The organism is Caulobacter sp. S45, from assembly GCF_009765965.1.
Taxonomy (GTDB): Bacteria; Pseudomonadota; Alphaproteobacteria; order Caulobacterales; family Caulobacteraceae; genus CAHJWH01.
Genome location: NZ_LMUL01000014.1, coordinates 690,439 through 737,806, shown reverse-complemented (window position 1 = coordinate 737,806; position 47,368 = coordinate 690,439). Strand labels below are relative to the sequence as shown.

At 67.6% G+C, this 47,368-nt stretch carries 36 protein-coding genes (1 of these 36 cut by a window edge); 18 read left to right on the top strand and 18 right to left on the bottom strand.

Translation table 11 applies throughout. From position 1 onward, the window contains the following. Positions 1 to 52: 52 nt before the first annotated feature. A complete protein-coding gene (locus GSQ87_RS10505; RefSeq protein ID WP_158915402.1) occupies positions 53 to 2,212 on the top strand; it encodes a primosomal protein N' in 2,160 nt (719 codons plus the stop codon). A gap of 21 nt (positions 2,213 to 2,233) precedes the next feature. Here GSQ87_RS10505 and lepB read toward each other — a convergent pair whose 3' ends face one another. From lepB to GSQ87_RS10465, 8 genes are all read right to left on the bottom strand, one after another. Next, positions 2,234 to 3,124 carry a signal peptidase I gene (gene lepB / locus GSQ87_RS10500; RefSeq protein WP_158915401.1) on the bottom strand — a complete coding sequence of 297 codons (891 nt, stop codon included), beginning with the start codon at positions 3,122 to 3,124 and terminating at the stop codon, positions 2,234 to 2,236. 97 nt (positions 3,125 to 3,221) lie between these two features. Beyond that, positions 3,222 to 4,805, bottom strand: a complete 1,584-nt coding sequence (locus GSQ87_RS10495) for an alkaline phosphatase (protein WP_158915400.1) — start codon at positions 4,803 to 4,805, stop codon at positions 3,222 to 3,224. A 521-nt stretch (positions 4,806 to 5,326) separates the two neighbouring features. Further along, on the bottom strand, positions 5,327 to 6,346 hold the full coding sequence (ilvC, locus tag GSQ87_RS10490) for a ketol-acid reductoisomerase (RefSeq protein ID WP_158915399.1): 1,020 nt from the start codon (positions 6,344 to 6,346) through the stop codon (positions 5,327 to 5,329). Between the two features lie 202 nt (positions 6,347 to 6,548). Continuing rightward, positions 6,549 to 7,109, bottom strand: a complete 561-nt coding sequence (ilvN, locus tag GSQ87_RS10485; protein ID WP_158915398.1) for an acetolactate synthase small subunit — start codon at positions 7,107 to 7,109, stop codon at positions 6,549 to 6,551. Next, positions 7,109 to 8,914: an acetolactate synthase 3 large subunit gene (locus GSQ87_RS10480; protein ID WP_158915397.1), complete on the bottom strand. Its 1,806-nt coding sequence runs from the start codon at positions 8,912 to 8,914 to the stop codon at positions 7,109 to 7,111. Before GSQ87_RS10480 ends, ilvN begins: the two co-directional genes overlap by 1 nt. A gap of 242 nt (positions 8,915 to 9,156) precedes the next feature. After that, complete coding sequence (locus GSQ87_RS10475; protein ID WP_158915396.1) at positions 9,157 to 9,801, bottom strand: glutathione S-transferase family protein; 645 nt, start codon at positions 9,799 to 9,801, stop codon at positions 9,157 to 9,159. 23 nt (positions 9,802 to 9,824) lie between these two features. Then, positions 9,825 to 11,096 (bottom strand): phosphoribosylamine--glycine ligase, encoded by a 1,272-nt coding sequence (gene purD, locus GSQ87_RS10470; protein WP_158915395.1) that lies wholly within the window; start codon positions 11,094 to 11,096, stop codon positions 9,825 to 9,827. Next, positions 11,093 to 12,487 carry a chloride channel protein gene (locus GSQ87_RS10465; protein WP_158915394.1) on the bottom strand — a complete coding sequence of 465 codons (1,395 nt, stop codon included), beginning with the start codon at positions 12,485 to 12,487 and terminating at the stop codon, positions 11,093 to 11,095. The genes purD and GSQ87_RS10465 overlap by 4 nt, the downstream gene beginning before the upstream one ends. A gap of 118 nt (positions 12,488 to 12,605) precedes the next feature. Here GSQ87_RS10465 and xseA point away from each other — a divergent pair, with 118 nt between their 5' ends. The 4 genes from xseA to GSQ87_RS10445 all read left to right on the top strand — a co-directional run bounded on the left by xseA (position 12,606) and on the right by GSQ87_RS10445 (position 19,793). Next, entirely contained in the window at positions 12,606 to 14,126 is a 1,521-nt protein-coding gene (gene xseA, locus GSQ87_RS10460; RefSeq protein ID WP_158915393.1) for an exodeoxyribonuclease VII large subunit, read from the top strand. A 169-nt stretch (positions 14,127 to 14,295) separates the two neighbouring features. Continuing rightward, the gene (locus GSQ87_RS10455; RefSeq protein WP_158915392.1) at positions 14,296 to 16,557 is read left to right on the top strand and encodes a PQQ-dependent dehydrogenase, methanol/ethanol family; all 2,262 of its coding nucleotides are present in this window, start codon (positions 14,296 to 14,298) and stop codon (positions 16,555 to 16,557) included. Positions 16,558 to 16,688: 131 nt separating this feature from the next. Continuing rightward, on the top strand, positions 16,689 to 19,073 hold the full coding sequence (locus tag GSQ87_RS10450; protein WP_158915391.1) for a TonB-dependent siderophore receptor: 2,385 nt from the start codon (positions 16,689 to 16,691) through the stop codon (positions 19,071 to 19,073). Positions 19,074 to 19,112: 39 nt separating this feature from the next. Beyond that, positions 19,113 to 19,793, top strand: coding sequence for a Fe2+-dependent dioxygenase (locus tag GSQ87_RS10445; RefSeq protein WP_158915390.1), 681 nt, complete (start codon positions 19,113 to 19,115; stop codon positions 19,791 to 19,793). A 33-nt stretch (positions 19,794 to 19,826) separates the two neighbouring features. Here the strand turns inward: GSQ87_RS10445 and GSQ87_RS10440 are convergent, their stop codons facing one another. From GSQ87_RS10440 to GSQ87_RS10420, 5 genes are all read right to left on the bottom strand, one after another. Then, a complete protein-coding gene (locus GSQ87_RS10440) occupies positions 19,827 to 20,498 on the bottom strand; it encodes a PepSY-associated TM helix domain-containing protein (RefSeq protein ID WP_158915389.1) in 672 nt (223 codons plus the stop codon). Beyond that, positions 20,495 to 22,012 (bottom strand): DUF2271 domain-containing protein, encoded by a 1,518-nt coding sequence (locus GSQ87_RS10435; RefSeq protein WP_158915388.1) that lies wholly within the window; start codon positions 22,010 to 22,012, stop codon positions 20,495 to 20,497. The genes GSQ87_RS10440 and GSQ87_RS10435 overlap by 4 nt, the downstream gene beginning before the upstream one ends. Before the next feature lie 14 nt (positions 22,013 to 22,026). Next, positions 22,027 to 22,944 (bottom strand): DUF4198 domain-containing protein, encoded by a 918-nt coding sequence (locus tag GSQ87_RS10430; RefSeq protein ID WP_158915387.1) that lies wholly within the window; start codon positions 22,942 to 22,944, stop codon positions 22,027 to 22,029. Positions 22,945 to 23,041: 97 nt separating this feature from the next. Continuing rightward, positions 23,042 to 24,058 (bottom strand): 2-oxoadipate dioxygenase/decarboxylase family protein, encoded by a 1,017-nt coding sequence (locus GSQ87_RS10425; protein ID WP_158915386.1) that lies wholly within the window; start codon positions 24,056 to 24,058, stop codon positions 23,042 to 23,044. Positions 24,059 to 24,093: 35 nt separating this feature from the next. Then, positions 24,094 to 25,617 (bottom strand): aldehyde dehydrogenase family protein, encoded by a 1,524-nt coding sequence (locus GSQ87_RS10420; RefSeq protein ID WP_158915385.1) that lies wholly within the window; start codon positions 25,615 to 25,617, stop codon positions 24,094 to 24,096. A 415-nt stretch (positions 25,618 to 26,032) separates the two neighbouring features. On the opposite strand from GSQ87_RS10420, the gene GSQ87_RS10415 reads away from it, so the two are divergent. Further along, complete coding sequence (locus tag GSQ87_RS10415) at positions 26,033 to 27,652, top strand: S10 family peptidase (protein WP_216839204.1); 1,620 nt, start codon at positions 26,033 to 26,035, stop codon at positions 27,650 to 27,652. A gap of 164 nt (positions 27,653 to 27,816) precedes the next feature. Next, on the top strand, positions 27,817 to 28,179 hold the full coding sequence (locus GSQ87_RS10410; RefSeq protein WP_158915384.1) for a DMT family protein: 363 nt from the start codon (positions 27,817 to 27,819) through the stop codon (positions 28,177 to 28,179). 49 nt (positions 28,180 to 28,228) lie between these two features. On the opposite strand, the gene GSQ87_RS10405 is transcribed toward GSQ87_RS10410, so the two are convergent. Beyond that, positions 28,229 to 29,257, bottom strand: a complete 1,029-nt coding sequence (locus tag GSQ87_RS10405) for an amidohydrolase family protein (protein ID WP_158915383.1) — start codon at positions 29,255 to 29,257, stop codon at positions 28,229 to 28,231. A gap of 183 nt (positions 29,258 to 29,440) precedes the next feature. Here GSQ87_RS10405 and GSQ87_RS10400 point away from each other — a divergent pair, with 183 nt between their 5' ends. Genes GSQ87_RS10400 through GSQ87_RS10380 form a run of 5 tightly spaced genes read left to right on the top strand, consistent with a single transcriptional unit; the run spans position 29,441 to position 36,894 of the window. Next, the gene (locus GSQ87_RS10400; RefSeq protein ID WP_158915382.1) at positions 29,441 to 31,504 is read left to right on the top strand and encodes a hydantoinase/oxoprolinase family protein; all 2,064 of its coding nucleotides are present in this window, start codon (positions 29,441 to 29,443) and stop codon (positions 31,502 to 31,504) included. Positions 31,505 to 31,533: 29 nt separating this feature from the next. Beyond that, complete coding sequence (locus tag GSQ87_RS10395; protein WP_158915381.1) at positions 31,534 to 33,288, top strand: hydantoinase B/oxoprolinase family protein; 1,755 nt, start codon at positions 31,534 to 31,536, stop codon at positions 33,286 to 33,288. Then, positions 33,285 to 34,454 carry a Xaa-Pro peptidase family protein gene (locus GSQ87_RS10390; RefSeq protein WP_158915380.1) on the top strand — a complete coding sequence of 390 codons (1,170 nt, stop codon included), beginning with the start codon at positions 33,285 to 33,287 and terminating at the stop codon, positions 34,452 to 34,454. Before GSQ87_RS10395 ends, GSQ87_RS10390 begins: the two co-directional genes overlap by 4 nt. Before the next feature lie 12 nt (positions 34,455 to 34,466). Beyond that, entirely contained in the window at positions 34,467 to 35,567 is a 1,101-nt protein-coding gene (locus GSQ87_RS10385; protein WP_158915379.1) for a M24 family metallopeptidase, read from the top strand. Positions 35,568 to 35,583: 16 nt separating this feature from the next. Continuing rightward, positions 35,584 to 36,894 carry an MmgE/PrpD family protein gene (locus GSQ87_RS10380; protein WP_158915378.1) on the top strand — a complete coding sequence of 437 codons (1,311 nt, stop codon included), beginning with the start codon at positions 35,584 to 35,586 and terminating at the stop codon, positions 36,892 to 36,894. A 12-nt stretch (positions 36,895 to 36,906) separates the two neighbouring features. Here the strand turns inward: GSQ87_RS10380 and GSQ87_RS10375 are convergent, their stop codons facing one another. Both GSQ87_RS10375 and GSQ87_RS10370 read right to left on the bottom strand, forming a co-directional pair. Continuing rightward, on the bottom strand, positions 36,907 to 38,310 hold the full coding sequence (locus GSQ87_RS10375) for an MFS transporter (RefSeq protein ID WP_158915377.1): 1,404 nt from the start codon (positions 38,308 to 38,310) through the stop codon (positions 36,907 to 36,909). Positions 38,311 to 38,351: 41 nt separating this feature from the next. Beyond that, complete coding sequence (locus GSQ87_RS10370) at positions 38,352 to 41,036, bottom strand: TonB-dependent receptor domain-containing protein (protein WP_158915376.1); 2,685 nt, start codon at positions 41,034 to 41,036, stop codon at positions 38,352 to 38,354. Positions 41,037 to 41,136: 100 nt separating this feature from the next. On the opposite strand from GSQ87_RS10370, the gene GSQ87_RS10365 reads away from it, so the two are divergent. Continuing rightward, on the top strand, positions 41,137 to 41,607 hold the full coding sequence (locus GSQ87_RS10365) for a hypothetical protein (RefSeq protein WP_158915375.1): 471 nt from the start codon (positions 41,137 to 41,139) through the stop codon (positions 41,605 to 41,607). A gap of 97 nt (positions 41,608 to 41,704) precedes the next feature. Next, on the top strand, positions 41,705 to 42,436 hold the full coding sequence (locus GSQ87_RS10360; protein ID WP_158915374.1) for a GntR family transcriptional regulator: 732 nt from the start codon (positions 41,705 to 41,707) through the stop codon (positions 42,434 to 42,436). Positions 42,437 to 42,462: 26 nt separating this feature from the next. On the opposite strand, the gene GSQ87_RS10355 is transcribed toward GSQ87_RS10360, so the two are convergent. Further along, entirely contained in the window at positions 42,463 to 43,101 is a 639-nt protein-coding gene (locus tag GSQ87_RS10355) for an NrsF family protein (protein WP_158915373.1), read from the bottom strand. A gap of 459 nt (positions 43,102 to 43,560) precedes the next feature. Here GSQ87_RS10355 and GSQ87_RS10350 point away from each other — a divergent pair, with 459 nt between their 5' ends. Both GSQ87_RS10350 and GSQ87_RS10345 read left to right on the top strand, forming a co-directional pair. Further along, positions 43,561 to 44,382: a cytochrome b/b6 domain-containing protein gene (locus GSQ87_RS10350; RefSeq protein ID WP_158915372.1), complete on the top strand. Its 822-nt coding sequence runs from the start codon at positions 43,561 to 43,563 to the stop codon at positions 44,380 to 44,382. Then, a complete protein-coding gene (locus GSQ87_RS10345) occupies positions 44,382 to 45,185 on the top strand; it encodes a molybdopterin-dependent oxidoreductase (protein WP_216839202.1) in 804 nt (267 codons plus the stop codon). The genes GSQ87_RS10350 and GSQ87_RS10345 overlap by 1 nt, the downstream gene beginning before the upstream one ends. Before the next feature lie 9 nt (positions 45,186 to 45,194). Here the strand turns inward: GSQ87_RS10345 and GSQ87_RS10340 are convergent, their stop codons facing one another. After that, positions 45,195 to 45,917 carry a thioredoxin family protein gene (locus GSQ87_RS10340; protein WP_158915370.1) on the bottom strand — a complete coding sequence of 241 codons (723 nt, stop codon included), beginning with the start codon at positions 45,915 to 45,917 and terminating at the stop codon, positions 45,195 to 45,197. A 407-nt stretch (positions 45,918 to 46,324) separates the two neighbouring features. On the opposite strand from GSQ87_RS10340, the gene GSQ87_RS10335 reads away from it, so the two are divergent. Next, positions 46,325 to 47,131, top strand: a complete 807-nt coding sequence (locus GSQ87_RS10335) for a chorismate mutase (RefSeq protein WP_158915369.1) — start codon at positions 46,325 to 46,327, stop codon at positions 47,129 to 47,131. A 7-nt stretch (positions 47,132 to 47,138) separates the two neighbouring features. Then, positions 47,139 to 47,368, top strand: the start of a protein-coding gene (gene proB / locus GSQ87_RS10330) for a glutamate 5-kinase (protein WP_158915368.1). Its footprint extends 928 nt past the window's final position; the window shows 230 of its 1,158 coding nt (coding positions 1–230); its start codon is at positions 47,139 to 47,141; the stop codon falls past the right edge of the window.

Genomic DNA, 47,368 nt, shown 5'->3' with positions numbered 1-47,368 from the left:
CCGCCACAACGCCGCTTCGCGCTCGCCCTCCGTTGAGCGTAGAACACCGCCAATGCCCTTCGTCGCCCGCGTCCTGCTGCCCTTGCCCCTGCCGGAAGCGTTCGACTACGCAGTGCCCGAGGAGATCAGCCTCTCCGTAGGCGATCACGTCGCCGCCCCGCTCGGCCCAAGGTTGGTGCGCGGCGTGGTGACCGAGCTGCGCGACGCCCACGGGGTCAACCGTCCGCTCAAGCCCATCGCCGCTCGTCTGGACGACGCCGCCCTGCCGGCCAACACCCTGGCCTTTGTGGACTGGGCGGCCCGCTACGCCTGCGAGCCGCCGGGCGAGGCCCTGGCCATGGCGTTGCGCGGCCTGCGCGCCTCCCAACCCGCGCCCGAGCGGCTGGTGCAGGCCACCGGCGCTGCGCCGTTCCGGACGACGCCCGCCCGCGAACGCGTGCTGAAAGCCGCGACCCAGCCCATGCGCGCCGCCGCGCTCGCGGCGGCGGCCGAGGTGTCGGCGGGTGTGATCAAGGGGCTGATCGACGACGGCGCCCTGGAAGTCGTGTTCGCCCAGGAGCAGGCCGCCTTTTCCGAGCCCGATCCCGCCCTACCGGCCTTCGACCTCAACCCGAGCCAGGCCGCCGCCGCCGACATCCTGGTCAAGCTGACCCAGGCCGGCGATTTCCAGGTCGCCCTGCTCGACGGGGTCACCGGCTCGGGCAAGACCGAGGTCTACCTGGAGGCCGTCGCCGCCGTGCTGCGCGCAGATCCGGCCGCCCAGGTGCTGGTGCTGCTGCCCGAGATCGCCCTGACCCAGGCGGTGATCGCCCGCTTCGCCGCCCGCTTCGGCGCGGAGCCGGCCGAGTGGCATTCCGGCATCGCCCCGCCCAGGCGCAGGCGTGTCTGGGAGGCGGTGGTCGCTGGCCGTTGTCGGATCGTCATCGGCGCCCGCTCGGCGCTGTTCCTACCGTTCCCGAATCTGCGCCTGATCGTGGTCGACGAGGAGCACGACGCCTCGTTCAAGCAGGAGGACGGCTTCATCTACCACGCCCGCGACCTGGCTGTGGTCCGCGCCAAGATCGAGGCTGCGACGGTGGTGCTGGCCTCGGCCACGCCGTCGCTGGAGAGCATCTGGAACGCCCAGGGCGGGCGCTACACCTGGATTCGCCTGTCTTCCCGACACGGGGTCGCGCGCCTGCCCGAGATCGAGCTGATCGACATGCGCGAGGCCCCGCCCGAGCGCGGTCGCTGGCTGTCGCCGCGCCTGGTCGCCGCCATGGCCGAGACGTACGGGCGAGGCGAGCAATCGCTGCTGTTCCTCAACCGCCGGGGCTATGCGCCGCTGGTGCTGTGCAAGGCCTGCGGAGAGCGGATGACTGCGCCCGACACCGACTCCTGGCTGGTCGAGCACCGCTATTCCAATCGGCTGGTTTGCCACCTGACCGGCTTCTCCATGCCCAAGCCCGCGGCCTGTCCGCACTGCGGGACCAAGGATTCGCTGACCGCCATCGGCCCTGGCGTCGAGCGGCTGGAGGAGGAGGCGCGCGGCCTGTTCCCCGAGGCGCGGGTGGCGGTGTTCTCGTCGGATACGGTGATGGACGCCGCCGGGGCGCGCGAGATGGTCGGGCGGATGGCCGGGGGCGAGATCGACATCCTGGTCGCCACCCAGGCCGCCGCCAAGGGCCACAACTTCCCCGGCCTGACCCTGGTGGGGGTGGTCGACGCTGACCTGGGCCTAAAGGGCGGCGACCTGCGCGCGGCTGAGCGCACCTACCAGCTGCTGGCCCAGGTGGCGGGACGGGCGGGGCGGGCGGAACGGCCCGGCCGCGCCCTGATCCAGACCTATGCGCCCGAGCACCAGGTGATGGGGGCGCTGAAGGCCGGCGATCGCGACGGCTTCCTGGCGGCGGAGGCGGAGATGCGCGAGCTGTCGGGCCTGCCGCCCTATGGCCGGCTGGCGGCGGTGATCCTGTCCAGCCCAGACTTCGCCAAGCTCGACGCCTTCGCCAAGGCGCTCGCCGCCGCCGCGCCCTCGGCGGACGGGGTGGAGGTCTACGGCCCCGCCGACGCGCCGCTGGCCCTGATCCGCGGCCGTCGCCGCAAGCGCCTGCTGGTCCGTGCCGACCGCCGGGTCAACATCCAGGCCTATCTGGAAGCTTGGCGCGCACGGGTGAAGGTCCCTGGCGCGGTACGGATGACGGTGGACGTGGACCCGTACAGTTTCTTGTGAATCGCTTCCCGCGCGCTGGGCCTACGGCTTCTTCCCATTCAGATGCGGATCATGTGCGCGCACGTATTCAAAGGCGACCCCGCATATCGCCGAGCTTGAGACCGGGCCGTACTGTCTTGAATCCAGGGCGTCTTCCCGATTGTCGCCCATAAGGTACCACTGATCTTGACCGAGCCGGACCGAGGGATAGGCGTTCGGAATATCCTGTGGGAAGTGCTGGACGATGTAGGAGGCGCCGTCGGGGAGCGTCTCGCGGGCAAGGTCGATCGGAATATCTCCCGAGATAGGCGTGGCGGCTATCACGCCGGCGGCCTGTTCCGAGACCGGACGACCGTTCAACACCGGCGTCCTCCCTTGAAAGCTCAATGAGTCGCCAGGGCCGGCGATGACCCTGTCCAGGTAGCGAAGAGGCTGGCCCGGGCGGCGCCAATTCACCACGTCCCCTAGTCTTGGGCGAGCCGGTCTACACAGAGCACGTATCCCGTGGACCGCTAGGATGTCGCCCTTTTTCAAGGTCGGCTGCATCGCCTCCGAGCTTACACTGTACACGGGTTCGGGATTGACGGCTCGGACCAGTAACGCCAGCACCCCCAACACCAGAAGGCCCAGCGCCATTCCGCCGAATCGTTTCGGCAGACTGAGGGCGTACTCGTCGCGACGACCGAGCGTGAAGGCGTGTATAGCTGAGGCGAATCCAATCGTAAAACAGATTGGTGCAATGATTTGGCTCGGAAGTGCATATATTCCAGGTGGGTTTGCTATCGACCAATAATATGAAATGCCAAAAACGACGAACGATGCGGTGAGTAAAATTGCAGCGAATCGCCATGCGCCTAGGTACAGATAGCCAAGCGGGAACATAACGACGTTCAAAGCAGCCGCTATGAACGGTCTGGCCTTATTTCCCTGCATTGGCTACCCCACCTCTTTCGCCAATAGATCGCAAAATTTTTAGCTTCTGTCTCTGCCCAAGCCCTCCTTTGTCGGCGGTTTACTCCAGGAAGGCTGATCAAGCCGGCTTCAGCCCCGGCGCCCCACGCTCCACCGCGAAGCTGGCTCGGGTGGCGATCTTGGCGCTGGGGCGGCTGACGGCGTCGACCACGCGGAAGTCGGTCTTCCAGACGTCGCGGCCGACGTCGCACACCGCATAGCCGCGCTGGTCGTTGACGAACTTCAGGTGCGGGTTGTTGGCCAGGATGACATCGCTGCCCTTGCGCAGGTCCGAGCCGTCGCCGCCGGAGCTGATCGAGGTGGCGACGAACTCCACCGCCAGGGTCTTGCCGTCCGGTCGTCCGCCCGAGCGCAATTCGCCAGCGTAGTTCTGGTGCTCGTCGCCGGTGGCCACCACCACGTTCTTGATGTCGTGCGCCTCGATGTGGTCGAGCAGACGCTTGCGGGCGGCGGGGTAGCCGGCCCAGGAATCCATGTTCCAGATCGCCTCGTGTTGGTCGGCGTAGCGGCGGTCCAGCGGCATCATCATCACCTGGTTGGCGATCAGGTTCCAGCGGGTGGGGCTCTTGGCCAGGCCGTCGAACAGCCAGCGCTCTTCTTCCGCCCCCATGATGGTGCGGTCGCTGGCCAGGGCTTCGGGACAGACCGGCTTGAAGTTGTCGCCGCAGGGCTGGTCCATGCGGAACTGGCGGGTGTCGAGGAAGTGGGCGTTCAGCAGGTCGCCATAGGCCGCGCGGCGGAAGATCTGGATCGCCGTCCCATGTGGGAACGAGGTCTTCCTGAGCGGCATGTTCTCGTAATAGGCCTGGGCGGCGGCCTGGCGGCGCAGGTTGAAGATCTCCGGCGGGGTGCCGTCCTGGTCCCACTGGCTGGCCCAGTTGTTGTCGATCTCGTGGTCGTCCCAGGTGACCCACCAGCTATGGGCGGCGTGGGCGGCCTGCAGGTCGGTGTCGAGCTTGTACTGAGCGTAGCGCAGCCGGTAGTCGTCCAGGCTGTAGGGCTCGTCGCCGACATGTACGCGGATGGGCGGGATCGGCAGGCCCGACGCATGGTCGGTCGCGGTGGGGGTGGCCCGCTCCTCGTAGATGTAGTCGCCATAGTGCCAGAAGAAGTCGAGGTCCTCTTCGGCCACATGGCGGTAGGCGGTGTAGAGCCCCTGTTCGTAGTTCTGGCAGCCGCCGGCCACGAAGCGCACGCGCTCCAGCGCCGAGCCGGGGGCGGGGAGGGTGCGGGCGCGCCCGGTCAGGCTGCGCTCGCGCCCGATGTGGAAGCGATACCAGTAGGGGCGATGCGGCTGCAGGCCGGCGATTTCCACGTGGACCGAGTGGCCGAGTTCGGGGCGCGCGAGGGTCGAGCCCTTGGCGACGACGGTCTTGAAGCGTTCGTCGGCGGCGACCTCGTAGTCCACCTCGACCGGGGCCATCGGCATGCCGCCGTGCTGCTCCAGCGGCCTGGGGGCCAGCCGGGTCCAGATCACAAAGCCATCCGGCGACGGATCGCCCGAGGCGACCCCCAGCTGGAACGGCGTGTCCACGAACAGGGTCTGGGCCCGCACGATGGCCGGCGCCGCCAGCCCCGCCGCCATGCCCGCCAGCACGCCCCGACGGCTCGCGCCGCCTCGTTGGAAACCCGTCCCGCTCATCGCCTGGCCCGCCCGTTAGATTGTAACGAGTCGAGGTTAGCGGCGGCGTGAAACGGTGATGTGACAGGCGGCGGAAGGCCGGTTTCAGCCGAGGCGGCGATGTCGGCTAACGACCCAAGGCGCACTCGGCGCGTGTTGGGCTAGGGTGCACGTTGGGATACACTACACGCCTAAACCGAGGCCATAATGACCGCACAAGTAAACAAGGAAGGTCGAGAAATCTGGTTCCGCTCAGTCTCGTGGAGCTGGATGCCCTCTCATTGGAAAGGTTGGGCGTTGTTAGGCGCAGTTGGGGCGGGTGCAAACGCTAGCGTGTGGATTCTTATCGGCGTTGCGAACTTAGAAGGCCAAGCAGATGCGTTTTGGCCGTTCCTGATCCTGTTGCCATTCATTGTGTTTTCTTGGTGGATTGCTGGAAGGCATTCGCCATCTAAAGGTGGCAACTAACCACCCGGAGCAGACCTTTCTTGAGGTCTGCAAACGGGCGGCGGCATTGTAAGCCGCCGCCCGACATCGCATCCCTAGTTGCGGGTCTTGTCGACCAGCTTGCCCTTGCCGATCCAGGGCATCATCGCGCGCAGGCGTTCGCCCACCTGCTCGATGCCGTGTTCGGCCAGCAGCGACCGGCGGGCCTTCAGCGCGGGCTGGCCGGCGGCGTTCTCCAGCATGAAGTCGCGCACGAAGCGGCCTTCCTGGATGTCCTTTAGCACCCGCTTCATCTCCGCCTTGGTCTCGTCGGTGATGATGCGCGGGCCGGTGACGTATTCGCCGAACTCGGCGGTGTTGGAGATGGAGTAGTTCATGTTGGCGATGCCGCCCTCGTAGATCAGGTCCACGATCAGCTTCACCTCGTGCAGGCACTCGAAATAGGCCATCTCGGGGGCGTAGCCCGCCTCGACCAGGGTCTCGAAGCCGGCGCGGATCAGTTCGACCAGGCCGCCGCAGAGCACCGCCTGCTCGCCGAACAGGTCGGTCTCGCATTCCTCGCGGAAGTTGGTCTCGATCACGCCGGACCGGCCGCCGCCGATGGCGGAGGCGTAGGCCAGGCCCACATCCATCGCCTGGCCGGAAGCGTCCTTGTGCACCGCGATCAGGCAGGGCACGCCGCCGCCCTTCTGGTACTCGCCGCGCACGGTGTGGCCGGGACCCTTGGGGGCGACCATCAGCACGTCGATGGTGTCCTTGGGCTCGATCAGGCGGAAGTGGATGTTCAGGCCGTGGGCGAACATCAAGGCCGCGCCGTCGCGGATGTTGGGGGCGATCTCAGACGCATAGATGTCGCGCTGGTGCTCGTCGGGGGTGAGCATCATCACCACGTCGGCCCAGGCGGCGGCCTCGGCCACGCTCATGACCTTCAGGCCCTCGCCCTCGGCCTTCTTGGCGGAGGCGGAGCCGGGACGCAGGCCGACGGCCAGGTTCTTCGCGCCGCTGTCGCGCAGGTTCAGCGCATGGGCGTGACCCTGGCTGCCGTAGCCGACGATGGCGATCTTCTTGTCCAGGATACGGGCGAGGTCGGCGTCGCGATCGTAATAGACACGCATGGGGTAGGCTCCGTTGATCTAAGTTATTGAATTGTCTCCTTCCCCCTCGAAGGGGGAAGGGTGGGGATGGGGGTGTGTCCGCCGCTGATGGCGAAGGGCGCAGATGGCGTCGCCGCCTCATCAATGCGTTCGTCGGCCGCGGTGGCTACACCCCCACCCTGGCCCTCCCCCTTCGAGGGGGAGGGAATAGCAAGCACAGTCATCACACCCGCTCGCCGCCGCGGGCGATGGAGAGGACGCCGGTGCGCGACACCTCGACCAGGCCGAGCGGGCGCATCAGCATCTCGAACTTGTCGATCTTGTCCGGCGCGCCAGTGAGCTCGAGCACGAAGCTGTCGACGTCGGTGTCGATCACCCGGGCGCGGAAGATCTCCGCGATCCGCAGGGTCTCGACCCGCGCGTCGCCGGTCCCGCGCACCTTGACCAGGGCCAGCTCGCGCTCGACCCAGCGGGCGTCGCCGCCGACCTCCATCACCGCGCGCACCTGCACGATCTTGCCGAGCTGGGCGCGGATCTGGGCGAGCACGCCCTCGCGGCCACGGGTGACGATGGTGATGCGCGAGGTGTGCACCGCCCGGTCGGTTTCGGCCACCGTCAGGCTCTCGATATTGTAGCCGCGCGCCGAGAACAGCCCGACCACCCGGTGGAGCACGCCGGGCTCGTTGTCGACGATCACCGCGAAGGTGGCGCGCCGCTCGTCGCCGGTCTCGAAGTCGAGGAAGTAGGCCGAACCGGCGCTGTCGGCGGGGAGGGTTTCGGTCATCAGACAAGCCCTTTGCCGGCGTCTTCGATCACCGAGCCCATGTCACGCGCCATATCGGCCAGGATCATGTCGTTGTGCGCCTTGCCCGACGGGATCATCGGCAGGCAGTTCTCCGCCTTTTCCACCCGACAGTCGAAGATCACAGGTCGCGGCGTGTCGATCATCTGCAGAATCTTGGCGTCCAGTTCGTCGGGGGTCGTGGCCCGCAGGCCGACCGCCCCGTAGGCCTCGGCCAGTTTCACGAAGTCGGGCAGGGAGGAGGAGTACGAGTGGCTGTAGCGCTCGCCGTGCAGCAGCTGCTGCCACTGGCGCACCATGCCCATCCACTCGTTGTTGAGGATGAAGACCTTGATCGGCAGTTCGTACTGAACCGCGGTGGAGATCTCCTGCATGGTCATCTGCACCGAGGCCTCGCCGGCGATGTCGATCACCAGGGCGTCCGGATGCGCCACCTGGATACCCACGGCGGCCGGCAGGCCATAGCCCATGGTGCCCAGGCCCCCGGAGGTCATCCAGCGGTTGGGCTCCTGGAAGTGGAAGAACTGGGCCGCCCACATCTGGTGCTGGCCGACCTCGGTGGAGATGTAGACGTCGCGCCCACGGGTCAGGGCGTACAGCCGCTCGACCGCGTATTGGGGCTTGATCACCGTGCTCGACGGCGCATAGGCGAAGCCCTTGCGCGCGCGCCACTGGTCGATCTGGGTCCACCAGGGCGACAGGTTGGCCGCCCGCCGCCCGCCCCAGGCCTCCAGCATTTGGTCCAGCACCTCGCCCGCATCGCCGATAATGCCGATATCGGCGCGCACGATCTTGCCGATGGAGGAGGGGTCGATGTCGATGTGGATCTTCTTGGAGCCGGGCGAGAAGGCGTCGAGCCGTCCAGTCACCCGGTCGTCGAAGCGCGCGCCCACGCACACCATCACGTCGCAGTCGTGCATGGCGTGGTTGGCCTCGAAGGCGCCATGCATGCCGACCATGCCCAGCCATTGCGGATCGTCGGACGGAAATGCGCCCAGGCCCATCAGGGTGGAGGTCACCGGCGCGTCCACGGCCCTGGCGAAGGCCCGGAGCGACCGGCTGGCCTGGGGACCGGCGTTGATGACCCCGCCGCCGGTGTAGAAGATCGGCCGTCGGGCGCCGGCGATCAGCTCCACCGCCTCCCGCACGCGAGAGGAATCGTCGCGAAGACGCGGGGCATAGGCGTGGCGGAAGCGAACCGCATCGGGGCCGGTGTAAGGTCCGCTGGCGAACTGCACGTCCTTGGGGATGTCGATCAGCACCGGGCCGGGTCGGCCGGTGGTGGCGATGTGGAAGGCTTCGTGGATGGCGCGCGGCAGGTCCTCGACCCGGCGGACCAGCACGTTGTGCTTGGTGGCCGAGCGGGTGATGCCGACCGTGTCGCACTCCTGGAAGGCGTCCGACCCGATCAGGTGGGTGGGGACCTGGCCGGTGATCACCACCAGGGGAATGGAGTCCATCAGGGCGTCGACGATCCCGGTCACGGCGTTGGTCGCGCCGGGGCCGGAGGTCACCAGCACCACGCCGGGCTTGCCGGTCGAGCGGGCGTAGCCCTCGGCCGCGTGGGTGGCGCCCTGCTCGTGGCGGACCAGGATGTGCTTTAGCCGGGGCTCGTGGAACAGGGCGTCGTAGATCGGCAGCACCGCCCCGCCCGGATAGCCGAACAGAGTGTCCACCCCCTGGTCTACGAGCGCGCGCACCACGATCTCCGCACCCGTAAGAGTCTCGACCGCGGTGTCGGGCGCGGTCTGGGCGGTGGCTTCGGCGATGATCTGGTGGGCCGTCATGGCGACTATCCGACTGGTCGGGGTTTGGACTGGTGTGTCTGGGGCGAGTTGTGTTCAGGGCATGAAAAAAGGCCCCGGAGGGCCTTGGGATGAGCGACCGTGCTCGCATGACCAGGGGGTCATACGTTCAGGGCCGCTCCAGTAAGTACGATGCGCTTCCGCACGTTCATTGCTCCAATAGGGTGGAAAAGGAGGTAGCCCGAGCGTCCGCCAGGGTCAAGCGTCGACTTGGGCGCAAGAACTTACCCTTCGTGTCCATCGGCTGTCGGGAAGCGCCCGCTCCAAAGCTCCGTCAGGCGAGGATGGTCGTCGACGCGGCGCACCACTTCGGCCAATTTCGGCGCCTCTTCGTAAAACCGTGCTCGGCCCGGTTTCCAGCGCGAGACCACGGCCACGTAGAGGTCCAGCACGCTGAGGGTTTCACCCACCAGGAAGCGGCCGGGCGTGATCTGGGTGTCCATCATCCGCCAGCAGAAGGAGATGCGCTCGCGGGTGCGCTGGTCGATCATCGCCTGGTGCGCCTCGTCGGCGGCCAGCCGCGAGAGGTCGTCGCGCACCCAATAGAGCGCATAGATCTCCGCCGCCACATAGGCCATCCAACGCAGGAAGGCCGGGCGCTCGGTCGCGTCGAGCGTCGGCGACAGGGCGGCTTCGGGATGGCTGTCCGCCAGCCAGATCAGGATGGCCGCGCTCTCGGTCATCAGCTCGCCGGAGGGCGTGATCAGGGCGGGGACCTGGGCCAGGGGGTTGGCCGCGCGGGCGCGGTTCTGCGCCTCGGCGTCGCCCCAGAGCGCGGCGTCGATCAGCCGGTACGGCGCGCCGATCAGGGTCAGGGCCGCCTCCACCGCGACCGAGCCGGAACGCTTGTAGCCGTAGAGCGTGTACATGCCGGTCTGCGTCTCTCGAACCTCTAGCCGTTCAACGCCCGCCAGCCGATGTCGCTGCGGTGGAATCCGCCGGGCAGGTGGATGGCGGCCACCGCCGCATAGGCCTGGTCGCGCGCCTCGGCCAGGGTGGCGCCGCTGGCGCAGACGTTCAGTACCCGCCCGCCGCTGACGATCAGGCGTCCCTGCGCGTCGTGCGCCGTACCCGCGTGGAAAACCATCACATGGGGCCCGAAGTCGGCCTCGGCACCGGAGACGATCGCGCCCTTGATCGGGGCGTCGGGATAGCCCTCGGCGGCCAGCACCACGCAGATCGCGGCCGTGTCGCGCCAAACCAGCGGCGGCATTTCGGCCAGCCGGCCGAGGGCTGCGGCGTGCAGGTAGGGCAGCAGGTCGCTCTCCAGCCGCAGCATCAGCACCTGGCATTCCGGGTCGCCGAAGCGGGCGTTGTACTCCACCAGGCGCGGGCCGTTCCGGTCCAGCATCAGCCCCGCGAACAGCACGCCTTTGAAGGGGGAACCCTCCGCCGCCATGCCGGCCATCGTCGGAGCGATCATGCGATCGTAGGCGACCTGCTCGATCCCGGCCGTGAGCACGGGCGCGGGGGAATAGGTCCCCATGCCGCCGGTGTTCGGCCCGGTGTCGCCGTCATAGGCGCGCTTGTGGTCCTGGGCGGCGCCGAACAGCAGGGCGGTCTTCCCGTCGCACAGGGCGAACAGGGACGCTTCCTCGCCGGCCATGAATTCCTCGACCACCAGCCGCGCGCCGGCCTGGCCGAAACGACCGCCCAGCATCTCGTGCGCGGCGGCCAAAGCCTCGTCGCGGTCGGCGGCGATCACCACGCCCTTGCCGGCCGCCAGCCCGTCGGCCTTCAGCACGTAGGGCGGTTCGAACCGATCCAGCGCCGTCTCGATCCCGTCCGGCGTCTCGACCACCACGAAGCCGGCGGTGGGCAGCTTGTGCCGCTCGGCGAAGGCCTTGGTGAAGGCCTTGGAGCTTTCCAGCCGGGCGGCGGCGGCGGTGGGGCCGAAACAGGGGACACCCAGCGCCTCCAGCCGGTCGGCCAGGCCCTTTTCCAGCACCGCCTCGGGACCGACGACCACCAGGTCGGCCGCGATCTCCTGCGCCAGGGCGACCAGCCCGTCCACGTTGTCGGCGGCGACCTGGCGCGTCTCGGCCAGCTTGGCGATACCGGGGTTGCCGGGCGCGACGACCAAGCGGGTCAGGAGCGGGGATTGGGCGATCTTCCAGGCCAGGGCGTGCTCGCGCCCGCCTGCGCCCACCAGCAGGATGTTCATGCTCGAGGCGTCTGGAGCGGAGCCGGCTCCGCGTCAACCGGCTTGGCCTGCGGCGCCTTGGGGCCGCGCCCGCGCCAGGTGTGGGAAAGCAGATGGTAGATCGGCTCGGGCATGATGCGCGAGGAGACCTCGCGCGCGATCAGGGTCGACAGCATCAGCGGCCCGACGAGGCCGGGGTCGCGGGTCATCTCCATCAGGATGATGGCGCTGGTCAGCGGGGCCTGGACCACGCCGGCCAGATAGGCCGCCATGCCGAGCACGATGGTGTCGCGCCCGGAGAAAAAGGGCAGCATGTGGCTGAACAGGGCGCCGACGCCCGCGCCCGTCGCCAGCGAGGGCGAGAAGATGCCGCCCGGCGCGCCCGATCCCGCCGCCGCCAGGCTGGCGATGAACTTGAAGCTGGCCAGCGGCAGACCGCGCCCCGGATGTCCCGCCAGCAGCGAGGCGGTCTCTTGATAGCCGGCGCCGTAGCTCAGCCCGCGCGACAACCAGGCCGCAACGGCCGCGACCAGTCCGCAGCAAAACGCGAACACCACGGGCTTTCGCGCCTTCCAGCGCCCCACCCGGTTGGGCTTGGGGCCGATCACGCTCGCCAGCAGTCGTGAGAACAGGCCGCCGAACGCGCCGCAGACCACGCCCAGGATCGGCGCGGCGAGCCAGGACGAGGCGAGGGCGGTCGATCCGCGCAGCCCGCCGAAATAGGCGTAGTTGCCAGCCATGGCGTAGGCCGCCACGCCCGCCGCGACCACCACCAGGATCACCACGGTGTTGGAGCGGCGGTCGAATCCCTTGGCCAGTTCCTCTACCGCGAACACCACCCCGGCGATCGGCGTGTTGAAGGCCGCCGCCACCCCGGCCGCCCCGCCCGCGATCAGCAGGGCGCGCCGACCCGACCCGCCATAGAACCGGGCCCCCAGGGCATAGACGATGGCGGCGGTCACCTGCACCGTCGGCCCCTCGCGCCCGATGGAGGCGCCGCAGACCAGCAGGAAGGCGCAGACGGCGATCTTGCAGACCGCCGTCTTCAGCGAGGTGCGCGGGTCCTTACCAGGCGCCATGGTGCGCTGGCCCTCGGCGGCGGCGATGATCTGGGGGATGCCGCTGCCGGCGGCCTCGGGCGCGAACTTGCGCGTCAGCCACACCGCCAGGGGCAGGCCGATGGGCAACAGCACGATCACGCCATACTTGGAAATGGACCCCAGGTAGGTGTGCAGGTCCTGCGCCCGATCCGCCAGCTTGGCGAACAGCACCGCCGCCGCGCCTGCCGCGACCGATCCCGCCACGATCACGACCAGCCGCTGGGTGCGTCGCGCCCGCAGGCGCATCCGCCGCCGCTCGTAGGAGCTGGCGCGGCTGGGCAGGACCAGCCTCAATCGATCCGTGAAGCTCATTGGTCTTTATAGGCAGGGCCGGGCGGCGAGGTCACGAGGGCGTGAACCCGGAAATCCAAGACGATGCGTCCGCGCGACAAGCCTCGCGGCTCGGCGGCCCAGGTCCTATCCTAGGGTCATGAGCGAATCCCCGCCCGCCCCCGCCGCGGACACCACCAATAACGCCCAGGCCTATTCCGTTTCGGAGCTGGCCTTCGCCCTGAAGCGGACGCTGGAGGACGCCTACGGCTTCGTGCGGCTGCGCGGCGAGGTGTCCAAGGTGACCCGTCACGCCTCCGGCCACGTCTACCTGACGCTGAAGGACGACAAGGCCAGCATCGACGCGGTGATCTGGAAGGGCAGCGTGCGCACCCTGAAGGCCCAGCCGGAGCAGGGGCTGGAGGTGATCGCCACGGGCAAGATCACCACCTATCCCGCTCGCTCCTCCTACCAGATGGTGATCGAGAGCCTGGAGCCCGCCGGCGTCGGCGCCCTACTGGCTCAGCTCGAGCGGCTGAAGGCCAGGCTGCGCGAGGAGGGCCTGTTCGAGCCCACCCGCAAGCGGCCGTTGCCGGCCCACCCCACCGTGATTGGAGTGGTGACCAGCCCTACGGGCGCGGTGATCCGCGACATCCTGCATCGCATCACCGACCGCTGGCCGGCGCACGTGCTGGTCTGGCCGGTGGTGGTGCAGGGCGAGCAGGCCGCCGCCCAGGTCGCCGCCGCCGTGCGCGGCTTCAATGCGCTGTCCGTGGGCGGCCCGATCGCGCGGCCAGACCTGCTGATCGTGGCGCGGGGCGGCGGCTCGATTGAGGACCTGTGGCCGTTCAACGACGAGGCGCTCGCGCGTGCGGTGGCCGAGAGCGTCATCCCGCTGATCTCGGCGGTGGGCCACGAGACCGACACCACCCTGATCGACTTCGTCTCCGACCGCCGTGCGCCCACGCCCACCGCCGCCGCCGAGATCGCCACCCCGGTGCTGAGCGAACTGCGGGCGGCGGTGATGGACTATGCACGCCGCGCTATGCGCACGGTCCACAATGGGCTGGAGACCCGCCGCAATCATCTGGCGGCGACCAGCCGGGGCTTGCCGCGCCCGGCCGATCTGCTGGCCCTGGCCAGCCAACGCTACGACCTGGCGGCCGGACGGTTGGGCGCGGCGCTTGAACGCAACGCCAACGCCCATGAGCGTGACCTGATGCGGGCCGGCGCCCGGCTCACGCCCGCCCTGTTGGGCCGTCCGCAGCAGGTGAAGGCCGAGCGGCTGGCCGAGTTGTCGAACCGGCTGGAGACCGCCGCCCGCCGCGTCCCCGATGTCGCCGCCCACCGCGCCCGCTTGCCAGAACTGGAAGGGCGGCTGCAAGGCGCGGTCGAGCGCGGATTGCGGCGTGCGTCGGAGCGGCTGTCGGGTGCGGACAAGCTGCGCGCCTCCCTCGATCCGAACCGGCCGTTGGGACTGGGGTTCGCCCGCGTGCATCGCGCCGATGGACGGTTGGTGCGCCTCGGCGCGGAGCTTCATCCGGGTGAGCTCGTGGCGCTGCACTTCGCCGACACGGCGGTGGGCGCGCGTATCGAAGGCGAGGCTCCGCCTCCCGTCGTCACACCCAAGCCGGTTCGTCGCGCCGCCTCGACGCCGGTCGACCAAGGCAGCCTGTTCTGAGGCGCGAAGGGCATTACGTCTTGCCGGCAAAGAGCCCGCAACCAACCGCCACAATCCAACCCTAAGGCCGCCACCGTGCACCTTTTGAAGTCGCTGTAACGACGGCCTGGCCTCTGCGAGGCGCGGTCTCGGCACGATCGCGTCCAGGTTCAGGGTTTCGATGCTCGGATTGACGAAGACGTTTCGCCTGTTCGGGCGTGGACGGCGCTCTGTGTTTGCGGTGACGGTGTTGGCCGCCGCCGTGGCGCTAGTGGGCTGCTCGGGGCGGGCCGGGAAGTCCGTCGCGCCTTCAGTCCCGACCACCTATGGCCGCGTGGACCTGGCAAGGCTGTTGCATGCCGACCGGGAGCCGGGCCAGTGGTTCGCGGGTGGGCGGGACAACTCCGGTGGCTACTACTCGCCGCTGAGCCAGATCAACGACCGCAACGTCTCCGGGCTGGGCTTCGCCTGGGCCTACCAGACCCATACCTCCCGTGGGCTGGAGATGACGCCGGTGGTGGTGGACGGGGTGATGTACGCCTCGGGAAACTGGGGCGCGGTCTACGCCCTGAACGCTGTGACCGGCGCGCCGATCTGGACCTTCGATCCCCAGAAGCAGGGCGGAGGAGGGGGAAGCGGGCAGGCCGCGCGCTACGCCTGTTGCGACGTGGTCAACCGGGGCGTGGCGGTGCGCGACGGCAAGGTATTCGTCGCTTCGCTGGACGGTCGGCTGTTCGCGCTCGACGCGCGGACGGGCAAGCCGGTTTGGCGCGTGGACACCATCGTCGACCACAGCTTGCCCTACACCGTCAGCGGCGCGCCGCAGCTCACGCGTGACTTAGTGGTGATCGGCAACGCCGGGGCCGATATCGGGGTCGGCGGGGTGCGCGGCTATGTCAGCGCCTACGACCTGGCCACGGGGAGGATGCGCTGGCGCTTCTACACCGTACCCAAGCCTGGCGAGGCGCAGCAGACGCCGGAAATGTCGGCCGCGGCCAAGACCTGGGACCCGAAACGCGATCCACGCTTCCAGGGTGGCGGGACGGTGTGGGATGGCATGGCCTACGACGCCGATCTGAATCTGGTCTATCTCGGGGTGGGCAATTCCTCGCCCTACAACGGTCATGACCGTAGCCCGAGCGGCGGCGACAACCTCTATCTGTCCTCTATCGTCGCGGTGAACGCCAAGACCGGACGGCTGGCTTGGCACTACCAGACAACGCCTGGAGACAACTGGGACTATGGCGCGACCCAGAAAATGATTCTGGCCGATCTCCCGATCGGCGGTCGCGTGCGCAAGGTGATCATGCAGGCGCCCAAGAACGGCTATTTCTATGTGCTGGATCGCGAGACCGGGAAGCCGATCTCGATCCAGCCATACACCTACCTGAATTGGTCCAAGGGCCTGGACCGGAATTTCCGGCCGATCTTCAGCGGAGATGCGGACTACAGCAAGGGACCAAAACTGATCTATCCGTTCTGGGGTGGCGGCCACGACTGGCAGCCGATGTCCTACGACCCGCGAACGAAGCTCGTCTATATCCCGGTGCTGGAGTCGCCGATGATCATGATCGATCTCAAGCGCAACCGCGCGGCGGTGGATCACATCGACGGCCTGTTCGGAACCTCTATCCTGGTCCCGGACAAAGACTATCGCCCCGACGACTGGAGGCCGCTGTTCGGTAAGCTGCCGAAGGGACCGGCGGTCAACAAGGGCACGGGCAAGGAGACCGTGCGCGCGGTGCTCAAGGCCTGGGACCCGATTGCACGGAAAACGATCTGGAGCCGCCAGTCCTCCGCCGATTATACGCTGTTCGACGGCGGCGTGATGTCTACGGCCGGCAACCTGGTGTTCCAGGGGCAGGCGGACGGGAAGTTGCAGGTCTATGCGGCCGACACCGGCAGGCTGCTGAAGACCATCGAAACGGGTTCCGGGATCATGGCCGCGCCGTGCGCGTACATGGTCGACGGGGTGCAGTACGTGGCGGTGATGGCGGGCTATGGCGGCGCCATGGTGGGCTCGCCGTTCCCGCCAAACAGCGCGGCGGCCAAGTACCAGAACACCGGCCGCATCCTGGTGTTCAAGCTCGACGGCGCCGCGGAGACGCCCAAGCCGCCGCTCCGCCGGCTTCAGCCGTTCCAGAAGCCGCCCCTACAGGCGGCGTCGCCCGAGCAGATCGCCGAGGGTGCGAAGCTCTACGCCTCGAACTGCGGGCGGTGCCACCATTTCGGGGTGGCGGTGGCGCCGGACCTGCGGCGGTTCGGCGACGGGACCGACGATCCGGCGACGTTTCGGCGCGTCGTCCTCGATGGGCTGATGGCCAAGGGCGGCATGGGCGCGTTCAGGGACACGCTGACATCCGGGGACGTGGATGCGATCCGCGCCTATGTCGTCGATGAAGCGCGCAAAGCCTATCGCGACCAGGGGGAAAGGGCGAAAGCCGCCTCTTAGCGAGCCTGCGTTAAGCTCGCTCGCTTGCCGCACTCCGCATCTATAATTTGCGAGTGATGCGCATTTTCACTTGATCGCATGCCGCCCGCATGGTGAGAACGACTCGCATTTACAGTTATCTGGGGCGGGTGATGAATTCGAAGACATTCGAGGGCGAACGGGGATTGACGCTTGGGACGGCGGCGCTGATCGGCATTTCCGCCGCTCTGCTGGCGCAGACCGCAAGCGCAGCGGTTGCGAACGGGGAGGCGGCGACCGCGAGCGGCCCGGCCGCCCGAGTGGCCGATGTCGTCGTCACCGCCGATAAAGGAAATTCCGAAACCGACCAGATCAACCTCGGGACCATGACCGGCAAGGTCAAGGACACGCCCCAGGCGATCCAGATCATCTCCCAGCAACTGATCGAGCAGCAGAAGATCACCACGCTTGAACAAGCGTTGCGCAACGTGCCCGGCATCACCGTGGCCATCGGTGAAGGCGGGACGCTGAACGGCGACCAGTTCAAGATCCGCGGCCAGGACGCCAAGGACGATATCTACATCGACGGGCTGAAGGACTTCGGCGCCTATGTGCGCGACAGCTTCGACGACGAAGAGGTGCAGGTCCTGAAGGGGCCCTCCGCCACCGCTTTCGGGCGTGGGACGACAGGCGCGGCGATCAACGTGGTCTCCAAGACCCCGACGCTCAAGGAGGTCTACAGCGCCGATATCGCCGCGGGCATGGGGAACTACTATCGCGGCGACGTGGATGTGGACCGCCGCATCAACGACACCACCGCGGTGCGGCTGGTGGTGATGGGCAACGACACCAAGACGGTGGATCGCGACGACAGCCGTTACGACCGCTGGGGCGTGGCCCCGTCCATCGCCTTCGGGTTGGGGACCAACACCCAGCTCACGCTCGGCTACTTCTACCAGCACAACAACGACCGGCCGGACTACGGCGTCCCGCTCGCCCTGGTGGGCGGCGCGCCGGTCGCGGCCATCAGCTCCACAGGCGCGCCGGAGACGATCATATCGGGCGCGTTCGCCCGCCCGCTGACCGAACTTGGCGTGGACCGCTCGACCAACTACGGCTTCAGCGCCGACCACGACGTCACCGACGCCCACATGCTCACCGCCCGATTCAGCAACAGGCAATCGGATGCGTTGAGTTTCACCGACGACGCGCGCGCCGGCTACTACACCCGCGACTTCCTGGCGACGCAGTCCACTTGCAGCTCGCCCGCCATCAGCGGCACGGCGACCACGCCGCATTGCATCGATTTCCTACAGGCTGGCGTCCCCAACGCCATGGTGGGGATCGGCGGCCCGGCGCCCTACGTCCAGTATACCTACGGCTTCCAGGACATCGGGGCCGCGCACATCAAGTTCTCGCCGTTCGGCCTGCGCAACGAGGCGGTGGTCGGCTTCGACATCAACTATGAATACAACAACCGCACCGCCGGTGTCCTTGTACCCGCCAAGGTCGCCAGCAAGAGCGTGTTCGCGCCGTCAGACGCCAGCCCGTTTCAGGACGTGGCGGCGTCGCTGGCCAACTCGGTCTCCACCGCCAATGCACGCCGCATCTCGCTGGGCGCCGACTACGCCGCCTTCGTCAACGACCAGCTCTGGCTGACGCCCTGGCTATCCGTCGTCGGCGCGCTGCGTTACGACCGCTTCATCGCCAAGTACGACACTGTCAGCGTGGCCAACGCCATCGTCGGCCAGAAGGTCGACTCCGACCTGGTCAACCCCAAGATCGCCTTGGTGTTGCAGCCCAATCGCGAGCAGACCTACTACGTCTCCTGGGCCAAGTCGGCGACCCCGCAGGGCTCATCGGTCGCCGACGCCAGCGCGGCGGTCACCAGTTCGGCCCTGCAGCCCGAGAAGAACGAGATCTACGAGGCGGGGGCAAAGTTCAGCTTCCTGCATGATCGGCTGGGCCTGGACGGGGCCATTTTCCAGGTCGACAAGAACAACGCCCTGCAGCCGGACCCCGACGATCCCAGCCTGTTGCTGGCCAATTCGGGCCAGAAGCAGCGTATCCGTGGCGCGGAGCTGGATCTGGTCGGCAAGATCACCAAGGCGTGGTCGATCAACCTCGGCTACTCCTATCTCGACACCAAGATCCTGTCGGACTTCGTCACCCAGACGATCAACGGCGTCGCCACCCAATTCCCCAACACCTTCTCGGTCGGCAAGCCGATCTACTATACGCCCAAGAACGCAGCGACCCTGTGGACGACCTACGAATTCGAGGGGATGCTGAAGGGGCTGACGGTCGGCGGCGGCGTCACCTACCAGGATCGGGTCTACACCAACTACGTCTACGTCAACGCCCAGGGGGGCAACATCTATTCCGCCCCGGTGACCATCGACTACAGCAGCCTGATCCAGTACCGCTGGAGTCATTACACCCTGTCGTTGAACGGCTATAACCTGACCAACCGGCTCAACTACAGCCAGGTGTACACCAACCGCGTGTTGCCCGAGCAGGGGCGGAGCTTCGTCCTGACGCTCGGCGCCAAGTTCTAGAGCCGGCCTCTGTCGGAAGCCTGAAGGAAGCGAAGGTTCATGCTGGTCCGCGTTCAGGAGGTGCTGACCCCTCTGCAGGTGGAGGCGTTCCGCGCCGCTCTGGGTGCGGGAGGGTGGGTGGACGGGCGTGTCACCGCCGGCGCCCAATCGGCGCTGGCCAAGCGGAATCTGCAGGTTCCGGAGGATGATCCGATGGCCCGGGAGCTTGGCCAAACCGTGCTGACGGCCCTCGGGCGCAACGAGACCTTCGTGTCCGCGGCCCTGCCGTTCCGGGTCTTCCCGCCGCTGTTCAACCGCTACGACGAGGGGATGGGGTTCGGCGCCCACGTGGACAATTCCATCCGCTTCGCGCCGGGCGGCCTCAGGGTGAGGACGGACCTGTCCTGCACCCTGTTTCTGACTCCGCCCGAAGACTACGACGGTGGGGAGTTGGTGATCGAGGACAGCTACGGCGAGCAGAGCGTCAAGTTCGACGCAGGGGACATGGTGCTCTACCCCGCCTCCAGCCTGCATCGGGTGAACCCGATCACGCGTGGTAGCCGCTGGGCTTCGTTCTTCTGGGTCCAGTCGATGGTCAAGGACGACGGCCAGCGCGCCCTGCTGCACCGGATGGACAACGCCATCCGCGAGACCCGTCTGGCTCTAGGCGACGAGCATTCCGCTGTGCTGGGGCTGACGGCGACGTATCACAACCTGCTCAGGATGTGGGCGGAGGTGTAGGCGCGTCTCCTTCTCTCCTTGCGGGAGAAGGGATTACGGCGTCAGGAACAGGAAGATCGCCAGCAGCGTCCCGAGACTCACTGCCGTGAGGATCAGGCTCGTGCGCAGCCGGAAGCGGAGGCTGAAGAACAGCACGTAGCCGATCAGCGACAGGGCCAGGATCACGATGGCCGACACGTCGATCACAGCTCGCCAGGCGACGCTGGCGTTCTTGCCCCGATGCAGGTCTTCGATCACCGAGGTGGCGGTCGCGCGCTCCACCGTCACGTCCGCCTCGCCGCTCTTTAGGTCGACCAGCACGGTGGATGAACCCTTCACGCCTTCCAGCCGCAGGTTGGCCTGGCCGTCCTCGATCTCCCCGCTCTTGTAGACGCCGATCATTGTCGTGCGCCGAGCCACAGCTGCGGACAGCGCGGCGGACGGGTCGGGGGCGTGCTGGGCGGCGGCGAGGATGGCGGGAGGGAGCGTGAGCTTCACGTCCCGGTCCCTGGCCTTGCCCTGCAGCCAGTTGGGGTGATCGAGCAGCAGGCCGGTGAAGGCGAAGAAGATCAGCGCCAGGAAGGCGAAGGCCGACAGATAGGCGTGCAGCATCCGGCACGTGCGATAGAAGGCGCCCCTATCGAACCGCCAGGCCTTGGCGTTTCCGCGCTTGTCCGGCGATGGGCCGCGGACCTTCAGCGCGGAGATACGCTCGTGGATGCTCACTTCGCGGGTCCGTAGCGCAGGTCCAGCGCGCCCAGTTCGTCCTTGGCCGGGCTGGACTTCACACCCGAGCCGCCGACCTCGATATCGAGCGTCTCATAGCTGTGGCCGCCCTTTTCGCGCGAAGCCTCGATGTGGACGATGTAACGGCCGGGCGCGACGAGGTGGCCGGCCTCATCCTTGCCGTCCCAGTGCGCGGTATAGCGGCCGGGCAGGCGGGTCGGCTTGGCCATGGCGTCGACGACATTGGGCGTCTCGCGGCCGTAGCGGCGCCACCAGACATAGTTCTCCGGGACCCAGCGGGGCTTCTGGCCCAGCAGCAGGATCGTGCGCATCAGCTTGTGGTCGGCGTCGGTGATCCAGGCCACCACATAGGGGGCGTGATAGGGATCGGCCTCGATCTTGGGCACCTGGTAGGTCAGGTCCAGCTCGAAGCCCCGCGCCGCGCCGGCGGCTGCGGCTTCGCCCGCGACCATGGTGGTCAGCGACGCCGGAACCAGGTGTGGCTGGCGGGCTTGCTCGACGGCGGCGCTCCAGGCGTCGGAGGCGTACTGCACGCCGTCTGCGCGCGTCACCAGGGCCTCGACGCCGTCGAGCCGGTTCGCCAACGCCAAGGCCTGCCTAGGCTCCATGGCCATGAAGGCGGTGGCCAGCGCGTCGGCGTCGGCGGCGGAACGGGCGACCACCACCGCGCGCGTCACGCCTTCCACCGGCGCACCGGAGTCCGGGGACAGGGTGTAGGACGCCGCGCAGCCTTGGATGGCGAGGTCGCGCTGGCCACGACCGCTCGACGCCACCGCCCGGTCGGCGATGCGCAGCAGCAGGGGCGGGCTGGCGTTGTCCGCATCTCCCGTCGCCGCCACGCCGACGCGCCAGCCGGCCGCTTCGGGCGCGCGGCCCCAGCAGCGCAGGTCGCCGCCGATATCGATCATCATGCCGGCGAGGCTCGGGCTGGCGCGCTTGGCCGCCCGCATCGCCGCGTCGATGATGTAGCCCTTGGCCATGCCGTCGATGGTGAGGCGCACGCCGTCCGGACGGCGCACCTGCCGTTCGCCCGGTTCGAACCCGATGTCGGATTGGGCGGTGGACACGGACGTTCGCAAGGCGTCGCGGTCGATTGCTTCACCTGTAGCCTCTGCACCACGCCAGAGTTGGAGCGGCCCGCCCATGCGGCAGTCGAACGCCCCGCCGGTGGTCTGCCGCCATGCCTCGCAGCGGGTCAGCACCTCGTACAGCTCCGGCGACACCTGGGTCGTTTCGCCTTCGTTCAGCCGCGCGAGTTCGGCATCCGGACGCCAGGCGCTCAGCAGGCCCTCGAGGCGGGTGATCTCGGCTTTCGCCGCCGTCAGGGCGGTCAGGGCCGCAGCCTCGTTCCCCGCCATGGCGGTGACATCCAGCGATGTCCCCAGCACATGGTCGAAGTGGAAGCGATAAGGCGCGGCGTGAGCGGCCGTAGCCGGAGCCAGCAGGGCGGCGCCGGCGACGCCGGCCGCCAGCCAGGAGGGAAGGGATCGCATGGACGGCTCCGGGCTTAGCGCGTGACTTCGAAGGTCAGGCTGTAGACGTAGTTTCTGGCCGTGGGCGCGGCGTCCGGCGTATGGCCGCCGGCGGGGTAGTGGGCGGTCAGCAGGTAGACGCCCGGCCGGTCGAAGCCGATCTTCGCGCCGCCCTTGGCGTCGGTCTTCATCTCGGCCATGACCTTGTGCTCGTCGTAGACGTCGCCGGATCGGTAAACGCTCACCCCCACGTCGGCGGCGGGCGCCCCGTCGACCAGCAGTTGGAAGGCGAAGCCCTGGTCGACATAGATCGAGTTCGGATGGGTCACTGGCTTAAGCTCGAACCCCTTGCCCGAGGGACGAAGCGCCGCCTCGGTGGGCGCGCCCTTGGAGACATAGGTCTCCGCCGTCTGGATGTTCTCGACCTGGACGGTCTTGGCGTCGGCGGGCACGTCGGCGGGGGCGATCGCGGGTGGGCCGTCTTCGTCCTTGTGTTCGTGCGCATGATCGGGCTTGGGCTGAGCGATGTCGGCTGAGGCGGCGTGGTCGGCCTCAGGTCTCGCGCGACCGCCCGGCGCACGCACCATCAGCCAGCGACCCCCGACCTGGACCATCTTCACGCTGCGGGCCACATAGGCGCCGGTGGAGAAGCGATAGGTGCCCGTATCCGGCAGCGGCGCCTCCATCACCGCCATATCCTTCAGCACCATGGCCGGGGCGATCTCCCTGTGCTCGCCGCTGGGGATGGTCTCGACATAGGTCGAGGTGCGTAGCGCGATGTCGGGATTGAAGTAGTCGTCCTCGGTCAGCGCGCCTTGCAGGGTGACGTGGTCCCGCTCGGCGTCGAAGGCGTTGGGCAGCAGATAGGGCGTGTGGGCCAGAGCGGCCTGGGGCGCACCTAGCGCCAGCGCCGAAACCGCAGCGGCGGCTGCGCCCAGAGCCTTCGTTCTCATGACCATCCCTCGGAAATCAAGCAAATCTCCTATTGCATCTCATTCGCAACTACAAGGCGGCCGAGACGAAAGGTTCGCCGCGGCGCCTTGGGCGGGGTCAGGTTCCCGCGGCGGTCATCTTGAAGATGCCCTGGGCGTTGCTGCTATCGAAGGCCAGGTCCAGGCCCGCGCTCTCCAGCGGCTGGCGGCTGATGAACTCGTAGAAGGAGCCGGGCACGCTCAGCTCGGTTCTGCCGCCACCGTCTTGACGAAAGGCGCGCACGACCGGATCGGCTTTGAAGGCGGTCTGGCGCACACGGCCCGAGCCCGACACCTCCACCGTATCCTTGATCGGCCGACCCAGGCGGCGCTGCTCGGCGGCCAGCGCCTCTACGTCGGGCACCCGGTCGGTGGCGTGGTTGAAGGCCGCGCCCTCGGTGGCGATCCAGGCCGCCTCGGCCGATTCCGCCAGCAGCAGGCGATAGTCCGCCAGCGCGGGCTCGTGGTGGTGGCGACCGAAGGCCGAGACCAGGGCCGGCAGGCTTTCGGCCACCACGTCGTAGGGCGCGTCGCCGTGCGTGCGCAGCAGGTCCAGCAGGGCCTGCGCCTTCGCGCCCAGGCTGTCGGCGGTGCTGTCGAACACCCGGTGGGCTGCGGCTTGGAAGTCCGACGAGAACCGCTCCACGTGCAGTTCGCTGAGGAAGAACTGCGGGATCGCCTCGGGGTGGTCGATATGGGCGTAGGCGCGGCCGGTCATGCCTAGGCGGTCGAGCGGATAGAGGCCGGCCATACGATAGCCCAGGGGCTCGAACATCCGCACGAAGGCGTCCTGCCCGGCGGGCAGGGCTCCGGTCGGCCCTTCGGCGAACCGGATGGTGCGCAGCGCGCCGTGATCGAACACCACCTCGCCACCTGCGGCCCGCACGTCGGCCACATAGGCCGCCCCGGTCGGCACGCGGCGCAGCAGGTCGGCGAACAGCGCCACGTTCAGCGCCATGGCGCTGACCGCGCGCGAAACCCGGGGGCCATGTTCATCGGTCAATACAGGGGCGATGCGCAGGACGGCGAAGGCGGCCTCGGCCTCGGCGGGGGCGAGCGTGGCGGCGACCAGGCGATGCAGGTTCGAAGCGGTCATCGATGGAACTTCCCTATACGTGTTGGGCGCGGGGCTCAGACGTCGAACTTGACGCCCTGGGCCAGCGGCAGGCGCGCGCCGTAATTGACCGTATTGGTAGCCCGACGCATGTAGGTCTTCCAGGCGTCCGATCCGGATTCCCGTCCGCCGCCGGTTTCCTTCTCGCCGCCGAACGCCCCGCCGATCTCAGCCCCCGACGGCCCGATATTGACGTTGGCGATGCCGCAGTCCGATCCCTCGGCCGACAGGAAGCGCTCGGCCTCGCGCAGGTTCAGGGTGAAGATGCAGGACGACAGCCCTTGGGTCACGTCGTTCTGCAGGGCGATCGCCTGGTCCAGGTCGCGATAGCGCATGACGTAGAGGATCGGTGCGAAGGTCTCCTGGCGCACGATTTCCGCTTGTTCCGGCATCTCGACCAGGGCTGGGTGAACCAAGGCGCCGGGACCTTCGATCCGCTCGCCGCCATGTATGGTCCCGCCGGCGGCGCGGGCGGTGTCGAGCGCCGCGCCCATACGCGCCAGCGCCTCTCCATCGATCAGCGGCCCCACCAGCGTCGCCGCCTCGCGCGGATCGCCCACGGTGATCGAGGCGTAGGCCGCCTTCAGCCGAGGGACGAAGGCGTCGTAGACGTCGTCGTGGACGAACAGCCGCCGCAGGCTGGTGCAGCGCTGTCCCGCCGTGCCCATGGCGGAGAAGGCGACCGCGTTCAGGGTCAGGTCCAGGTCGGCCGAGGGGCAGACGATCCCGGCGTTGTTGCCGCCGAGCTCCAGCAGGGCGCGCGCGAACCGGGCCGCCAGCCTTGGCCCGACCGTCCGCCCCATGGCCGTGGAGCCGGTGGCCGAGACCAGCGGGACCTTGGGGTGGTCCACCAGCGCCTCGCCGATCTCGCGCCCACCGATCAGCAGGGTCGACAGGTCGGCCGGCGCATCGGCCCCGAAGCGGGCGGCGGCGCGTTCGAACAGGGCCTGGACGGCGAACGCGGTCAGCGGGGTCTTTTCCGACGGCTTCCACACCACCGCGTCGCCGCAGACCAGGGCCAGGGCCGCATTCCACGACCACACCGCGACCGGGAAGTTGAAGGCCGAAATCACCCCCACCACGCCCAGCGGTCGCCAGGTCTCCATCATCCGGTGCTCGGGCCGCTCGGTGGCGATGGTCAGGCCGAACAACTGGCGCGACAGGCCGACCGCGTAGTCGCAGATGTCGATCATCTCCTGCACCTCGCCCAGGCCCTCGGAGACGATCTTGCCGGCCTCCAGCGTCACCAGGGCGCCCAGGTCCTGCTTGTGGCTGCGCAATTCTTCGCCCAGCAGGCGCACCAACTCGCCGCGCCGAGGTGCAGGGACCTTGCGCCAGGCCAGGTAGGCCAGGTGGGCGCGTTCGATGGCCTCGGCTGCGGCGGCGGGGTCGATCTCATGGACCTCCGCCACCTGTTCCCCGGTGATGGGCGAGCGCGCCGCCAAGCTCCCGCCCGTGACCAGACCCGACGCCACCCCCAGCCGGCCGAGCAGCGCATGGATATCGCCTCGCACCGAAGCGGTCTTGAAGGGGGCGTTCATGGGCGATCCTCGACTTGGCTGCACGACCCGGGAAGGTCGCGGCGGACGTTGGCGAGCCTGCGGGGCCGCTGTCAAATCGGTTTCGTGGCTGTCCGTTTACAAAGGCTCTCGCGTATGGGCAACAGGGTGTTGCGTCATCGGCATGAGATCAGGGCTGGCCGCGCCAAGAAAATCAAACAGGCTGGGCGCCTATTGATCGACTGTGACGCTCCATGGGCTGAGCTTAAACCGTTTCAGGTTTGCAATGTGCTCGACCCATCCGCGCTCTTTACCTGCCGGCGCGAACACAAAACGAGCAGAGCCGCCGTTCTTGCGCCAAAACGCGCATGACGCGCTTGCATTGCGGATCGACCTGATCACAGATCGTATACCGAATGCGGCCGAAACGGCCAGGGGTGGATTTCAGAGGGGCTCTATGCGTAATCCTATGCGCTTTGTCGTGGTCAACGTGCTCGCGCTCGCGCTGGCTGGGGCCGCCTTCGCCGCCGACAAGCCGGCGCACGGCCACGGCGCGTCCGCCGCCGCTCCCGACGGGGCGATGGCCGATCACGAAATGGGCGGCGTGGACGCGGCCGAGTCCAAGATCACGCCCGCCGACTACGTCTCCGCCCCGGTCAAGGAAGCGGCCAGCACCACCCACCACACCGCGGTGATCGATGGCCGCACCATCCCCTACGAGGCCACCGCCGGCACGCTGACCATCCGCGACGACGACGGCAAGCCGGTCGCCTCGATGTTCTACGTCGCCTATGTGGCCGAGCATCACGGCTCGCCCACCCGGCCCGTGACCTTCGTGTTCAACGGCGGCCCCGGCTCGTCCAGCATGTGGACCCACCTGGGCTCGCTGGGCCCCGTGCGGGTGAAGACCAACCAGCCCGATCCCACCCCGGCGGCGCCCTATCACCTGGTGCCCAACGAGAGCAGCCTGCTCGACCGCAGCGACCTGGTGTTCCTCGACGCCATCGGCACCGGCCTGTCGCGCCCGCTCGGCGACACTAAGGGCGAGAAGTTCTGGGGCGTCGACCAGGACATCGACACCTTCGCGCGCGGCATCACCCGCTACATCACCATGAACGACCGCTGGAACTCGCCCAAGTTCATCTTCGGCGAAAGCTACGGCACCCCGCGCGCCGCCGGCCTGTCCTACCTGTTGCAGGAGCAGGGGATGCAGCTGAACGGGATCATGCTGCTGTCCTCGATCCTGAACTTCGGCACCCGCGAGGCGGGCTACGATCAGAACGAGATCAACTTCCTGCCGAGCTATGCGGCCACCGCCTGGTATCACAACCGCATCCAGAACCGCCCCGCCGACCTCGACGCCTTCGTGCAGCAGGCCCGCGACTTCGCGCGCGGCCCCTATGCGCTGGCGCTGGGCAAAGGCGACACCATCTCGCCGGCCGAGATGGATCAGGTGGCCCAGAAGATGAGCTACTTCACCGGCCTGTCGCCGGCCTTCATCAAGCAGTCGGACCTGCGGGTGAATCTCGGGCGGTTCCGTTCGGAGCTGTTGCGCGACCAGGGCGAGGTGATCGGCCGGCTGGACTCCCGCTTCAAGGGCACCGAGCCCGACACCGGCAATGAGAACGTCGACTACGATCCGGTCGGGACCCAGAGCATCGGCGCCTATCTCGGCCTGATGAACAGCTATCTGCGCGACGAGCTGAACTACCAGACCAAGCTGGTCTACCGGCCGAACTATTCCGCGGTGATCAGCGCGGCCTGGGACTGGAAGCATCATCCGCCGGGCGGCCGTCGCGCCTCGGCGGTGGCGGACCTGGCGCTCGACCTGGGCGCCGCCATGCGCCAGAACCCGACGCTGAAGGTGCTCTCGCTGAACGGCTATTTCGACTTCGCCACGCCGTTCGGCGGCACCGAGTACGACCTCGCCCACATGCAGATCAACAAGACCCTGCAGCAGAACCTGGAGTTCAAATACTATCAGTCCGGCCACATGGTCTATCTGAACCCCGAAGCGCTGAAGGTGATGAAGCGCGATCTGCTCCACTTCTACGACGAGGCGGCGCCGGGGACCTGAGTCCGTGCGCCAAGTCGGAAGGATCGCGGTGCGGTCCTTCCGACTGTGTGCAGTGGGGAAGGCTCGCCGCTCCGGATAGCATTCGTGTTCGACGGCCGTTCAGGGTGGTTTGCGCTCCCGTACGGGGCTAGAATCGGCGGCCCGGCCACAGCCCCCAGAGATTCATGTTCGGTCTTTCCCCGCGTCTCGCACCGATCCTCCTTCTGGTTGGCTCCAACATATTCATGACCACGGCTTGGTACGGCCACCTGAAATTTAAAGACCGCCCGATTGTTCTGGTCGTGCTCGTGAGCTGGTGCATTGCGTTTTTCGAGTATTGGCTGGCGGTCCCAGCGAACCGCATTGGCAGCGGGGTTTATTCGGCGGCTCAGCTAAAAGCGATCCAGGAAGTGATTACCCTAACGGTCTTTGCCGTGTTTTCCGTGTTCTACCTGGGGCAGAAAATCACTTATAATCACGCGATTGGTTTTGCGTTGATCGCCGCGGGAGCTTTCTTCGTCTTCCGGTCGCCCGGCGCGGTAAGCTGAGGCCCGCCCAGGGTCGAAAGCAGTATAGACAGGTCTTGGTGGCCGCGCTTCAAGCCGCCGCGATCCGGCTCCCGGCCGTCGCCCCGCGATCCTTCAGGTTCAGCACACGCCGCGCGTTGAGGTTCAGGATCTTCTCCTGGTCCTCGATGGACAGGCCGATCTCGTGGAACAGTTCCAGCGCCGTGGCCGGGGTCCAGCAGGGATAGTCGCTGCCATACATCACGTGGTCGACGCCGTAGTACTCCACGGCGAACCTGATGCCGGCCGTGTGCGGGGACACCGTGTCGGTGTACATGCGCTTGAGGTAGGTGCTGGGCGGCAGGGGCAGGTTGGCCTTGCGCGAGTTCTTGTCCATGCGGCCGGACTGGTAGGGCAGGGCGCCGCCGGTGTGGGACATGTAGATCTTCAGGCCGGGATGGCGCTCCATGATCCCCGACAGCACCAGCCGGTAGGCGGCGACGCTGACGTCGATCACCCGCCCGAGGCTCAGGTACAGCGCGCCGTCGTAGCCCTCCAGGCTGTCGCGGAACATGGTGTCGGTGGGGTGGACGAACAGGGTGGCGCCCAGCGCCTCCGCCCGTTCGTAGAATGGTTCCAGCGCCGGGTCGTCGATACGGCCGTGGTCGCCGACGCTTCCGGGCATGTTGACGCCGATCAGGTCCAACTCGCCCATGGCGTGTTCCAGCACCTCGACCGCGATCCTGGGATCGGAGAGCGGGATGGCGCCGCTGGCCCATAGGCGGTCGGGGTGGCGGCGCTGGGCGCCGGCCATCTCCTCGTTCCACATCATCGCCATCTCGCGGCCTTCCTCGGGCGGGATGTCGGAGAAGTGGGCTGCGAACGGGCCGATGGAGCAGACCACGTCCACCTCGAAGCCCAGCGTGTCCATGTGGGCGAGCTGGGCGTCCAGGTCGAACCACTCCGGCCCCAGGTCGTAGATCGGCGCCTCGCCGTCCTTGCGCCAGTAGGTGTAGCCGCCGCGCGCATTGCGCACCGCGCGGGGATGGCCGCTCCGCTTGCACACGGCCTCGAACACCGAGCGGGGCCACCAATGGAAGTGCGAATCCACGATGCGCATGGCGCGGCTCCCTAGAGACTGCGAATGGCGAAAACTCCGCCATTTCAAGGTTTTTCTTGTCGTCGCCGCGCCTTGCACCGGATGGGCGAAAGCCGCCATTGACGAGTGCGTGCATCTTTGCATACAAACGTATGCATGTCGAGCCGGGGCGAACCCGAGCCAGTTTACATAGGGTGGTCGAGAGTGGATCGGCAGGGTGGCCTTAGCGTAGCCGTAGATATCGGGGGCACGTTCACCGACCTGGTGGCGTTCGACCAGACGACCGGACAGGTGAACCAGTCCAAGTCGTTGACCACCCCGGCCGAACTGTCCCAGGGCGTCTGGGATTGTCTCGACAAGGCCGGTATCGCGCCCAAGGACGCCGATAGCATCGTCCACGGCTCCACGGTGGCGATCAATATCGCCATCGAGGAGAAGGGCGCCGAAACCGCGCTGGTGGTCACTCGGGGTACCCGCGACGTCTACAAGATCGGGCGCCAGAACCGGCCCGAGGCTTACAACTTCTCGTTCCGCCGTCCGACGCCCCTGGTGCCGCGCTCGCGCACCTTCGAGGCCGACGAGCGGCTGTCGGCGGGCGGCGAGGTGCTGCGGCCCCTGCGCACCGAGGACATCGAGGAGATCATCGAGGCCGTGCGCGCCTCGGGCGCCCAGGCGGTGGCGGTCTGCTTCCTGCATTCCTACGCCGATCCGGCGCACGAGGCGGAGGTCGGGGCCAGGCTGCGCGCGGCTCTGCCCGACGTCTACGTCACCCTGTCCCACGAGATCGTGCGCGAATACCGCGAATACGAGCGCACCTCGACCACGGTGATGAACGCCTATATCGGCCCGCGTTCGAAGGAGTATGTTGGTCAGATAGAGGACCGGCTGATCGGCGACGGCTTCACCGGCCGGTTCATGATCATGCAGTCCAGCGGCGGCGTGATGTCGCCCGACACCGCCAAGATGCTGCCCGTGGCCATGATGGAGTCCGGGCCGGTCGGCGGGGTGATCGCCGCCGCCGAGGTCGGGCGACGGCTGGGCTTCAACAACGTCATCGCCTTCGACATGGGCGGCACCACCGCCAAGACCAGCCTGATCGAGGCCGGCGAGGTCTCCATCGCCCAAGGCTACCACATCGGCGGCGAGGCCAGCGGCCATCCGGTGATGTTCCCGGTGGTCGATATCGTCGAAGTCGGCGCCGGGGGCGGCAGCATCGCCTGGATCGACGAATTCGGGGCCTTGAAGCTCGGGCCGCAAAGCGCGGGTTCGGTTCCGGGTCCGATCTGCTACCGCCGTGGGGGGACCGAACCGACGGTGACCGACGCCAACGTGGTGCTGGGCCGGATCGGCGCAACCAGCTTCCTCGGTGGCGAGATGCCGCTCGATGCGGAGGGCGCGACGGCCGGCGTCGCTGGCCGGCTCGGTGGTCCGCTGGCCATGAGCCTCCCGCGCGCCGCGCATGGGGTGCTGGAGATCGCCATCGCCAAGATGTCGCTCGCGGTGCGGGGCGTGTCGGTGGAGCGCGGCTACGATCCGCGCGAGTTCGCCATGCTGGCCACCGGCGGGGCCGGGCCTGTCCATGCGGTGGCGATCGCGCGCGACCTGCACATCCCCACCGTCATCATCCCGAACCTGCCGGCCCACTTCTCGGCCTTGGGCATGCTGATGAGCGACGTGCGCCAGGACTATGTGCGCACCTATTATCGGCCTCTGCTTCAGGCCGACTTCGCCGAGTTGTCCGCGATCTACGACGAGCTGGCGGCGGTGGGCGAGAAGACCCTGGATGCGGCGGGCGTCGTCCCGGCGCTGCGCAGCTATCAGGTGCAGTTCGACCTTCGCTATGTCGGCCAGGAATTCGCCCTGCAGGTCCCCGTCGCCCTGGACGACGTGCGGCGCAGCTCGGTCGAGGCGGTCCGAGCCAAATTCGACGAGATCCACAACCGCCGCTTCGGCCACGCCGCCGTGGACGAGCCGCTGGAGCTGGTGAACATCCGGGTGATCGCGGTCGGCGAACGGCCCAAGATCAGCTTCCCCGATGCGCGCGCAACGGCGGACGAGGCCAGGGTTGGCTCGCGCCCGATCCACCTGGACGGCACGGACACGCCCATCGAATGCGCCGTCTACCGGCGGGAGCGATTGTCGGCCGGGGCCGAGGTGCGCGGTCCCTGCGTGATCGAGGAATACGCCTCCACCACCGTGTTGTTCGAGGGCGACGTCATGACCGTGGCCGCCACCGGCGAGATGATCATTCAGGTAGGCCAGCAATGACGCCGGAAAAAACGCCAGGAAAGACCATCGTGCAGAAGGTGTCGGGCCTGGACCCGGTCACGCTCGAAGTAATCCGCAACTCCCTGCCGGCGATCTCGCACGAGATGAGCGTCGATCTGCAACGCACCTCCTACAACATGATGATCTACGAGGTGCAGGACTACTGCACCGCCCTGCTCGATACTGAGGGCGGGCTGATTTCGCAGAACATCGGTGGGGTGTCCCACTTCGTCGCCGACCTGGGCGTGGTGATCAAGGACGGGGTCAGGCGCTATGGGGTCGAGGGCTTCTTCCCCGGCGACGTGCTGCTGCACAACCACCAGGCCACCGCCGGCCAGCACCTCAACAACATGGTGCTCTACACCCCCGTCTTCCATCGCGAAAAGCTGGTCGCCTTCGCCGTGGTGCGCGCGCACTGGGTCGACGTCGGAGGCCTGTCCACCGGGTTCAGCGCGGCGGGCGCCTACGATCCGTGGAGCGAGGGCCTGCAGTTCGACCAGGTGAAGATCTACGAGAAGGACGTCCCGGACGAGAAGATGATCCGCTTCGTGCGCGACAACATCCGCTATCCGGACGCCGCCATGGGCGACATGCGTTCCCAGCTCGCCGCCTGCCGCCTGGGCGAGCGGCGGTTCGTCGAGCTACTCGACCGCTACGGCCCCGACGTGGTGCAGCGCGCCATCGTCCAGCTGTTCGCCGAGACCGAGGCCCGCTGCCGCGCGGCGGTGGAGAAGCTGCCGGACGGCGTCTACGAGGCCAGCACCTATCTGGACGGTCGCGGCGGAGGCGCCGGCTACGACATCCACGCCAAGGTGACGGTCTCCGGCGGGGACATGACCATCGACCTGTCGGGCTGTTCGCCCCAGCGGGAAGGCGGCTACAACGGGCGCACCTATGCCGCCGCCTACATCGCCTACAAGGCCCTGACCGCCCCGCTCGACCCGCTGAACGAGGGCGCCTTCTCCGGGCTGAAAGTGATCATCCCCGAAGGCAACATGATGATGGCCAGGTTCCCGGCCATGATGTCGGCCTGGAGCGGCGCCCTGCCGACGGTGGTCGACACCATCTGGCGCGCCTTCGCCGAGGCCATTCCGGACCGCATCCCCGCCGCCCACAGCGGTTCGCTGGGCGCCACCTTCTCCTTCTCCGGCAACGACCCGAAGTCGGGCAGGGGCTTTGTGGCCATGAGCATCGAATCCGGCGGCTGGGGCGCATGGCCCGATCGCGACGGACAGGACGCCTCGATGTCGGTCTGCCAGGGCGACGTGCGCAACGCCCCGATCGAGACCATCGAGCTGAAGACCCCGGTCATGGTGATCGAGCGCCGGCTGCGGCAGGACTCCGGCGGCGCGGGGCAATACCGGGGCGGCCTCGGCGTCGTCACCCACGCCCGTGCGCTCACCCGCGGCCGTTGGAACGCCAACAGCGGGGCGGGCGGACGCATCACCTGCCCGCCGTGGGGCCTGTGGAATGGGCATGAGGGCAAGATCGCCCGCACCCTGACCAAGGCCGCCGGCGAGACCGAATTCAGCAAGCCCGCCTCCGTGGCCATGGTCGGCGATCCCGGCAGCGAGATGATCTACGAAACGGCCGGCGGCGGGGGCTGGGGCGATCCGTTGAAGCGCGATCCCGAGCGGGTGCTGCGCGACGTGCGCGAGGGCTACATCTCCGCCGACGCGGCGCGCGAGGAATACGGCGTCGTGCTGACCACCGACGGAAACGCCGTGGACCTGGCGGCGACGCGCGCGCGTCGGACCCAGCCTCAGCTCCAGGGCGCCCAATGACCGCCGCCGTTGCCATGCCCGTCTCGGACGCCTCGGTGCGCGCCGAAAGCTACGCCGGCCGTCATCGCCGCCTGCGCGATGCGATGCACGCCGCTGGGGCCGAGGTGCTGATCGCCTACGGGGCGGGCATGCACTCCTTCATCGGCAGCAATCCCGCCTGGTACGTCTCGGGGTTCAAGCAGATGGGGTCGCATACGGCGGCGGTCCTGCCGCTGGACGGCGGACCGTTCCTGGTGATTACCCCTAAATGGGATTTGGGGCGGGCTAAGGATCGTTCCGCGATTCCCGATGTGCTCGCCTGCGAAGCGGAGGATTTCAGCGCCACCGTACGTGATGCGCTGCTTGCGCGCGGTCTGCTCGGCAAGCGCTTTGCGGTCGCCGCCGGCGTGCAGCAGACCCGCGCGATGAGCGAAGCCTGGCCGGTGCTGCTGGACCAGACGCCGCTGGACGCTGAACGGCTGGTCAGCGACGTGGCGCGCATCCGCGACCCCTGGTCGATGATCTGCACCCGCCGCGCGGTGGAGATCGCGGAGGAAAGCTACGACTGGCTGCTGCAGACCGCACGCCCCGGCATGTGGGAGCATCAGGTTGCGGGCGATCTGGAGGCGCATATCCGCGATCTGGGCGCCGAGGACAATTTCCAGCTCATGTCCGCCTCCCAGCACAACCGCTCGGTCCACATGCCGACCCATCGCCTGTTGGCCGAGGGCGACATCCTGCTGGGTGAGATCACCCCGGCGGTGGACGGCGAGTTCATCCAGATCTGCCGTACGGCCGTGTTCGGCGAACCGACAGACGAGCTCCGCGAAAAGTTCGCCCTGCTGGACGAGGCGCTTCGCGCCGGCATGAAGGCCGCCAAGCCGGGCGTGCCGGCGGCCGAGGTGGTGGAGGTGATCAACCGGCCGATCGCCGAGGCGGGCTACACCCGCTACACCAAGCCCCCCTTCATGCGCACGCGCGGCCACAGCATGGCGCTTGGCTCCATGGACCCCGAGATCGCGGTCGACAGCGGGCATGTGATGGAGAAGGGGGTGGTGTTCGTCATGCACCCCAACCAGTACATCCCGGAGACGGGCTATCTGATGTGCGGCGAGCCGGTGATCATCACCGACGCGGGCGCCGAACCGCTCACCCGCAAGATGGGCGAGCTCTATTCCATCACCTGACGGAGCGCTGCCATGATCAGCATGACCCCCGTGCTGACGCGCGGCTATACGGCCTGGGACAGGTCCCTGTTTCCGGTCGACGAATTCGAGGCGCGGGTGCGCACGGTGCAGGCGCGGATGCGCGACGAAGGGATCGCAGCGCTGCTGATCTTTTCCAACACCTACCACACCAACGGCGACCTGGCCTTCCTGGCCGGCTGGCCGGTCGGCGGCGCCTTGATGGCTTTGCCCGAGGGCCAGCCGAAGATGTTCACCTTCGGCGGCGGTCGCGAGATCTTCTTCCAGAAGAACCAGGTCTGGCTCGACGATATGAGCTCGATCGGTCCCAACTATGGGCCGCGGCTTAAGGCCAAGCTGGAGGAACAGGGCGTGGTGAGCGGCGTCGTGGGCGTGGTGGGTCTCGATCTGTTGACACCGTCGGGACACGCGGCCCTGGTGCAGGCGCTGGGCGGCTATGAATTGCGGGCCTTCGACGAGGTTTTCCACGGTCTGCGCGAGGCCAAGCGGGCGCGCGAGGTGCTGGCGGTACGAGAGGCGCTGCGGATCGCCGCCGTCGCCAGCGAGGCGGCGCGAGCGGCCTATGAGAGCGGGGCCTCCAACGCCAAGGCGGTGGTCGAGGCCGAGCGGGCGGCGCGCCACGAGGGCGCCCTGGACTATCGCGGCCTGGCCAATATCGACGGCGACGACCTGCGGCCCTACGAAGGCTTGTCGGTGGAGCGGCAGCCGACCCTGACCCTGTGGAGCGCGGTGAACTACCACGGCTACTGGGCCGACATGGCCTTGGACACGGCTCCTCCCGGCGTGGCGGCGCAGGTCGTCGAGGCCATGCTCGGCGTCGTGCGCGCGGGCGTCGCGGCGGGCGAGGTCGCCCAGGCTGCGCTGAACGCGGCGCCCAAGGACGCCCTGGAAAGCGCGCTGTCCTACGGTCTTGGCGGCGGGATCGGGCTGGAGCTGGACGAGACGCCCCGCATCGCACCGGACAGCCAGGCGGTGTTGAAGGTGGGGTCGCTGATCTCGCTTCGGGCCTTTATTAAAACGTCGACGGGTCCTTCCCTGGCCGGGGCGCTGGTCCAGATGCGTGAGGACGGCGCCGTACGCCTGACCCCGGCTTGAGCCTCGCTGTCGGGTCATGAGCGGGCTGGAGGCGTTCGCCGCCGCTCTCTGCGCCACCCGTCCCGAAGCCTTGGACGAGGCGCTGGCGGAACAGGCGCGGTTGCGCATCTTCGACACCCTGCTCGCGACCCTGGTCGGCCGCGTGCTCGACGATACAAAGCCCTTGCTTGCCTTCCATCGCGTCATGGTGGGCGACGCCAGCGGGCGGACAGCCGATCTAATCCGTCTGCATGTGGCCCTGACCCGTTCGACCGAGATCGACGACATCGAGCTCCTGTCCTGCGTTACGCCCGGGTCGGTGGTCGTGCCGACCGCGCTTATCGTGGCCGCCGCACGGGAGGTGGACGACGCGACCCTGCTCTGCGCCGTGGTCGCGGGCTATGAGGCGATGATCGACCTGGGCCGCGCCATCGGTGGGGCGCACCTGCTCTATCGGGGCGTATGGCCCACCTATGCGACGGGACCGTTTGGAGCGGCGGCGGTATCGGCCACACTGCTGGGATTGGACGCGGGACGGACGGCGAACGCCTTGGCCTTGGCGCTCGCCCGCACTGCGTTGCTGACGGGCCGCAGCTTCGCGGGCCCATCGCCCCGTTTTCATCTGCTGGGCTGTGCGGCGGCCGAAGGCTATGCGGCGGCTGAGGCTGCTGCGGCAGGTCTCGCGGGGGATGGGTCGATCCTGACAGGGTTCGGCGACAGCCTGGGTGTGGAGGGTCTCGCGCTGACGCCCAGCGCAGCGCCGCCGATCCTGGACGTGGATAGCAAGCCCTTTCCAACCGCGCGGCAAGGACTGGCCGCGGTCGAGGCCTTCATCGCCGCCAAGGGGAATGGCCGGCTAGAGGACATCGAACGGGTCGAGGTCGAGGTCCCCGCCGCCTATCTGGCCATGATCGGGCGACTTGAAGCGCCGAAGGATCGGATCGCTTCGCTGGTCAGCGCCGCCTTCCAGATGGCGGGCGCGGGGACAGGCGATCTCTACGATGCCCGCCGCGCCGACCTGGGTTTGAGCGGACGGCCTGGATTGCTGGGTCGAATTGAGTTTCGCGAAGCGGCCGACCTGACCGCCCGTTTCCCTCGTCAGTGGGGCGGGCGGGTGACGATCCATTTCGCATCGGGTGAACGCAGAGCAGCTTGCGTACTCGATGCCCTGGGGTCGGCGGCGCATCCGTTTGGCTGGGACGAACTGCGGGTCAAGGGCGAGCGCATTTTCCGCGCGTCGGGGCTCGATCCCGAGGCCCCCGGCAGGCTGCAGGACCTATGCGCCGATCTGGGTCGCCGCCCCGGCCAGTCGACGGCGAAGGCGCTGTTAGAGATGGTCCGCGCCTGACCGCGCGTGTGGCTAGGCTGCGGGCCGATCGGGCATCAACGAAGCGCTCGTGGTCTGGCCGACCACCTCTTCAACCGGCAGGTCGGAGGTCGGCGCGCGCACGCGCGACATCGCGATCAGGCAGCCCGCGGCGATCAGGGCGGGGACGGCGGTGGTGAGATAGATCGGGGTGATGCCGAAGTGGTGGCCGAGCATGAAGCCGCCGAACATCGGGCCGAACATGGCTCCGGCCCGTCCCGCGCCCGCCGCCCAGGCCACCCCGGTGCCTCGGATGCTGGAGGGATAGGTGATGGCCGCCAGCGCATTGATGCCGCCCAGGCTCGCCGCGTTGAAGAAGCCCACCGCCATGAACAGGAAGGTCATCACCGGCGAATGCACGTCCGACAGGCTGAGCACCGCCAGCGCTATGGCGTTGCCGACGAAGAACGCGGGAAGCGCGCGGATCGGCCCGAACCTATCCATGAACAGCCCGCTGACGGCCGTGCCGACCACGCCGGCCAGGGCGCTGCCGGCGATCACCACCGACAGGTTCTTCATCGGGATGCCGGCCACGGTGTTCAGCACCGTGGTGTTCCACGATCCCAGCAGGTGGCTGACCAGAAAGCCCATGGCGTAGGCGACCCACAGCAGGGCGGTCAGGATCAGGAAGCGGCCCTGGAACAGGGCGGCGGCCGGCGCGCGGCCCTGCATCCGTGCGGGTTCGTGCACCAGGAAGGTTTCGCTCCCGTCTAGCCGGACGGTGGGATCGAGCTGGCGCAGGACCTTGGCGATGCGGGGATCGTTGGGATTGCGCCGCGCGCGGAAGCGGACCGATTCCGGCAACTGCCACAGCAGCACGGCGAAGATCGCGATCGGCAGCAGGCCGCCGATCCAGAACGCGCCCTGCCATCCGAACGGGTCGAGGATGAAGGCCTGGACGAACGAGCCGATGAAACTTCCGCCCGTATAGCCGCAGAAGGTGATCGACACCGCCGCCGCCCGCATCTTCTTGGGGGCCATTTCCGAGGCCAGGGCGATGGCGTTGGGGATCACGCCGCTGAAGAAGACGCTGGAGATCACGCGGATGACCGTGAACTGGGTCACCGTATGCACCTGGGTCGTCAGCAGGCTGCACACGGAAAAGCAGGCGATGGAGAACAGCAGGGTGGTCTTCCGCCCGAAGCGATCCGCCAGCGGGCCCATGAAGATCGTCCCGACCAGCAGGCCGAACTGCTGGAGCACGAAGACGCTGGTGAAGGCGTGGGGTTTGACGTGCAGGCCCTTGGCCAGCACCGGTAGGACGTAGCCGGTGACGAAGATGTCGTACCCGTCGATCAGCATCGTCAGCACCAGCAGGGCGATGATCTTGACGTGCGTGGCGTTGAGCTTGCGGGTGTCGAGGAACTGATCGACGTCGAATACGCGGTCACCGGGCATCTGCGTCCCTCCCAGGACGTTTTTGTTTTGCCGGATGGAGCTTAGAGCTTCACCCGGATACCGAACTTGTAGGAGCGGCCGACCGGATCGAAGAACACGTTGTTGCTGCGGCCGGGGCTCAGCGGGGGGTTCTTGTCGGTCAGGTTGGTCACGCCGGCGTAGAACTGCATGTCGGTGGAGTCCGTTCGGATCAGATCATAGGACGTCAACAGGTCAAGGTAGAAGGCCGATCCGATCCGGTTGGTGTTGATGCTGTTGGACAGGAAGGGACTGTAGCCGGGGTCCTGCGGGCCGACCAGGGTGGTGTCGTAGTAACCGCCGTCGATGTAGTGCCCGTGAGCTGTGATCGAGAGCCGGTTCACTGTATAGTTAATGGTCTGGTCCAGGGTCCAGTCGGGCACGCACAGCAACGCCGAGGTCGGCGAACAGCCCGTCTCGTCGGCGATGTCCAGCGAGCCGGTGGCCGTTATCGTCTTTAGGTGGGCCACGTATGTCGCCAGCACGCCGAAGCTCATCACGCCCGGCAGCGCCGAATAGACCCGTTCCAAGGGCAGGGCGTACTGCGCTTCGATATCGACCCCGTTGGTCTTGAGCTGGGCTAGGTTGAGCGAGGGCGTGTTGACCTGGGTGATCGTCCCGGCCGTATTGCGGATCACGAACGGGCAATAGGTCTGGTTGCCCAGGTTGCATTCGGAAACGATGTTTTGGGCCGTCAGAGAGCTGATGGCGTTGTTCAGGGTGATATCGAAGTAGTCGGCGGACAGCTTGAAGCCTCGGAGCCATCCCCAGCGTGGGGTGAACACGAACCCCGCGGTGAAGGTGTCGCCCAGTTCAGGGGTCAAATTGGCGTTGCCCGAGGTGATGATGTTGGCCACCACCTGGGAGTGGTGGACCGTGTCGTTGATGGTGGTGGTCGATAGCGAGGCCGGCCCGTAGAGCTCGTTCAGGTTCGGGGCCCGGATGTCGCGCGATCGGGTGGCGCGGAGCATGACCCAGTCGTTCACCTCGTAGACCAGGCCCGCCTTCCACGAGGTAATCAGGCCGCTGAGGCTGTAGTCGCTCTCGCGCACCGCGCCGTTGATGGACAGCGATTTGACCAGGGGCAGGTTCTTCAGCACCGGAATCTCGGTTTCGAAATAACCTTCGGTGACCTTGATCGAGCCGTTGAAGTTCCCACCGTTGCCCGCATAGAAGGCCGTTTGCTGACTAAGCGCATCCGCCGAGCCCGAGGCGAACTCCTCGCGATGCTCGAGCCCCATGGCCACCGAGACGGGTCCGGCCGGCAACTGGAACAGGTCGCCGTGGACGTTGGCCGCGATGACGTGCTGATCCTGGCTGATGTTCTGGATCGATGTCCCGTAGGCGTAGGCCTTGGCGGCCGCCGACACCGTGCCTTGGCCGAACGGGTTGAGCGGCGAGCAGCCGCTGTTCGGGTTGGTGACGTTGATGGCGCACTCGATCTGGCCATTCGGCCCGACCGTGGAGTTCACCGCGTTCTTGAAGTTGTTGACGATCGGGTCGTTGCCGATGATCTGGGAATAGTCGACGTGTCCGTACTGGTAGTAGCCGTCCCACTTCCAATTGCCAAAGAAATTTCCGCTGAGGCCGGCGACCACTCGGTAGGTCTTGGTGGTGTCGTCGCCAGTAACTAGGCCGAGATCCGTCCACTCGCGACCGTAGCCGAAGGACGTGGCCCCGGCCGCGGCCAGTTGCTGGCGTACGGTCGCGGGAAGATACGGGTTCGATGCATTGATCGTCAGGTTGCCAGGGCTGCGGTAATAGCCGCCGGTGTTGCGTCCGTTGACGTAGCCATAGGAGCCTTCGAGGAAGCCCTGGATCGAGTCGTTGAAGTCGTAGCTCGCATGAGTGAAGCCGGTGTAGCGGGTCACCGGCGTCTTGATGTCGACGCCGGTAAGATAGGCGTTCTGACCCGCGCCCGTGCCGCCGATCATGTACAGGCTGCTGGGCAGTTGGCCGAAGGTGAATGGGGTGCTGGTGTTCCCGTTCGCCCCGAACGTGGTGCCTTTCAAAGGACCGGATGTGATCAGGCCGCCTGGGGTCTGGGTCGAGGTGTGGATGTTGTTGGTCAGGATTTGGGCCGGCAGGCCGTTGACCCCGGGGGTAGAATTGGTGACGACCTGGTTTTCCTTGGCGCACCAAGGGCGGTTGTAGCAGTCGCCGACCCCGCCGGAGTCCTCGATCTCGAACGCGCCGACGATGTGCCCGCGTCCCTGGGCGAAGCCTGTTCCGCCTGCGATGCTGGCGAGCAGGTCGTCCGCGTCGCCGTATTCGGACTGGCCGTACTGGGCCATGGCTTTGAGGCCATCCAGCTTGGTGTCCAGGATGAAGTTGATCACCCCAGCGACCGCGCCCGAACCATAGGCGGCCGACGCGCCGCCCGTCACCACCTCGGTGCGTTGGATCAGCAGGGTGGGGATGTTGTTCAGATCCACCGTTCCGCCGGTGGTGCTCGGGATAAAGCGTTCTCCATCCACCAGCACCAGGGTGTGGGAGGCGCCAAGCCCCCGCAGGTCGGCGAAACGCGAACCGATGCTGGAGGTGCCAAGGCCTGTCGTGGTCGGCGACGCGGAGGCGCGGAAGGCCGGCACCTCGGCCAACAGGTCCCCGGCGTTGGTCACCTGGAGTTGTTCGGCGCGTTGGGCGGTCAGGGTCGAGACGGGCGTCGGCGAGGTGAAGCCGGTGGCCAGTCGGGAGCCCGTGACCACAATCGTGCCGACAGGCGCGCTCGCGGCAGGCGTTGGAGAGGTGGCGATCGCGTTTCCACCGCCTGCCTGAGATGTGGGAGTGGAGGTCGCGGGGGGCGCGGTGACGACCGGAGCCGCCGGGCCGCTCGCCGGGACGGTTGGCGTCGTCGTAGCCGGGGTTTGCCCATGGGCATTTTCGACTATGGCGAGGCTGGCCATCGTGCACAGCGCCACCACGCTGACGCTCGCCAGTTTGCCTCTACGAAACCGCTGTGCGGTCGCAGTTGAATCCATTGAATATTTCCTCCCCGACGTGCTTTTTTATCGCGTACTGGGCAGTTCGCGACGGCTCGTTCTGGTTTTCAATAGTATTGCCGGGCCATTTTCTGTGATGGCTCGGTGTATTTGGTCGTGCGGGTTACTGTCCTATATTCAGGGTTTGGCCTGGGTCCTGCCCAAGAAGCTTGTGGACTGTCGTGTTCGTACGCATCGAACTGAAGAGGCGCAGCAAACATGTTCTTCTGAAATGCCTCGTATGCGGATGTATACAAATGTGCGCGAGGCGTCAATCGGCTTTGATGTGATCGGATAAGCGCCGCGACAGGGCATAAACGGCGACACGGAGGAGGCGACCTCGCACAAGGCCCCCGGCTGTGTTAGGCCGGTTGGATGCAGATGGATGCAACGTCATGAGCGAGCAGTCTTCTCCCGCGAAAGCCGCGCCCGGATCGGGTGATGCGCTCGCGCCGACGCCGCCGCCGTTCCCGGCTAGCGGTTCATATGCCGACGGGCTTTACCTGGCCGTGCGCCACGCCATCAGCAGCGGCGAGTTGCCCGCGGGTGCGCGGATGCGCGAGACCGAGCTGGCCACCCGCTATGGCGTCAGCCGCACCCCGGTGCGCGAAGCCTTGCGGAAGCTGGAAGCCGATGGCCTGGTGGTGGAGTTGCCCGGTCGGGGCCTGACCGTTAGCAATCCTACCCTGAACGAAATCCTGGACGCCTATCTGATCCGTGAGGTGCTCGAGGGATTGGCCGCGCGTCTGGCGGCCGAACGTGCGCTCGACACCGATCTCCTCCGGCTGGAGGCGACGATGAAGCAGATTCAGGCGGCCTTCGACAGCGGCGACAGCGAGTCGACCATCCGCCTGAGCAATGCGTTCGACGACGTCATCTTCCTCGCCGCCAACAGCGACCGGCTCTATCGCATGATCCACGCCGCGCGCGCGTCCCAGGGCCAGACCATGCGCGGCAACATCCGTTATCCCGGCCGGCTCGAGCAATCGATCAAGGAGCGGTGGCTGATCTGGGAGGCCCTTCGCACGCGGCAGCCCAGGCTGGCGGAGTCGGCGACCCAGGAACACCTGCGTCAGGCGCGCGAAATCCGCATCACCGTGGCCCTGGAGGCCAAGGCCGAGGGCTGATCACCCTCGCCGGGGGTTTAGGAAGTTCACCAGCGCAGGACGCGCGGTCCCAGCAGGCCGCCCAGAGCGCCGGCAGCGACGACGCCCAGGGTGTACCAGATGGCCAGGAACGGCGCTGCGCTCTCGTCGCAGTGCAGGGCGTAGGCGGTCGCCCCCGCCCCGCCGGCGGCCAGGCCCGCCATCAGTCCGGTGAGGCGCAGCCGCGTGGGTGCAAGGCCCCGCACCGCCCACACCAGTCCGATCAGCGGCGCCAGCGAAGAGGCCAAGATCAGCCAGGGGCAGACCTCGGCCGAGCCGCCCATCACCATGTGCATGCGCATCGGCTCGGGCGCCCGCAGCAACTGCCACGCCGCCAGCGTGCCCACGGCGAGCACCGGGACGGCCAGCCATAGCGGACGTCGCGATCCATCCTCCGCCGGTCGGCCGAGGCGCTCGCAGGTCCAGATCGCCACGACGGCGACGGCGAGGGTGTAGGCGAGCTTGATCCAGAACATGGCTCCCCCCGCCGCGTGCATCATGTCGGGGCGCAGGCCGAGCGTGGCGGCGATCAGCGCCAGCGAGACCACAGCGCCCGCCCCGACGCCCAGGGCCAGCCGACGCACGACGGCCGTGCGCGACACGGGGCGCAGGTCCGCGGAAAGGCGGCGGATAAGCGGCTCGCTCATCGCGTGTCCACCGGCCAGGTCTCGACCCAGGCGGCCACGCAGGGCGAACGGCTGCTCGCCGCCGCCTCGCCGTGGATCTCGACTTGGGTTTTATTCACCTGGGTTCCATTTCGCTGGATCGCGTCGCATTCTCGCAAGATTGGGTTGGGCGACGCCTTCGTCAAATCTCAAAGGACGTTCGCGGGATTGGCCGCGCGGGTTACGGGTCTGGGCAAGGAGAATTTCTCGCTGCTGCTAGGAACCTCGTTGTGTAGTTCTGATGCATAGCGCTTACAGCCAGCATTAACGTCTACAGGCGGCGGGCGAGAAGATTGTAACCTTTTGGTCCGTCTGGTCGAACCTGGATCAAAACAGAGGGCGCAACTGTGTTGGATGCGCATTTTTCGGCGCTTCGAACGCGGGTTGCGCGCATCCTTCAGGTCTAGGCCGCGATGCGGCTCCAAGTGGACGGACGTGGACATGGCGCGGAACGGGTCGAGCCCCAACGAGGTGATCTATCGGCACACTTTCCTGGTGCGGCTGACCCATTGGGTCAACGCGTTGACCATCTTCGTCCTCATCGGCACGGGCCTGAACATCTTCAACGCCCACCCCCAGCTTTACTGGGGCCAAGCCGGAAATTCCGCCGACCGGCCCGTCGTCGCCATCCATGCGATGAACACCGCACACGGAATCCGGGGGGTGACAACCATTGGGTCAGTTCACTTCGACACCACGGGCTGGCTGGGCTGGTCCAGGATGCACGGTCAGTGGATCGGGCGGGCGTGGCCATCGTGGATCACCATCCCCAGCTTCGTCGACCTGGCCGACGCGCGGCACTGGCACTTCTTCTTCGCTTGGGTGCTGGCGGCCAATGGGTTGGTCTACCTGCTCTGGAGCCTGTCGATCCGCCACGTCCAGCGCGACCTCTGGCCGACGCTCGGCGATCTCAAATCCATTCCCCGCTCGGTGCTCGACCACGTGAAGCTGAAGCACCCGACGGGCGAGGCGGCGAAGCGATACAACGTGTTGCAGCGGCTGGCCTATCTGGGCCTGATCCTGCTGGTGATCGGCATGGTCTCGACGGGGCTCACTCTTTCGCCGGGCTTCAATGCATTCGCGCCGTGGTTGCTGGACCTGTTCGGGGGGAGGCAGTCGGCGCGCACCCTGCACTTCGCCTTCGCCTTCTCGATCATCGCCTTCATCGTCGTCCATCTGGTCGAGGTGGTGCTGGCCGGGCCGATCAACGAGGTCTGGTCGATGATCAGCGGTCGCTACCGCGTGCCTCGGGAGCATGGTTGATGGCCCTGATCACACGCCGTGGGATGCTGATCGGCGGCGCGGCCGGTTCGGGCCTGCTGCTCGCCGGCTGCGACAAAATCCTGCAAGGCGACCATCTCAACGGCAGCGCCAGCTTCCAGCGGGTGCTGGCCGCGGCGCAGGGGTGGACGCTGTCCAGCCAACGCTTCCTGCTGGGCGGCGGCGCGCTGGCGCGGGAGTTCAAGCCGTCGGACATCTCGCGCCACTTCAAGGCCAACGGCACCTCGCACCCCGGCGGCGAGGACTATGCGCGTCACCTGGAGGAGGGGTTCGCCAACTGGCGGCTGCGGGTCGACGGCATGGTGGCGCGGCCCCTGTCGCTGTCGGTGGACGAGATCCGCCGTCTGCCCGCCCGCACCCAGATCACCCGCCACGACTGTGTTGAGGGCTGGAGCGCCATCGGCCAGTGGACCGGCGCGCCGCTGGGGCCGATCCTGAAGGCGGCTGGCGTCGCGCCCGGCGCCAAGTACGCGATCTTCTATTGCGCCGACAACCTGGAGGGCGAGCCGGCCAAGGGCGGTCAACAGTCGCCGGGCCAGTATTACGAGAGTCTGGCCCTGGTGGATTGCTTCCACCCCCAGACGCTGATCGCCTACGATATGAACGGCGCCCCGCTCGGTGTTCCGTATGGCGCGCCGCTGAGGCTGCGGGTGGAGCGCCAACTGGGCTACAAGCACGCCAAGTACGTGCAGCGTATCCGCATCACCGACACCCTGGCCGGCGTCTCCGGTGGCAAAGGCGGCTATTGGGAAGATCGCGGATACGAGTGGTACGCGGGGATCTAGGCTCCGCGCTCAGCCCCGGCCGGCGGCCAGGATCGGACCGCCGACGCCGGCCTGCACCAGCACCGCCGTCTTCAGGCCCGCACGCGTAGGCGCGGGCAGGGCGTAGGTTTGCGCCGTACCGCTCCAGTCGCCCAGCCGCACCACCTCGCGCACCACGTTGCGGTGGGGCAGGGTGCGGCCGCCGTTCTCGCCCCGCTGGATCGGGACCTGGACGATGTTCGGGTCGTAACGGACCAGCACCACCTCGCCGCGTCCGGTCCCGGCGCTCACGGCGACATGCCCGTTGGTGAAGCTGACCTGCGGACCTGTTAAACCGCGATCCTCGTGTCGGATAAGGGTTTCCAGTTCGTCGCGTCGATTGCCGACCACATCGGCGCGGCCGTTCACCACCACTTCGGGCGTCGCCACTTGGGCGCGATGGAAGGCGTGGGCATAGTCCCACTGGCGCGCGGTGAAGGCGGGGCTGTCGAAGGTGTCCTTCCAGCCGAGATCGTCCCAATAGGTCACCTGCCAGCTGAGGGTCAGCACGTCTGGGCGGTCGGCGATGGCCATGACGTTGGCGTTGGCCGGCGGGCAGGACGAGCAGCCTTGGCTCTGGAACAGCTCCACCACCGCGGGGTGGTCGCGGTCGGCGGCCATGGCTGGGCCGGGAGAGGTCGTGGCGACGATCGCCATGCCCGCGGCGGCCAACGAAACGGCGCTGAGCCATGGGGCGATGGATCGGGCGTTCATCTTGCGTCTCCTTCGGACCGCATCCGGGTCCCCGATCCGTTCGTGTCCGGTAGGGAAGACGTTACCGCACGCGGCGTTTTTCAAGTACGGCGTTCCCGTACGGCTGTGATTTCTTGACAGTCTGGGGACGATCTGGGAAAGGATCGTGCCGGCAATCCCGCCCTAGCGCCCTTTTGGAGCACGACCATGCCTGTGCGTGGCCTCCCAATGAACGAACTCACCGTTCGGGCGCTCCCGTTCTATTTCTACGGCTATTTCGGCTTTCGATACGCCGGCTAAGGTGATCGCCCGATAGGGGACCTCTCCCTCGATCACCTGCCGGCGACCGTCTCTGGAAAGAGCGGCCAGCGGCCCCTGCGCGCACCTTGAAGCTGCCGCGCCCGACCCCTCATCGAAAAGCCAAGATCATGACCCAAATTTCCACGGCGATGAACGCCTCCGACGATACCGACGCCACCTCCGGCCTGCACGACCTGCGGGCCGAGATCGACCGTATCGATGACACCATCCTGGATCTGCTGCAGCGACGCATGGCGCTGGCCAGCGGCATCGGTGGCTTGAAGTCCGCCGGCCAGGTCAACGCGCTCAAGCTGCGCCCCGACCGCGAGGCGGCCGTCGTCTCGCGCATCCTGGCCCAGGCCGAACCGGAGTGCCGCAAGCTGGCGCTCGGCGTCTGGCGCGAGATCATGGCCGCCGGCCTCGCGCGCCAGGGCGAGCTCGAGATCCTGGTCTGGGGCGGCCCCGATCCGGCCCATGTGCTGGACTCCGCGCGCCGCCGCTTCGGCTCCTCGCCCATCTATATCGAGGTCGAGACCGCGGCGGAGGCGCTGGCCGGAGCGGCGACGCGCAACGCGGTCGCGGTGCTCGGCATCGACCCGAAGACGGCTTGGTGGACACGCCTGGGCGCGCAGTATCGCGACCTGTGGGTGTTCGACTCCATCGACAATCCCCACGGCGGGCGTGAGCCCGGCGCGCTGGCGGTGGCGCGGATCGACCCGGCGGCCCTGGCCGGCGGCCAGACCTTCGTCATCTCCGCCGGCGGCGACGCCGGTGGCGGCGAGCCCTCGCGCCGGCTGCTCGGCCTGGACGAGGGCTGGCGGCTCTACGCCGTGGACCGCGCGCCCGACGAGGTCACGGCCATGGACCGCTATCGCGGCGTGATCGGGCGCGCGCCGAGCTTCTCGCTATCGGCCGAGAGCGTCGTGCAGGCCTAACCCGGCCATGAGCGCCCTGTCCCAGGCCCGGCGGATCGTCGTCAAGGTCGGTTCGGCCCTGTTGCTGGACCCGGACGGGCGCGTCGACCGCGACTGGATCGCCGGGCTTGCCGCCGACGTGGCGATGCTGGTCGGGGAGGGGCGCAAGGTCCTGCTGGTGTCGTCCGGCTCCATCGCCCTTGGGCGCCGGCGGCTCGGCCTGTCGGCGGGGGAGAAGCTCGACCTGCAAACCAAGCA

What these genes read in the sequence shown, in the direction of transcription:
- GSQ87_RS10410 (WP_158915384.1), top strand. Translation starts at nt 27,817, where the DNA reads ATGTTCGGTCTTTCCCCGCGTCTCGCACCGATCCTCCTTCTGGTTGGC.
- GSQ87_RS10375 (WP_158915377.1), bottom strand. Translation starts at nt 38,310, where the DNA reads ATGCCCGGTGACCGCGTATTCGACGTCGATCAGTTCCTCGACACCCGC.
- lepB (WP_158915401.1), bottom strand. Translation starts at nt 3,124, where the DNA reads ATGCAGGGAAATAAGGCCAGACCGTTCATAGCGGCTGCTTTGAACGTC.
- GSQ87_RS10445 (WP_158915390.1), top strand. Translation starts at nt 19,113, where the DNA reads ATGCTGGTCCGCGTTCAGGAGGTGCTGACCCCTCTGCAGGTGGAGGCG.
- GSQ87_RS10435 (WP_158915388.1), bottom strand. Translation starts at nt 22,012, where the DNA reads ATGCGATCCCTTCCCTCCTGGCTGGCGGCCGGCGTCGCCGGCGCCGCC.
- GSQ87_RS10480 (WP_158915397.1), bottom strand. Translation starts at nt 8,914, where the DNA reads ATGACGGCCCACCAGATCATCGCCGAAGCCACCGCCCAGACCGCGCCC.
- GSQ87_RS10380 (WP_158915378.1), top strand. Translation starts at nt 35,584, where the DNA reads ATGAGCGGGCTGGAGGCGTTCGCCGCCGCTCTCTGCGCCACCCGTCCC.
- ilvN (WP_158915398.1), bottom strand. Translation starts at nt 7,109, where the DNA reads ATGACCGAAACCCTCCCCGCCGACAGCGCCGGTTCGGCCTACTTCCTC.
- ilvC (WP_158915399.1), bottom strand. Translation starts at nt 6,346, where the DNA reads ATGCGTGTCTATTACGATCGCGACGCCGACCTCGCCCGTATCCTGGAC.
- GSQ87_RS10430 (WP_158915387.1), bottom strand. Translation starts at nt 22,944, where the DNA reads ATGAGAACGAAGGCTCTGGGCGCAGCCGCCGCTGCGGTTTCGGCGCTG.
- GSQ87_RS10450 (WP_158915391.1), top strand. Translation starts at nt 16,689, where the DNA reads ATGAATTCGAAGACATTCGAGGGCGAACGGGGATTGACGCTTGGGACG.
- GSQ87_RS10465 (WP_158915394.1), bottom strand. Translation starts at nt 12,487, where the DNA reads ATGAGCTTCACGGATCGATTGAGGCTGGTCCTGCCCAGCCGCGCCAGC.
- GSQ87_RS10415 (WP_216839204.1), top strand. Translation starts at nt 26,033, where the DNA reads ATGCGTAATCCTATGCGCTTTGTCGTGGTCAACGTGCTCGCGCTCGCG.
- GSQ87_RS10335 (WP_158915369.1), top strand. Translation starts at nt 46,325, where the DNA reads ATGACCCAAATTTCCACGGCGATGAACGCCTCCGACGATACCGACGCC.
- GSQ87_RS10355 (WP_158915373.1), bottom strand. Translation starts at nt 43,101, where the DNA reads ATGAGCGAGCCGCTTATCCGCCGCCTTTCCGCGGACCTGCGCCCCGTG.
- GSQ87_RS10425 (WP_158915386.1), bottom strand. Translation starts at nt 24,058, where the DNA reads ATGACCGCTTCGAACCTGCATCGCCTGGTCGCCGCCACGCTCGCCCCC.
- GSQ87_RS10420 (WP_158915385.1), bottom strand. Translation starts at nt 25,617, where the DNA reads ATGAACGCCCCCTTCAAGACCGCTTCGGTGCGAGGCGATATCCATGCG.
- GSQ87_RS10505 (WP_158915402.1), top strand. Translation starts at nt 53, where the DNA reads ATGCCCTTCGTCGCCCGCGTCCTGCTGCCCTTGCCCCTGCCGGAAGCG.
- GSQ87_RS10345 (WP_216839202.1), top strand. Translation starts at nt 44,382, where the DNA reads ATGGCCCTGATCACACGCCGTGGGATGCTGATCGGCGGCGCGGCCGGT.
- GSQ87_RS10475 (WP_158915396.1), bottom strand. Translation starts at nt 9,801, where the DNA reads ATGTACACGCTCTACGGCTACAAGCGTTCCGGCTCGGTCGCGGTGGAG.
- GSQ87_RS10360 (WP_158915374.1), top strand. Translation starts at nt 41,705, where the DNA reads ATGAGCGAGCAGTCTTCTCCCGCGAAAGCCGCGCCCGGATCGGGTGAT.
- purD (WP_158915395.1), bottom strand. Translation starts at nt 11,096, where the DNA reads ATGAACATCCTGCTGGTGGGCGCAGGCGGGCGCGAGCACGCCCTGGCC.
- GSQ87_RS10340 (WP_158915370.1), bottom strand. Translation starts at nt 45,917, where the DNA reads ATGAACGCCCGATCCATCGCCCCATGGCTCAGCGCCGTTTCGTTGGCC.
- GSQ87_RS10390 (WP_158915380.1), top strand. Translation starts at nt 33,285, where the DNA reads ATGACCGCCGCCGTTGCCATGCCCGTCTCGGACGCCTCGGTGCGCGCC.
- GSQ87_RS10350 (WP_158915372.1), top strand. Translation starts at nt 43,561, where the DNA reads ATGGCGCGGAACGGGTCGAGCCCCAACGAGGTGATCTATCGGCACACT.
- GSQ87_RS10405 (WP_158915383.1), bottom strand. Translation starts at nt 29,257, where the DNA reads ATGCGCATCGTGGATTCGCACTTCCATTGGTGGCCCCGCTCGGTGTTC.
- GSQ87_RS10385 (WP_158915379.1), top strand. Translation starts at nt 34,467, where the DNA reads ATGATCAGCATGACCCCCGTGCTGACGCGCGGCTATACGGCCTGGGAC.
- GSQ87_RS10495 (WP_158915400.1), bottom strand. Translation starts at nt 4,805, where the DNA reads ATGAGCGGGACGGGTTTCCAACGAGGCGGCGCGAGCCGTCGGGGCGTG.
- xseA (WP_158915393.1), top strand. Translation starts at nt 12,606, where the DNA reads ATGAGCGAATCCCCGCCCGCCCCCGCCGCGGACACCACCAATAACGCC.